Origin of the sequence: Kitasatospora mediocidica KCTC 9733, from assembly GCF_000744225.1 — a bacterium.
GTDB lineage: Bacteria > Actinomycetota > Actinomycetes > Streptomycetales > Streptomycetaceae > Kitasatospora > Kitasatospora mediocidica.
In genome coordinates this window covers 346,029-401,686 of the sequence record NZ_JQLN01000005.1, presented here as the reverse complement: position 1 = coordinate 401,686, position 55,658 = coordinate 346,029, and the positions used below count along the sequence as shown (strand labels likewise).

The 55,658-nt window shown below is 70.5% G+C and carries 54 protein-coding genes and 2 tRNA genes (1 of these 56 only partly in view); 41 read left to right on the top strand and 15 right to left on the bottom strand.

Features of this window, described 5'->3' with window-relative positions; genetic code table 11:
• Positions 1-9 precede the first annotated feature (9 nt).
• The 7 genes from BS80_RS15895 to BS80_RS15875 all read right to left on the bottom strand — a co-directional run bounded on the left by BS80_RS15895 (position 10) and on the right by BS80_RS15875 (position 5,449).
• Positions 10-213, bottom strand: coding sequence for a hypothetical protein (locus tag BS80_RS15895; RefSeq protein ID WP_157536302.1), 204 nt, complete (start codon positions 211-213; stop codon positions 10-12).
• A gap of 391 nt (positions 214-604) precedes the next feature.
• A complete protein-coding gene (locus BS80_RS15890) occupies positions 605-811 on the bottom strand; it encodes an Imm32 family immunity protein (RefSeq protein ID WP_035798001.1) in 207 nt (68 codons plus the stop codon).
• A 232-nt stretch (positions 812-1,043) separates the two neighbouring features.
• A tRNA-Arg gene (locus BS80_RS40805) sits at positions 1,044-1,130 on the bottom strand.
• A gap of 184 nt (positions 1,131-1,314) precedes the next feature.
• Positions 1,315-2,784 carry a P-loop ATPase, Sll1717 family gene (locus BS80_RS40800; protein ID WP_157536300.1) on the bottom strand — a complete coding sequence of 490 codons (1,470 nt, stop codon included), beginning with the start codon at positions 2,782-2,784 and terminating at the stop codon, positions 1,315-1,317.
• Between the two features lie 411 nt (positions 2,785-3,195).
• Entirely contained in the window at positions 3,196-4,020 is an 825-nt protein-coding gene (locus BS80_RS15885) for a protein phosphatase 2C domain-containing protein (protein WP_035797997.1), read from the bottom strand.
• A gap of 4 nt (positions 4,021-4,024) precedes the next feature.
• The gene (locus tag BS80_RS15880) at positions 4,025-4,867 is read right to left on the bottom strand and encodes a sigma-70 RNA polymerase sigma factor region 4 domain-containing protein (RefSeq protein WP_035797993.1); all 843 of its coding nucleotides are present in this window, start codon (positions 4,865-4,867) and stop codon (positions 4,025-4,027) included.
• 150 nt (positions 4,868-5,017) lie between these two features.
• On the bottom strand, positions 5,018-5,449 hold the full coding sequence (locus tag BS80_RS15875) for an ATP-binding protein (protein WP_083974772.1): 432 nt from the start codon (positions 5,447-5,449) through the stop codon (positions 5,018-5,020).
• A 126-nt stretch (positions 5,450-5,575) separates the two neighbouring features.
• Between BS80_RS15875 and BS80_RS15870 the strand changes: the two genes are divergently transcribed.
• A complete protein-coding gene (locus BS80_RS15870; protein ID WP_063771990.1) occupies positions 5,576-6,358 on the top strand; it encodes a GntR family transcriptional regulator in 783 nt (260 codons plus the stop codon).
• A gap of 4 nt (positions 6,359-6,362) precedes the next feature.
• Here BS80_RS15870 and BS80_RS15865 read toward each other — a convergent pair whose 3' ends face one another.
• Positions 6,363-6,662 carry a hypothetical protein gene (locus BS80_RS15865; protein ID WP_035797990.1) on the bottom strand — a complete coding sequence of 100 codons (300 nt, stop codon included), beginning with the start codon at positions 6,660-6,662 and terminating at the stop codon, positions 6,363-6,365.
• Positions 6,663-6,916: 254 nt separating this feature from the next.
• Here BS80_RS15865 and BS80_RS15860 point away from each other — a divergent pair, with 254 nt between their 5' ends.
• The 7 genes from BS80_RS15860 (at position 6,917) to BS80_RS15830 (ending at position 12,439) form a co-directional block, all read left to right on the top strand.
• Positions 6,917-7,315: a hypothetical protein gene (locus BS80_RS15860; RefSeq protein ID WP_035797987.1), complete on the top strand. Its 399-nt coding sequence runs from the start codon at positions 6,917-6,919 to the stop codon at positions 7,313-7,315.
• Between the two features lie 109 nt (positions 7,316-7,424).
• Positions 7,425-9,020: an FtsK/SpoIIIE domain-containing protein gene (locus tag BS80_RS37750; protein WP_051966660.1), complete on the top strand. Its 1,596-nt coding sequence runs from the start codon at positions 7,425-7,427 to the stop codon at positions 9,018-9,020.
• 2 nt (positions 9,021-9,022) lie between these two features.
• On the top strand, positions 9,023-9,211 hold the full coding sequence (locus BS80_RS15850) for a hypothetical protein (protein WP_232246498.1): 189 nt from the start codon (positions 9,023-9,025) through the stop codon (positions 9,209-9,211).
• A 12-nt stretch (positions 9,212-9,223) separates the two neighbouring features.
• Positions 9,224-9,427 carry a hypothetical protein gene (locus BS80_RS15845; protein WP_035797982.1) on the top strand — a complete coding sequence of 68 codons (204 nt, stop codon included), beginning with the start codon at positions 9,224-9,226 and terminating at the stop codon, positions 9,425-9,427.
• Entirely contained in the window at positions 9,424-11,025 is a 1,602-nt protein-coding gene (locus BS80_RS15840; RefSeq protein WP_035797980.1) for a replication initiator, read from the top strand. Before BS80_RS15845 ends, BS80_RS15840 begins: the two co-directional genes overlap by 4 nt.
• A complete protein-coding gene (locus tag BS80_RS15835) occupies positions 11,022-11,237 on the top strand; it encodes an excisionase family DNA-binding protein (RefSeq protein ID WP_035797978.1) in 216 nt (71 codons plus the stop codon). The genes BS80_RS15840 and BS80_RS15835 overlap by 4 nt, the downstream gene beginning before the upstream one ends.
• Positions 11,237-12,439, top strand: coding sequence for a tyrosine-type recombinase/integrase (locus tag BS80_RS15830; RefSeq protein ID WP_051966659.1), 1,203 nt, complete (start codon positions 11,237-11,239; stop codon positions 12,437-12,439). Before BS80_RS15835 ends, BS80_RS15830 begins: the two co-directional genes overlap by 1 nt.
• 94 nt (positions 12,440-12,533) lie before the next feature.
• Here BS80_RS15830 and BS80_RS15825 read toward each other — a convergent pair.
• Positions 12,534-12,605: transfer RNA gene (locus BS80_RS15825), tRNA-Arg, on the bottom strand.
• A gap of 162 nt (positions 12,606-12,767) precedes the next feature.
• Here BS80_RS15825 and BS80_RS15820 point away from each other — a divergent pair.
• The 30 genes from BS80_RS15820 (at position 12,768) to BS80_RS15675 (ending at position 45,825) form a co-directional block, all read left to right on the top strand.
• The gene (locus tag BS80_RS15820) at positions 12,768-13,175 is read left to right on the top strand and encodes a response regulator (protein WP_051966658.1); all 408 of its coding nucleotides are present in this window, start codon (positions 12,768-12,770) and stop codon (positions 13,173-13,175) included.
• Positions 13,176-13,272: 97 nt separating this feature from the next.
• Positions 13,273-14,934, top strand: a complete 1,662-nt coding sequence (argS, locus tag BS80_RS15815; protein WP_035797977.1) for an arginine--tRNA ligase — start codon at positions 13,273-13,275, stop codon at positions 14,932-14,934.
• Between the two features lie 83 nt (positions 14,935-15,017).
• On the top strand, positions 15,018-16,409 hold the full coding sequence (gene lysA / locus BS80_RS15810; RefSeq protein WP_035797975.1) for a diaminopimelate decarboxylase: 1,392 nt from the start codon (positions 15,018-15,020) through the stop codon (positions 16,407-16,409).
• A gap of 142 nt (positions 16,410-16,551) precedes the next feature.
• Positions 16,552-17,844, top strand: coding sequence for a homoserine dehydrogenase (locus tag BS80_RS15805; protein ID WP_035797973.1), 1,293 nt, complete (start codon positions 16,552-16,554; stop codon positions 17,842-17,844).
• 8 nt (positions 17,845-17,852) lie between these two features.
• Positions 17,853-18,941, top strand: coding sequence for a threonine synthase (gene thrC, locus BS80_RS15800; protein WP_035797971.1), 1,089 nt, complete (start codon positions 17,853-17,855; stop codon positions 18,939-18,941).
• A 395-nt stretch (positions 18,942-19,336) separates the two neighbouring features.
• Positions 19,337-20,254 (top strand): homoserine kinase, encoded by a 918-nt coding sequence (gene thrB / locus BS80_RS15795; protein WP_035797969.1) that lies wholly within the window; start codon positions 19,337-19,339, stop codon positions 20,252-20,254.
• A gap of 614 nt (positions 20,255-20,868) precedes the next feature.
• Entirely contained in the window at positions 20,869-23,001 is a 2,133-nt protein-coding gene (gene rho, locus BS80_RS15790) for a transcription termination factor Rho (RefSeq protein ID WP_035797966.1), read from the top strand.
• Positions 23,002-23,173: 172 nt separating this feature from the next.
• Entirely contained in the window at positions 23,174-24,313 is a 1,140-nt protein-coding gene (locus BS80_RS15785; RefSeq protein ID WP_083974770.1) for an LCP family protein, read from the top strand.
• A gap of 134 nt (positions 24,314-24,447) precedes the next feature.
• Positions 24,448-24,681 carry a 50S ribosomal protein L31 gene (gene rpmE / locus BS80_RS15780; protein ID WP_035797964.1) on the top strand — a complete coding sequence of 78 codons (234 nt, stop codon included), beginning with the start codon at positions 24,448-24,450 and terminating at the stop codon, positions 24,679-24,681.
• Positions 24,682-24,813: 132 nt separating this feature from the next.
• Positions 24,814-25,890, top strand: a complete 1,077-nt coding sequence (gene prfA, locus BS80_RS15775) for a peptide chain release factor 1 (RefSeq protein ID WP_035797962.1) — start codon at positions 24,814-24,816, stop codon at positions 25,888-25,890.
• A gap of 22 nt (positions 25,891-25,912) precedes the next feature.
• Positions 25,913-26,779: a peptide chain release factor N(5)-glutamine methyltransferase gene (gene prmC / locus BS80_RS15770; protein WP_035797960.1), complete on the top strand. Its 867-nt coding sequence runs from the start codon at positions 25,913-25,915 to the stop codon at positions 26,777-26,779.
• 117 nt (positions 26,780-26,896) lie between these two features.
• Positions 26,897-27,544 carry an L-threonylcarbamoyladenylate synthase gene (locus tag BS80_RS15765; RefSeq protein WP_035797958.1) on the top strand — a complete coding sequence of 216 codons (648 nt, stop codon included), beginning with the start codon at positions 26,897-26,899 and terminating at the stop codon, positions 27,542-27,544.
• Positions 27,545-27,636: 92 nt separating this feature from the next.
• A complete protein-coding gene (locus tag BS80_RS15760) occupies positions 27,637-28,257 on the top strand; it encodes an arsenate reductase/protein-tyrosine-phosphatase family protein (protein WP_232246609.1) in 621 nt (206 codons plus the stop codon).
• Positions 28,258-28,292: 35 nt separating this feature from the next.
• Entirely contained in the window at positions 28,293-29,582 is a 1,290-nt protein-coding gene (locus BS80_RS15755; protein WP_083974768.1) for a serine hydroxymethyltransferase, read from the top strand.
• 132 nt (positions 29,583-29,714) lie between these two features.
• Positions 29,715-31,043: an MraY family glycosyltransferase gene (locus tag BS80_RS15750; protein ID WP_035797957.1), complete on the top strand. Its 1,329-nt coding sequence runs from the start codon at positions 29,715-29,717 to the stop codon at positions 31,041-31,043.
• 358 nt (positions 31,044-31,401) lie between these two features.
• Entirely contained in the window at positions 31,402-31,833 is a 432-nt protein-coding gene (locus BS80_RS15745) for a hypothetical protein (RefSeq protein ID WP_035797955.1), read from the top strand.
• Positions 31,834-32,133: 300 nt separating this feature from the next.
• Entirely contained in the window at positions 32,134-32,952 is an 819-nt protein-coding gene (atpB, locus tag BS80_RS15740; protein WP_035797952.1) for a F0F1 ATP synthase subunit A, read from the top strand.
• A gap of 87 nt (positions 32,953-33,039) precedes the next feature.
• Complete coding sequence (atpE, locus tag BS80_RS15735) at positions 33,040-33,282, top strand: ATP synthase F0 subunit C (protein WP_035797949.1); 243 nt, start codon at positions 33,040-33,042, stop codon at positions 33,280-33,282.
• 32 nt (positions 33,283-33,314) lie between these two features.
• Positions 33,315-33,872 carry a F0F1 ATP synthase subunit B gene (locus BS80_RS15730; RefSeq protein ID WP_035797946.1) on the top strand — a complete coding sequence of 186 codons (558 nt, stop codon included), beginning with the start codon at positions 33,315-33,317 and terminating at the stop codon, positions 33,870-33,872.
• Positions 33,869-34,684 (top strand): F0F1 ATP synthase subunit delta, encoded by an 816-nt coding sequence (locus tag BS80_RS15725; protein ID WP_035797944.1) that lies wholly within the window; start codon positions 33,869-33,871, stop codon positions 34,682-34,684. The genes BS80_RS15730 and BS80_RS15725 overlap by 4 nt, the downstream gene beginning before the upstream one ends.
• Positions 34,685-34,879: 195 nt before the next feature.
• Positions 34,880-36,454 (top strand): F0F1 ATP synthase subunit alpha, encoded by a 1,575-nt coding sequence (atpA, locus tag BS80_RS15720; protein ID WP_035797942.1) that lies wholly within the window; start codon positions 34,880-34,882, stop codon positions 36,452-36,454.
• Positions 36,455-36,486: 32 nt separating this feature from the next.
• On the top strand, positions 36,487-37,407 hold the full coding sequence (locus tag BS80_RS15715) for a F0F1 ATP synthase subunit gamma (RefSeq protein ID WP_035797940.1): 921 nt from the start codon (positions 36,487-36,489) through the stop codon (positions 37,405-37,407).
• 3 nt (positions 37,408-37,410) lie between these two features.
• Positions 37,411-38,856: a F0F1 ATP synthase subunit beta gene (atpD, locus tag BS80_RS15710; RefSeq protein WP_035797938.1), complete on the top strand. Its 1,446-nt coding sequence runs from the start codon at positions 37,411-37,413 to the stop codon at positions 38,854-38,856.
• A 188-nt stretch (positions 38,857-39,044) separates the two neighbouring features.
• The gene (locus tag BS80_RS15705; RefSeq protein ID WP_035797936.1) at positions 39,045-39,422 is read left to right on the top strand and encodes a F0F1 ATP synthase subunit epsilon; all 378 of its coding nucleotides are present in this window, start codon (positions 39,045-39,047) and stop codon (positions 39,420-39,422) included.
• Positions 39,423-39,606: 184 nt separating this feature from the next.
• Positions 39,607-40,107 (top strand): DUF2550 domain-containing protein, encoded by a 501-nt coding sequence (locus BS80_RS15700; RefSeq protein ID WP_035797934.1) that lies wholly within the window; start codon positions 39,607-39,609, stop codon positions 40,105-40,107.
• A 258-nt stretch (positions 40,108-40,365) separates the two neighbouring features.
• Positions 40,366-41,001, top strand: a complete 636-nt coding sequence (locus tag BS80_RS15695; protein ID WP_035801349.1) for a Uma2 family endonuclease — start codon at positions 40,366-40,368, stop codon at positions 40,999-41,001.
• 14 nt (positions 41,002-41,015) lie between these two features.
• Positions 41,016-41,588 (top strand): cob(I)yrinic acid a,c-diamide adenosyltransferase, encoded by a 573-nt coding sequence (locus BS80_RS15690; RefSeq protein WP_035797933.1) that lies wholly within the window; start codon positions 41,016-41,018, stop codon positions 41,586-41,588.
• Between the two features lie 168 nt (positions 41,589-41,756).
• A complete protein-coding gene (locus tag BS80_RS15685) occupies positions 41,757-42,626 on the top strand; it encodes a 3-hydroxyacyl-CoA dehydrogenase family protein (RefSeq protein ID WP_035797931.1) in 870 nt (289 codons plus the stop codon).
• Between the two features lie 289 nt (positions 42,627-42,915).
• The gene (locus tag BS80_RS15680) at positions 42,916-43,299 is read left to right on the top strand and encodes an STAS domain-containing protein (protein WP_051967104.1); all 384 of its coding nucleotides are present in this window, start codon (positions 42,916-42,918) and stop codon (positions 43,297-43,299) included.
• Between the two features lie 198 nt (positions 43,300-43,497).
• Positions 43,498-45,825 carry an ATP-binding protein gene (locus tag BS80_RS15675; RefSeq protein WP_157536298.1) on the top strand — a complete coding sequence of 776 codons (2,328 nt, stop codon included), beginning with the start codon at positions 43,498-43,500 and terminating at the stop codon, positions 45,823-45,825.
• Between the two features lie 4 nt (positions 45,826-45,829).
• Here the strand turns inward: BS80_RS15675 and nucS are convergent, their stop codons facing one another.
• Entirely contained in the window at positions 45,830-46,489 is a 660-nt protein-coding gene (gene nucS / locus BS80_RS15670) for an endonuclease NucS (RefSeq protein WP_035797930.1), read from the bottom strand.
• 673 nt (positions 46,490-47,162) lie between these two features.
• On the opposite strand from nucS, the gene BS80_RS15665 reads away from it, so the two are divergent.
• Positions 47,163-47,555: an SCO5389 family protein gene (locus BS80_RS15665; protein WP_035797929.1), complete on the top strand. Its 393-nt coding sequence runs from the start codon at positions 47,163-47,165 to the stop codon at positions 47,553-47,555.
• Between the two features lie 53 nt (positions 47,556-47,608).
• Here the strand turns inward: BS80_RS15665 and BS80_RS15660 are convergent, their stop codons facing one another.
• Entirely contained in the window at positions 47,609-48,745 is a 1,137-nt protein-coding gene (locus BS80_RS15660; protein WP_035801341.1) for an LLM class flavin-dependent oxidoreductase, read from the bottom strand.
• A gap of 415 nt (positions 48,746-49,160) precedes the next feature.
• Here BS80_RS15660 and BS80_RS15655 point away from each other — a divergent pair, with 415 nt between their 5' ends.
• Positions 49,161-49,478 carry a hypothetical protein gene (locus tag BS80_RS15655; RefSeq protein ID WP_035797926.1) on the top strand — a complete coding sequence of 106 codons (318 nt, stop codon included), beginning with the start codon at positions 49,161-49,163 and terminating at the stop codon, positions 49,476-49,478.
• Between the two features lie 53 nt (positions 49,479-49,531).
• Here the strand turns inward: BS80_RS15655 and BS80_RS15650 are convergent, their stop codons facing one another.
• Complete coding sequence (locus BS80_RS15650; RefSeq protein ID WP_035797925.1) at positions 49,532-50,299, bottom strand: ABC transporter permease; 768 nt, start codon at positions 50,297-50,299, stop codon at positions 49,532-49,534.
• A gap of 1 nt (position 50,300) precedes the next feature.
• On the bottom strand, positions 50,301-51,311 hold the full coding sequence (locus BS80_RS15645) for an ABC transporter ATP-binding protein (RefSeq protein WP_035797923.1): 1,011 nt from the start codon (positions 51,309-51,311) through the stop codon (positions 50,301-50,303).
• 93 nt (positions 51,312-51,404) lie between these two features.
• On the opposite strand from BS80_RS15645, the gene BS80_RS15640 reads away from it, so the two are divergent.
• The gene (locus BS80_RS15640) at positions 51,405-52,184 is read left to right on the top strand and encodes an alpha/beta fold hydrolase (RefSeq protein ID WP_035797921.1); all 780 of its coding nucleotides are present in this window, start codon (positions 51,405-51,407) and stop codon (positions 52,182-52,184) included.
• A gap of 54 nt (positions 52,185-52,238) precedes the next feature.
• On the opposite strand, the gene BS80_RS15635 is transcribed toward BS80_RS15640, so the two are convergent.
• Both BS80_RS15635 and BS80_RS15630 read right to left on the bottom strand, forming a co-directional pair.
• Positions 52,239-53,168 carry a coiled-coil domain-containing protein gene (locus tag BS80_RS15635; protein ID WP_035797918.1) on the bottom strand — a complete coding sequence of 310 codons (930 nt, stop codon included), beginning with the start codon at positions 53,166-53,168 and terminating at the stop codon, positions 52,239-52,241.
• Positions 53,169-53,275: 107 nt separating this feature from the next.
• Positions 53,276-55,658, bottom strand: partial view of a hypothetical protein gene (locus BS80_RS15630; RefSeq protein WP_035797916.1) — the 3' end only. 2,522 nt of this gene lie beyond the right edge of the window; 2,383 of the gene's 4,905 nt are visible here — the last part of the coding sequence; its start codon lies beyond the right edge, outside the window — the gene reads right to left on this strand; its stop codon occupies positions 53,276-53,278.

Below are 55,658 nucleotides of genomic sequence, written 5' to 3'. Positions count from 1 at the left end.
CCGCCCCTCTCAGCCCCGCCCCGCCAGCATGTCGCTGCGCGTCTGGAACCTCTCCACCGCTTCCCGCAAGCCATCCCCGAACGTCTCGCGGATCGCCTTGATCGCCAGGATCGTGCGCCCCTCGGAGATCAACACATCGATCTCCCGCCACAACCCCTCACCGGCTTCCTGCGACGTCTCCCGCACCACCGATTCCGCACCACCGATCTCCATGCGGGCCACTGTGACACCAACTCCGTTACCCCGCCCCGGATTTTCCGCAGGGCCGTCGCCCCGCTCCGCGAGCTCGGCAGCCGTCGACCCTGGTCAACCAGCCCTGCATCCATGGCGATCACCTGCGCACCCACCCGCCCATCGCCGCCCGCGACGGATCTCGCCACGCCCGCATCGGTGTCAAACGTCGACCCGGACGGCGTCGCACAGGCGGGCTGCCGAACCAGCCCTTGCAGCCGGATCCCAACGTCGGCCCGGCCGACTTCCTGTGCCAGAACTGCTTCACCTGCGGTTGAGCATCAGCGCTCTGGCGGCGTCGGGAGTAGGCGAGTTCCCAGATGCCGGATGCCCGGAAAGCACGAGCCGTGCCCGGGCGAGATCGTTCCGCTGCTCAGACGCTCTCGTTCCGTTCCAGGATCAGACTGGTTGACCCTGCCACCAGGCCCAGATCGACTTCGAGATGCTCGTGGTAGCCGTCGTGGAGCTGGGCATCGGCCAGCCCGATGAGCCTCTCTGCGAGTTCGCGAAGTCCGGCAGCGTTGGCTGTGATCATGACCTCGAGGTCCGTGCCCTGCACCTTGATCCGAGACTCGTCCATAGCGTCACGTTACTGAGCTTGAATGGGTGATGTCGGGGACCGGGAGCGCGAAGGGTGCCCCGACGCCCAGGCCGAGGGCGGGGCTGGAGAGCGACCCACCCGGACGGGTCGCCTTCGCCGACGCCGGCGAACTGATGGCCCGTATGGCCCGGATCTGGCCCCGGGCATGAAGAAGGCCCAGCTTCGCGGTAACTACCCGCTGGGCTGGGCCTTTTCGGCACTTCTTGCGAAGTGCCCCCGGTAGGATTCGAACCTACGCACCCGCCTCCGGAGGGCGGCAGGCGGTCACTGTGGGTGACCTGCGAGCCCTGCCTCCGGCGCCCAGTTACCAATCGACCCGCCGCAGCCCTCTGTTGACCGTCGCGTACCGCGCGGTCTGGCGCGTTTCTGGCACGGTGCAGGAGCGTGTGTGGCAACGGAGAAGCGTGCGCATGGGAGGCTGCCACTCGATCTGGCGGACCTGCTGGCTTGACTCCTGGCCTTCACTGTCTGGCGGGACTGCCTCAAGCGAGGCTAAACGCCTTCCAGAGGCCGGGGTGCAGCTGCATGGATTCATCATGCAAGAGACTTGCTTCGGGATTCCTATGCTTAAATCGAAAATATGGATCAGAACTTCCGGTGGCCCCGCCAGGAGTAACGTTCCCAATAAAGCTGCTGTCAAAAAGCGCTGTAGTTACCGAGTGAAGGTCGAGCTTGTCTTTGAACCTTGAGTCATTCTCAACTCGCGTGCGCAAGTCCGCAAATGTAAAATCGCGCTGACGCAAGGTCCCCAGAAGCTGCCTGATTCTTGACTGCTGATCTTCGGTGAAGTATGTGCTCAAGGCATCGTGCATCTCGTCGACAAAATATGTCTGTGAATAGTCAGAGATGCCCGAGAGTACTATGCTGGGCAAAATTGGACCCGGGCCGTCCACGTGCTTCTGGATGATCTTTAGGAGCTGCAGGAGGTCTCGTGGCGTATGGCGAGTCTGGAGTAGCAAGAACTCGACTGTGTTCTTTCCGGAGATCGTTGGATCAAAGAACTCTGAGAATAGATCGCTACATGACCTATCAACTAGGCGTGCTCGAAGATTCGCCAGCCTCACGAGATGGCTCACGCCAGCATCTCGGGGATTTTGGTACCAATTTAGCTCTAGACCGTAGTCCCGGCGGATCTTCCCTGCTTGGGGGAGCGATAGGCGGGAGTATAGATCCGTCCTGCAGGAGACCACGATCTTAATTGGGCTGCCTGATTCCTGGAACATCTCGTTTAGGCCTACAGTGGCCTGAATGAGCCCGCCTAGAAGTAGCTCTCGGCCGCTACTCGCCAAGGAAAGATCGTCTAGTCCATCGATGAAAAAGTAGTGCTTTCGATTGCTCCTGTATTCGGACGTCACGCCCTCTAGGTATGCTAGCCAAAGGCGAAGATCGCCCTCGTCCGTGCTCCTTTGAAAATCTGCAGAAAGCCCAAGGCCCTTGTTTGGGAGTCCGACCGAAGCGGACACCTTGGTCATTCGAAACCGCTTAAGGCTGGAGGGCTGCTGTGGGATAACCCCGGCTTTCCCGAGCTCTTTTTCTGCGGCCGCTACTTTCTTTCTTGATTTGGCGTCGGCCTGACCATCTCCTGAGAGGCCAGTAATGATCTGGACCATTAGGTGAAGCTGCCATGCGTAGACATGTCGCACGTGCGCATCGATGGAGTCGGGAACTACGCCTTTGAACTCGCGCAATGGAAGCTTGTCTACGAAAATTGCTTGCGGTGCTGAAAGCTGAGCAGGGGCACCTTCTGCCAGAAGTCGGAGGCGTGCGCCGACCGCTGACTTCCCGGACCCCTTATACCCTAGCAGGAGAAATTCGTGTGAATTCAGAACTCTATCAACGGTTCCGCCGAGGTCGTAATAGCCGTCACGGAGCAGAGTTGGGGCCATTAGATATTCTCGGCCAGCATCGGAAAAACCGAAGTTGAATCTACGAAAATCAGATACCGTCGCCATGTGAGAATGCTAGCAGCGTTCACGGCGAAAGTATGGGCATGGCGCTAGATCGCTGCGCGGGCGGCGGAGCGGTTTTGGCCGGTGTCCTGTCTGGTCTGGGGCCGGGCATGATCGGGGGGCCGTAAGCTGCTGCGACTCGGTCAGGGCTTATGGGCCTGACCGCAATTTGGCCGAGTGGCCCCCCGGTCTTGCTCGGCGCGGGGCCCGGTCCTGGCAGGTGGGTAAAACTGTGGAGCCGCCGGCCCCAGCCACGCGCTGCCCCGTTCTGGCGGTCGCGCCGGGACCGGGCGCCAGCCCGCACGCCCGGCGTCGGCCGCCGCGGGCGGGGCAGCGGCGCGCGCAGGGCGCGCGCCCTTGACCTAGTACAGCTCAATTCGGCAGTGACCCGGGGCGAGTTGTGAGCTGGCAGGGCTACAGGTTGACGGTCGCTACGGCGGTGTCGTCGTGGGCCTTGCCGCGGGGCCAGCGCTTGCCTTCGGCGTCGTCGTGTTCGGCAGTGCGGACGTGGCGGATGAGCTCGGCTGGCCCGTGGTCGCGGATGACGGTGAGGGCTTGGGCCCAATCGGCCAGGGCGAAGCGGTCGACCAGGCGGGAGGCGCCGTCGCTGAGGAGCGTGAAACCGGTGAGGTCGGCGCGGGGGATGCTGCCGGTGAGGGCTTCGTGCGCGGCAGCGGGATCGGCGGCGGCGACCCAGAACCCGCCGGGCTGGTTGCGGTGGGCGCGGAGGGCTTCGACGTAGGCGCGGTGGGCGGCGACGTGCGCGGGGGTGCCGGTGGCCTCGGCGTCCATCGGCTGGCGCAGGACGCTGCCGACCTGGGCTTCGCGGTCGTCGGTGATGGCCACCGGGGCGCGCTCGTCGGCGGGTTCGAGAACGAGGGTCGAGTCGGCCAGGACGAGGTACTCGATGTCATGCTCGGTGAGCCGCACCGCGATCACGGTTGCTGACGGGGTGCCTGGGTGGCTGAGGTCGCAGGTGTCGGCGTGGAGTTCGGCAGTGCGCGAGATGGCGTCGGCCAAGCACTCCGTGAGGGTGCGCTCCGGCTGGTTGGTGATGCTGGCCAGCAGGTTGACGCCGAGTCGAGAGGCGTACCAAGCGACGCCGTGGGTGCAGCCGCAGTCCGAACCGGCTGGGGTGCCAGAGCCGTCCAGGAGCACGACGGCGTTCGGACTGGCGGCGACGAAGTCCTCGTTGGGGCGGCCGGGGTGGGCGGGCTCGGTAGCGATCTCTATGCGCACCCGATCAGTGTGCCTCGTGGCGGTAGAACGGGGACAGCAGGCGTACGTTGACGGGCTCGTTGTTCGCGGGGTCGTACTCCACGTTGACCAGGACGGAGAAGCGTCCGGTGCCGACCTGGTTGTAGAGGTCGCCCAGGTCGTTGACGAGAAGGTGGATCACACCGAGGGTGCCCTGTGGGTGGATGCCGGTGAGAACCATGATCAGTCCCTGGCCGTCGGGGCGGGGCAGGCGACCGAGGTACGCGACGTCGGAGTTGGTGCTTGGGTCGGAGTCCATGCCGGAGCGGTAGGCGGTCCCGGCCTCCCGGTCGCGGAGCGTCCAGGGGCCGTCGGCGGCGCGCTCGAAGCAGATGGACGGGTCCTGGGCGAGGACCCCGGCGACGTGGCTGGAGAGCCGGGGACCGCAGATGACGATCATGTCGTCGCGGTTGAGGTCGATCTCGCCGCCGATGGGGACGTGTTCGAAGCTCGGGTCCAGCTTGTAGGAGCGGGCCAGATCGCCGAGCCGCTGGGCGGCGGCGAAGTCCTCGGCTGCCAGCACCGGGCGGGAGTTGCCGGCCTCCTGCTTCAGCGGGGTGGCGATGATCAGGCGGGCGTTGCCCAGGAACGCGCCCTCGGGCGACGGGGCGGACTGCTTGAGCTGGTGGATGCGGCCGCGGGTCAGTCCGGCTTCCGCGGCGATCTGGGCGTAGGACATGCCCTGGTCGTGGAGTTCGGAGATGACCCGCTGGCGCAGTCTGGAGAGTTCAGTGACTTCCTGCTGGGCTTCGGCAAGTCGGAGGGTCGCGGCGCGTAGGAGTTGAAAGGGGTCCTTGATCGCGGCGATCCGCTTTGTTTCTCCCGCCACGTCTTCTTCTCCTCCTGAGGTCGACCCTGCCAGGGCTGAGTCTAGGGGGATAGACAGGATCAGCAAACGGAGGTGGCGGGCAGTTTGCTGGGCGGGGGCGTTCATCGCGGATCTCCTGCGGCGTCTGAGGCGTGTTGTTTGTATAGGGGGCTATACACCCCGAGAACTGGACTTCTGTGCGTGCTGGTGGCGATCTTCGTGCTCGGTGCATGTTAGTTCGGCCCAGACGGTGTGGCAGTTGTCGACCTCGCTCCGCGCGCCCCAGTGATCCGCGAGGGCGTTCACGATCGCCAGGCCCCGCCCGAAGTCCTCGACCTCCTCGCTGTTGCGGAAGCTGAATGCGCTGTTGCGTGCGCCGTCGTCCGTGACGGCGATTCGGATCCAGTTGCGCCGGCGGAGGACCTCCACCCAGAAGTGGCCGTCGTGGCCGGAGCGGGTGTGGAGGATGGCGTTGGTGGCAAGCTCGGAGGCGATCAGCTCCGCGTCGTCGGCTCGCATGCAGTCCTCCAGGGCCTCGCGAACCAAGGCGCGGGCCGAACTGACGGCCTCTACGGATCCGGGGAATTGGGCAATCCAAGGCATGGCTGACACCCTTCCGTCACAGTGGACGCTCTGATCAACTACATTGCGTCAAGCTCGAATCCGAGCTTGAAAGCTAGGGTCCGAGGTTGTCAAGCTGATCTGAGGATTCGTGAGATTGGGGGCAGGGTGGCCGACTTGGGTCGACCGGCATATCTGCGACTTGCTGACGCCCTGCGCGCCGAGATCCTTTCGGGGCAGCGTCCTCCCGGTTCGCGGGTGCCCAGCATCGCTGAGCTGCACCGCGAGTACGGGATGTCCGAGCAACCCGTCCGGCAGGCCCTCCGCGTCCTGGCAGCCGAAGGGCTGATCGAGGGGCGCCCGGGGTCGGGGACGTACGTCCGGGAGCGGCCGACTCTCGTCCGGGTTGCGCGCGGGCGCTACCGCACGCCGGGGAGTCCCTATGAGGCGGAGACCCGTGCGCGGGGCGTGGAGCCGAGCTGGTCCCACAGCTCCCAGAAGACGTACGCGACCGCGGGACTTGCCGCCCGGCTCGGCCTGGCGGAGGGGGATCCGCTGATGCAGACGCAGTACGTCTTCCGTGCGGACGGGGTGCCGACCCAGCTCTCGACCAGTTGGGAACCGCTCGGGCTGTCGGGCGGTACGCCCGTTGTCTTTCCGGAACTCGGGCCGCTGGCCGGCGTCGGGGTGGTGCTGCGGTTCGCCTCGATCGGGCTCGCGCCGACCCGGGTCACCGAGGATGTCGCGGCTCGGCCGATCCTGGAAGCCGAGGCGACGTCACTCGGCGTGCCGCTGGGGACGACGGTGCTCATGATCGAGCGGACCCACTGGGCGGGCGACGTACCGGTGGAAACGGCGGACCTGGTGCTCGCTGCCGACCGCTTCCGGCTGGCTTACGAGATCGAGGTGCCTCCCGAGGCCGCCAACTGGAGCAGTCGACCCCAGGGCTGACCGGTCAGTGGCGGAAGCGAGCCGTCTCGTCGGCGACGCGGAGGAGGAATTCCGTGATCGTCGCTCCGCCCCCTGTGGGGACAAGGGCGAGCCCCAGGTTGAAGATCACCTCATCGGCCTCCAGGGCAGCCTCCTCGTCGCCTCGCTCCCAAGCGTTCTGGGAGACGGTGAAGAGCGGGCGGATGTCCTCCCAAGCTGCGGCCGGGGCGAAGTGACAGTCCGTCCAGAACATGTCGATGCCTTCAAGGGTCAGCGTCCCGATCAAGCTGTCCCCATGCCTGAGCTGCCAGGTCTGGTCCGTCACGTCTTCTCCTCAGTGCTTCGACGGGCACTGTAACTCGCCTGTTCGGGCTCGGGTTCTCCGGCCGCATTTCGTACTGGCGATCGAGTCGAGATCGACGGCGCATCGTCGACCTGACGACTCGTCAAGATCGTTGTATATACCCCTAGACAGTTGCCTTGGCGATGTCCTACCTTAAGTGTCCACCCCCCTAGACGGCCATCTCGGGGCCGCTCGGCCTTCGACTGTCTAGGGGGGTGGACGAAAGGAAGATCCTCATGGCTATCCGTGGTGCGATCCCGGTCCGGTTCGAGGACGTGTTCCCGGCCGGCGCGTTCGCCGTCTCGGTCGAACCGGTCGCCGACTTCGAGGCGAGCAAGAGCGGCACCAAGGTTCAGGCGCGGGACAAGGCCACCGGCCAGCCGCTGTGGGTGGTCGCGGTGGTCGACCCCGACCCGGAGGCCCGGGACACCTCGGCTCGGGTCAAGGTGGCGGCACAGGTTCTCCCCGTGCTGCCGGACCCGGCGCCCGGACTGCCGTTCCGGCCGGTCGAGTTCGAGGGCCTCACGGTCACCGCGTACGTGAACAACAGCGGCCGTGTCGCCTACTCGTTCCGGGCCAGCGCCGTCCGCGTCCCCGCCGGTCCCCGGGCCTCCTCGCCCAAGTCGGCTGCCTGATCCGCGCCCGACTCCCGGCATGCGCCACCGCCCTCCGACACGGGCGCATGTCGGGGCCCACCCCCTGCCACCCCCTGCACTCCGAGCACGCGAAAGAAGGTGACCAGCCATGTCCCACCCGGTCAGCAAGCGCGGAATCAAGACAGCGGCCGTCGTCCTGGCAGCCGCATGGATCGGCTACTCCTGGGCCGTCACCCGCCTCGGCCCGACGGGCGGCGTCCTGCTCCTGACGCTCTACGCCGCCGTCCCCGCGGGCTGGTGGGCGTACCGGACGTACTCGCTGCGTTCGCGCATCCGGCGCGGCTGGCCGGACCTGAGCTACGCACTCGGCCTCTGGCAGCAGGCACCGCTTCCCCGCTTCGACGCGACCTACGAGTACACCTGGCCACGCATCGCACGCTTCCGCCGGCACGCGGACGGCCTGGACATCCTGATCGGCCTGCTGCCCGGTCAGGTGCCTGAGCAGCTCGCCCAGCACGTCCAGGCGATCGCGCACGCCTGGCGCGTCCACCGGGTCGAGGTGACCAGTCCCAGGCGCGGCGCGGTGGTGCTCAGGGCCTGGACGTCCGACCCGCTCGCCGAACCGTTCACCGACCGCTCCGCCGTGAAGCCCAAGGCCGTGCGTCCTCGGCTGCTGGACCGTCTCAAGTCCTGGCGCGGCATGCTCGCCAAGCTCGCGGGCCGAGGTCGATTTCGCCTGGTCGGCGGCGCTGCGCAGCTCCAAGCCGTGCTTCGGTCGGCCTGGTTGGCTTCGACGGTGGAGCTTCCGGGCGCTGGTCGCGGCACTGCGGCTCTCGCGGCGGTCGGCGGCTCTGCTGAAGCGGCTTCATCAGGAAGCGCTTCTGCGACCGAACCGCTGGGCGGGTCGGGGCCGCAGTGGCGGTCGGTAGAGATCGGCAGCCGCGAGGACGGCAAGCCCTGGCGCCAACGGCTGCACGGCACACACGTCCTGGTCGCCGGAGTCACCGGGGCGGGCAAGGGCTCCATCCTCTGGGGCGTGGTCCGCGGGCTCCTCCCGGCCGTCGCCGTCGGACTGGTGCAGATCTGGGCATTGGATCCCAAGCGGATGGAACTGTCCTTCGGCGTCGGACTCTTCACCAGGTACGCGTCCGACCCCGAGCGCATGGTCGACCTGCTGGAAGACGCCGTCGAGCGGATGCAGGAGCGGGCCCACTCCTTCGCCGGTCGACTGCGGGCCCACACCCCCTCCGCCTCCTCGCCGTTCATCGTCCTCCTGGTCGACGAACTGGCCTTCCTGACCGCCTACCAGCCGGATCGCGACCTGCGGCGCCGGGCCGAGGCCGCCATCGCCACCCTGGCCAGCCAGGGCCGCTCGGTCGGCTTCTGCCTGGTCGGCGCCCTCCAGGACCCGCGCAAGGAGGTCATGAACCTGCGCAACCTCTTCCCCGACCGCATCGCGCTGCGGATGGACGAAGCGGCTCAGGTCGACATGGTGCTCGGTTCCGGAGCGCGTGCCCGTGGCGCTTTGGCTGACCTGATCTCACCCGATCCGCACACGGGCGCCGGCGTCGGCTACGTCCGCGACGAGACCAGTCCGGACGCCGTCCGGGTCCGCGCCGCCTACGTCTCCGACAGCGAGATCGAACGGCTGGTCGCCCAGTACTGCCGCGACAGCTCTCCCCATGCGGCGTCTAGCCCCCTAGACGTGCACGTTTCCTCACTCGGAGAAGGAGCCCACCCGTGATCGTGAACGCCTCCCTTGTCCTCCTCCTCGGCGCGGTGATCGTCCTGCTGATCCGCCAGAGCGCCATGCGGGTCCTCGACCTTCTGCTCTGCGGAACCTTCGGCTTCCTCCTCGCCAACACGGTCGCTGCCCCGGCCATCCGTCACACCCTCGCCTGGCTCGCCGCCACCGTCGGCAGCATCCACCCCTGAACGGAGAACACCATGTCCGCCCTCCACACCCCCACCACCCCGGCCTACCCCGTCCCCCAGCCGGACCACAACGACCCCCGGTTCAGCAACGGGTTGCTGCTCGACGTCGCCCGCCGCATCGAAGCCGCCGGCTTCCCGCCCATCACCACCGGCCGGGACCTGGTCCGCCTCATGGAGGCCCTCTACGCCTTCTGCTACTCCACGGACCGACGATGACCACCCGCGTCGAACGCGCCAGGATGCCGCTCGCCCGCGACGTCCTGCGCGCGGTGGCCGAGGAACACGGCGTCTGCGTCCGCCCGGTGGCCGTCCGCCGCACCGACGTCCTGACCGGTGAAACCGAGATCATCGACATCCCCTGTGGCGCCACCCGCGCCAGCCTCTGCCCGACCTGCGCCGAGCGTAAGCGCCGACTGCGGGCCGTCCAGTGCCGCGAAGGCTGGCACCTCACCGAGGAACCCGCCCTCGAAGCCGACCCCGCCACCGACGAACAGCGCTTCCTGACCGAACTCCGTGCTGACCTGACCAAGGCCCACTCCACGGCCACCGGCACCGAAGCCGACGAACTCGCTTCCCTGATCCTCGACGTGGACGAGCAGCTCGCCGACAGCGGAGCCCGGGGCACCCTCGCTCCTACCGCCACAGCCCGACGCGTCCGCTCCACCCGACGACGCCAGGACACCCCCGACCTGCCCCGCCGCCCGGTCGAAGCCCGCACGCTCGGCAAGGCGTACACGACCCCTGATGGCAGGGCCTTCCGCCCGTCCCTCTTCCTGACCCTCACCCTGCCCTCCTACGGCCGGGTCCGCGCCGACGGCACACCCGCCGACCCGGCCCGCTACGACTACCGCCACGCTGCCCGCGACGCCCTGCACTTCTCCAAGCTGGTCGACCGCTTCATCCAGAACCTGCGCCGCTTCGTCGGCTACGACGTCCAGTACTTCGCCGTAGTCGAACCACAGCGGCGCCTGGCCCCGCACCTGCACCTCGCCCTGCGCGGCACCATCTCCCGCGCCGAACTCCGCCAGGTCGTCGCCGCCACCTACCACCAGGTCTGGTGGCCGCCCTGCGACCAGCCCCGCTACACCCGTGCGACCGCCCCGCTCTGGTCCCCCGAGCACGACGGCTACCTCGACCCCGCCACCGGCAGCCCGCTGCCCACCTGGGACCAGGCCCTCGACGGACTCGACGCCGACCCGGACGCCGAACCCCTCCACGTCGCCCGCTTTGGCAGCCAACTCGACGCGCAGGGCGTCCTCATCGGCTCGCCTCAGGCCGGCCGCTGCATCCGCTACCTGACCAAGTACCTCACCAAGAGCGTCGCCGAGTGCCACACCTCGGCCGGCGACAGCGAACAGACCCACGTCGACCGCCTCGCCGCCGCCCTGGAACAGGAACCCTGCTCGCCGACCTGCGCCAACTGGCTCCTGCACGGCATCCAACCCAAGAACGCCCACCCCGGGCTGCGCGCCGGCGCCTGCCGCGCCAAGGCCCACAAGCGCGAACACCTCGGTTACGGCGGCCGTCGCGTCCTCGTCTCCCGCAAGTGGTCCGGCAAGACCCTCGCCGACCACCGCACCGAACGCCGTGCCTGGGTCCTCGACCTTCTCGGACAGAGCGGACCCCCACCCGACCCGCACCGCTACCTCTGGGCCGTCGTCCGCCCTGGCGACCCCGACACCTCACCCCTCGCCGCCCGTCTCCTGCGCGCCGTCGCCGAACGCGTCCGCTGGCGCACCGCCCTGGACCAAGCCCGCGCCCAAGCCGAAGGCCACGCCGTTGCCACGATTCATCCCGAAAGGAAGGCAGCATGACCCCCGCTGACCGGCTTCTGAGCATCGCCCAGGCCGCCGACCTGCTCGGCACCACCGAACGCTTCCCCCGCCGGCTGATCGCCGAACGTCGCATCGCCTTCGTCAAGGTCGGCCGCCACGTCCGGATCCCGGCCTCGGTCCTCGCCGAGTACATCGCGACCCGCACCGTCCAGCCGGTCACCCTCCGGCGCACCTTGCGGAGGGCAGCCTGATGGCGAACAGCAAGGGCACCCGGCGGCGCTTCGGGGCGATCCGCCAGCTCCGCTCGGGCCGGTTCCAGATCCGATACCCGGACCCGGAGACGGGCCTTCCCCGGAACGGTGAGGAGACGTACCCGACCAAGACGGACGCGGAAGTCGCGCTGACCCTGATCGAGGCCGACATCAAGCGGGGCAAGTGGGTTGACCCCGACGCGGGACAGGTGAACTTCGGGGGCTTCGCCGACACCTGGCTGAAGGAACGGGGCCTCGCCGATCGGACCTTGGAGCGGTACGAAGGAGTCCTTCGGCTCTACATCCGCCCCACGTTCGGAGTGGGAACCGTCGCCGAGGTCACCGCGGCCAAGGTCCGGTCCTGGCGAACCGGTCTGCTGGATGCCGAGGTGGGGCCGGCGACCGTGGCCAAGTCGTACCGGGTGCTGCGGGCCATCTTGTACACAGCTGTGGACGACGGCCTGATCGAGCGCAACCCCTGCCGGATCAAGGGCGCGGCTGCTGAGGACTCGGCGGAGCGTCCGGTCCTGACCGTGGAGGAGGTCTACGCCGTGGCCGAGGTGATCGAGCCGCGCTATCGGGCGCTGGTGCTGATGGCGGCCTTCTCCACTCTGCGCTTCGGGGAGTTCGCGGCCCTGCGCCGGCGGGACGTCGACCTGGAGAAGGGGATCGTCCGCGTGCGGCAGGCTCAGGCCGAGTTGCAGACCGGGAAGCTGAAGTTGAAGCGTCCCAAGAGTGAGGCGGGCGTCCGGCCGGTGGCCTTTCCTGCCTCGATCGTCAAGGAGCTGGCGGAGCACCTGCGCTGGTTCGGCGAGTCGGGCTCGGCCGGCCGGGTCTTCGTGGGGCCGCGCGGGGGACTGCTGCGGCGGAGCAACTTCCACGACGTGTGGACGACGGCGCTCAGGAAGTCCGGGGTGGACTGGACCCGGGCCCTGGGGGAGACGGGGGCGGAGAGCATCCGCTTTCATGATCTTCGGCACACCGGCAACACCCTGGCGGCCGATACCGGCGCCAGCACGCGGGAGCTGATGCACCGTATGGGCCACTCCACGATGGACGCGGCTCTCCGGTACCAGCACATGCGCGGGGAACGGGACCTGCTCATCGCCGGCGGTATGGAGAAGGCGATCGCCAAGGCCCGGGGGACCGGCAGGGCCAAGCGCGCCACAAAGCCCAAGCCACCGGAGCCTTCTGGCGCGTAACTGGCACGGCGCGGTTTCGGCCCCGGGCATGAAGAAGGCCCAGCTTCGCGGTAACTACCCGCTGGGCTGGGCCTTTTCGGCACTTCTCGCGAAGTGCCCCCGGTAGGATTCGAACCTACGCACCCGCCTCCGGAGGGCGGTGCTCTATCCCCTGAGCTACGGGGGCCTGCTGGTGGTGCGCTGTGTCGCATTGCTGCGACGTGGAGAACATTACCAGCTCGGGCGCGTGGTCCGTGCAGGGGTTTCGAGGTCGGGTCGGGGGCGGCGGAAGTGTGGAAAGCCCGGACGGGTGGGGGTGGGCGCCCGTAGGGTCGGTGGGGTGGAGGGTGTGTCCGGGCGGGTCCTCGTGGTGGACGACAACGAGGCGATCCGCAGGCTGATCAGGGTCAACCTGGAGCTGGAGGGCTTCGAGGTGGTGACCGCGGCTGACGGTGCCGAGTGCCTGGAGGTGGTCCGCCGGGTGAAGCCGGACGTCGTGACGCTGGACGTGATGATGCCCCGGCTGGACGGTCTGCGGACGGCGGCCCAACTGCGGGCCCAGCAGCAGACGGCGCGGCTTCCGATCGCCATCGTGAGCGCGTGTACCCCGGCGGATCTGGACCGTGGCGAGTCGGTCGGGGTGGACGGGTATCTGGGCAAGCCGTTCGATCCGGAGGATCTGGTGGCGCTGGTGCGTCGGTTGATGGCGAAGCGGGAGGGGGAGGGCTTCGCGTACGGATTCGGCGATGGGCGTTGAAAGATTTCGCCCACAGCGAACACCGCAGGCCCGTGAAGCGTCTCAACGGGTGGCCGGGTGACCGGCGCACACTCCCCTCTCGCCTACGCTTGGCGTCGTGACACCCGCAGAGCTTTCCCAGGCAGTCCAGGTCGCAGTGCGCGCCGCCGTCGAGGCGGGCGAGCTGTCCGTCGCCGTCCCCGAACAGGTCACGGTCGAGCGACCCAAGAACAGGGACCACGGCGACTACGCCACCAACGTGGCCCTCGTCCTCGCGAAGCCGGCCGGCATGCCGCCGCGCGCGGTGGCCGAGTTGGTCGCCGCGCGCCTGCGCGAGCTGCCGGGCGTGGCCAAGGTGGACATCGCCGGCCCGGGCTTCATGAACATCACCTTCGACGCCGCCACCCAGGGCGAACTGGCCCGCACCATCGTCGAGGCGGGTGCGGCGTACGGCCGCAACGAGGCGCTCAAGGGCCTGCGGATCAACCTGGAGTTCGTCTCGGCGAACCCGACCGGCCCGATCCACATCGGCGGCGTCCGCTGGGCGGCCGTCGGCGACTCGCTGGCGCGGGTGCTCAAGGCCACCGGCGCCGAGGTCACCACCGAGTACTACCTGAACGACGCCGGCGTGCAGATCGGCAAGTTCGCCGCCTCGCTGCAGGCCGCCGCGCACGGCCGCCCGGCCCCCGAGGACGGCTACGTCGGCGAGTACATCGTCGACATCGCCAAGGCGATCACCGACGGCGTCCCCGGCATCCTCGACCTCGCCGCCGACGAGCAGCTGGAGGCCTTCCGCCGCGAGGGCCTGGCGCTCATGGTCGCCGAGATCAAGCGCTCGATGGACGAGTTCGGCACGCACTTCGACACCTGGTTCTCCGAGAAGTCGCTGCACGACTCGGGCGCCGTGGAGAAGGCCATGGAGCGGCTGCGCGAGCAGGGCCACGTCTTCGACCAGGACGGTGCGATCTGGCTGCGCACCACCGACTTCGGTGACGACAAGGACCGCGTGCTGATCAAGGCGGACGGCGAGACGACGTACTTCGCCGCCGACGCCGCCTACTACCTCAGCAAGCGTGACCGGGGCAGCGAGGTGTCGGTCTACATGCTCGGCGCCGACCACCACGGTTACGTCAACCGCCTGAAGGCCATCGCGGCCTGCGCGGGCGACGACATGAACCGCAACATCGAGGTCAAGATCGGCCAGTTCGTCAAGATGCTGCGCGATGGTGAGGAGGTCCGCATGTCCAAGCGGGCCGGCAACATCATCACCATCGACGACGTCGTCGACTGGATCGGCGTGGACGCGGCCCGCTACACCCTGGCGCGCTCCTCCACGGACTCCACGATCACGCTCGACATCAACGTGCTGACCAGCCAGACCAACGAGAACCCGGTCTTCTACGTCCAGTACGCGCACACCCGGATGTGCGGCGTGACGCGTAAGGCCGAGACCATGGGCATTACCAAGGGCGAGTCCGAGGACTTCAAACCCGAGCTGCTGTCCACCGAGTGGGAGTCCGCCCTGCTGGGCGCGCTCGGGGAGTTCCCCCGGATCATCGCCAAGGCCGGCGAGACGCGCGAGCCGCACCACGTGGCCCGCTACCTGGAGGACCTGGCCCGCGAGTACCACCGGTTCTACGACAACTGCCAGATCCTGCCGAAGGGCGACGAGGAGGTCACCGACCTCACCCGCGCCCGCCTCTGGCTCGCCGACGCCACCCGCACGGTGATCGCCAACGGCCTCGCCCTGCTCGGTGTCTCCGCACCCGAGCGGATGTAGTCACCGCATCAGCGTGTCCGGGGCGGTGACGATCCATCGGGATCGACGCCGCCCCGTCCCACAGACCAGGAGAGATACCCGCGATGAGCCGCTCCGCGCACCCCGCAGGCCCCCGCCACGGCGACGTGCTGCCCGAGGGGCACTACCTGGCCCCGCCGAGCGATCTGAACCACCTCGACCCCAAGGTCTGGTCGCGCACGGTCACCCGTGACGAGCAGGGCATCGTCACCGTCGGCGGCCTGCGCGTCACCGAGCTGGCCACCGAGTTCGGCACCCCGGCGTACCTGATGGACGAGGACGACTTCCGCACCCGGGCCCGCGCCTGGCGCGACGCCTTCGGCACGGACGCCGACGTGTACTACGCGGGCAAGGCGTTCCTCTCCAAGGCGGTGGTCCGCTGGCTGCACGAGGAGGGCCTCAACCTGGACGTGTGCAGCCCGGGCGAGTTGGCCGTCGCGCTGGCCGCGGGCATGCCCGCGTCGCGCATCGCGCTGCACGGCAACAACAAGTCGGCGCACGAGCTGGAGCAGGCGGTCAAGGCGGGGGTCGGCCACATCGTGGTCGACTCCTACCAGGAGATCGAGCGGCTGGCCGCGATCGCCGCCGGCCAGGGCGTCCGCCAGGCGGTGCTGATCCGGGTGACGGTCGGTGTCGAGGCGCACACCCACGAGTTCATCGCCACCGCGCACGAGGACCAGAAGTTCGGCCTCTCGCTGACCGGTGGCGCGGCGGCCGAGGCGGTCCGCCGGGTGCTCGCGCAGGAGAGCCTGGAACTGCGCGGCATCCACTCGCACATCGGCTCGCAGATCTTCGACACCGCGGGCTTCGAGGTCGCCGCCCGCCGGGTGGTCGGCCTGCTCGCGGCGATCCGCGACGAGCACGGCGTCGAGCTGCCCGAGATCGACCTCGGTGGCGGCCTGGGCATCGCGTACACCAGCGAGGACGACCCGCGTGAGCCGGCCGAGATCGCCGTCTCGCTGGCCGAGATCGTCCGCCGCGAGTGCCTGGCCGCGAACCTGACCGCGCCCCGGCTGAGCGTCGAGCCGGGCCGCGCGATCGTCGGCCCGACCGCCTTCACGCTCTACGAGGTGGGCACGATCAAGCCGTTGGAGGGCCTGCGCACGTACGTCAGCGTGGACGGCGGGATGTCGGACAACATCCGCACCGCGCTCTACGACGCCGAGTACTCGGTCGCCCTCGTCTCGCGCGCCAGCACGGCTGAGCCGATGCTGGTACGGGTGGTCGGAAAGCACTGCGAGTCGGGTGACATCGTGGTCAAGGACGCCTTCCTGCCCGCCGATCTGGCGCCGGGCGACCTGATCGCGGTGCCCGCCACCGGCGCGTACTGCCGCTCGATGGCGAGCAACTACAACCACGCGCTGCGCCCGCCGGTGGTCGCGGTCCAAGGCGGTGCGGCGCGGGTGATCGTGCGGCGCGAGACGGAGGAGGATCTCCTCCGTCTTGATCTCGGATGACGAATATTTCGTCTCAGATCATGGAACGCCAGGAGATCTGTACGGAATCTCCCTGAGACTGGGGATTGAAACGAAAATCCGGCGGAGATCGGGAACCACCGCCGGAGGCCATGATGGATGAGCGATGGATGAGCGGAGTCGGATGATGCGTACGCGCCCGCTGAAGGTGGCGTTGCTGGGCTGTGGTGTGGTGGGCTCCGAGGTGGCGCGCATCATGACGACAGACGCCGCCGACCTGGCCGCGCGGATCGGCGCGCCGGTCGAGCTCGTCGGCATCGCGGTCCGCCGGGTCGGCCGGGAGCGTCCCGGGGTGCCGGCGCACCTGGTCACCACGGACGCCGAGGCGCTGGTCACGCGCGAGGACGTCGACGTGGTGATCGAGGTGGTCGGTGGGATCGAGCCCTCCAAACACCTGATCCTCTCCGCCTTCCGGCACGGTGCCTCGGTGGTCAGCGCCAACAAGGCGCTGCTCGCCCAGGACGGCGCCGAGCTGCACGCCGCCGCCGCCGCGGCCGGGGTCGACCTGTACTACGAGGCGGCCGTCGCGGGTGCGATCCCGCTGATCAGGCCGCTGCGCGAGTCGCTGGCCGGCGACAAGGTCAACCGGGTGCTCGGCATCGTCAACGGCACCACCAACTTCATCCTCGACAAGATGGACTCCACCGGCGCGGGCTACTCCGAGGCGCTGGAGGAGGCCACCGCGCTGGGGTACGCCGAGGCCGACCCGACCGCCGACGTGGAGGGCTTCGACGCCGCCGCCAAGGCCGCGATCCTGGCCGGCATCGCCTTCCACACCAAGGTCACCGCCGCCGACGTCTACCGCGAGGGACTCACCGAGGTCACCGCGGCCGACATCGCCAGCGCCAAGGCGATGGGCTGCGTGGTCAAGCTGCTCGCGATCTGCGAGCGCTCGGCGGACGGCGCCTCGGTCACCGCCCGGGTGCACCCGGCGATGATCCCGCTCAGCCACCCGCTGGCCTCGGTCCGCGAGGCGTACAACGCGGTCTTCGTCGAGGCCGAGGCGGCCGGCCGGCTGATGTTCTACGGCCCGGGCGCCGGCGGCGCGCCGACCGCCAGCGCGGTCCTCGGCGACCTTGTCGCGGTCTGCCGCAACAAGCTCAACGGGGCTACCGGACCGGGTGACTCGGTCTACGCCCAGCTTCCCGCCAAGGCCATGGACGACGTCGTCACCCGCTACCACGTCAGCCTGGACGTGGACGACCGCGCGGGGGTGCTCGCCCAGGTGGCGTCCACCTTCGCCGAGCACGGGGTGTCCATCGACACCGTGCGCCAGCAGGGCCGCGACGGCGACGCCTCGCTCGTCGTGGTGACCCACCGGGCCACCGACGCCGCGCTGTCGGCGACCGTGGACAAGCTCCGCGCGCTGGACAGCGTGCGCGAGGTGGCCAGCATCATGCGGGTTGAAGGGGAATAGGAATTTCCATGAACGCCGTGATCGACAGAGCAGCCCACACCCACCAGTGGCGGGGCCTCATCGAGGAGTACCGGGACCGGCTGCCGGTCAGCGCCACGACCCCGGTGGTCACCCTGCTGGAGGGCGGCACGCCGCTCGTCCCGGCCCAGCTGCTCTCCGAGCGGACCGGCTGCGACGTCTACCTCAAGGTCGAGGGTGCCAACCCGACCGGGTCCTTCAAGGACCGCGGCATGACGATGGCGATCTCCAAGGCCAAGGAGGACGGCGCGCAGGCCGTCATCTGTGCCTCGACGGGCAACACCTCTGCCTCCGCGGCCGCCTACGCGGTTCGTGCGGGCATGGTCTGCGCGGTGCTGGTGCCGCAGGGCAAGATCGCGCTGGGCAAGATGGGCCAGGCGCTGGTGCACGGTTCGAAGATCCTCCAGGTGGACGGGAACTTCGACGACTGCCTCACCCTGGCGCGTGAACTGTCCGAGAAGTATCCGGTCGCGCTGGTCAACTCGGTGAACCCGGTACGGATCGAGGGTCAGAAGACCGCCGCCTTCGAGATCGTCGACATGCTCGGCGACGCCCCCGACATCCACGTCCTGCCGGTCGGCAACGCGGGCAACATCACGGCCTACTGGAAGGGCTACCGCGAGTACGCGAAGGACGGTCTGTCTTCGCGCACCCCGCGCATGTGGGGCTTCCAGGCCTCCGGTTCGGCCCCGATCGTGGACGGTGCGCCGGTGCTCAGCCCGCAGACCATCGCCACCGCGATCCGGATCGGCAACCCGGCCTCCTGGGAGTACGCGGTCGCCGCGCGGGACGAGTCGGGCGGCCTGATCGACAAGGTGACCGACCGTCAGATCCTGTCCGCCTACCGGCTGTTGGCCGCACAGGAGGGCGTCTTCGTGGAGCCCGCCTCGGCCGCCAGCGTGGCCGGTCTGCTGCACGCCGCCGAGCAGGGCCTGGTCGACCCGGGCCAGCGGATCGTCTGCACGGTGACCGGCAACGGGCTCAAGGACCCCGACTGGGCGGTGGCCGGCGCGCCGCAGCCGCACGTGGTCCCGATCGACGCCGAGGCCGCCGCGCGCCGACTCGGCCTGCTGGACTGACACTCCGTCTCTTTCGTCCGACCGTCGGGCCGGTCCTCACCAGGGCCGGCCCGTCGTCGCTTCCGAGTAACGTCTTCGGTGTCAATTTCGTTGTCCTTATGGATGCCATTTCGGCACCGGTTCAGGCCAGAAGCTGCAACACGGCAGATCGAGAGGGAGCGGGGTGTACCGCTGTGGAACCTCTCTTCGATACCCTGGGCCCTGGCGGTGTGGCGCATGCCAAGGGCCGGGCGGAGCCTGACCTCGTGGGTGCCGGCCCGACACCCCTCGCCCGCCACCCGTCATCACCCGTGCCGGACGCGCCTCGCGCGACGCCCACCACTCGCCGCCCGCCCCCACCGCTTTCGTTCGACGCGCATCGCGCGACGATCCAGATCCCCAGGAGAGTCCACCGCATGGCCGGTCCTGCGTTCCGTGCCGCCGCCGTTCGGGTTCGGGTCCCCGCGACCAGTGCCAATCTGGGCCCCGGCTTCGACGCCTTCGGACTCGCCCTGGGTCTGTACGACGACATTGTGGTCAGGGTCGCCGATTCCGGACTCACCGTGGACATCGCCGGCGAGGGCGCCGACACCCTGGCACGGGACGAGCGCCACCTGGTGGTCCGCTCGATGCGCGCCGCCTTCGACCGGCTCGGCGGACAGCCGCGCGGCCTGGAGGTCGTCTGCGCCAACCGGATACCGCACGGCCGTGGCCTCGGATCCTCCTCCGCCGCGATCTGCGCGGGCGTGGTGGCCGCACGTGCGGTCACCATCGGCGGTGCTTCCGCCCTCGACGACGCCGCGCTGCTGGCTCTCGCCTCCGAGCTTGAGGGCCACCCGGACAACGTCGCCGCCTGCCTGGCCGGCGGGTTCACCATCGCCTGGACCGACGAGGACGCGGCCCGCGCGGTCCGGCTGGAGCCGGCCGGGCAGGTCGTCCCGGTGGTCTTCATCCCGGCCACCGAGGTGCTCACCGAGACCGCCCGCGGCCTGCTTCCCAAGAGCGTTCCGCTCGCCGACGCGGCCGCCAACGCCGGGCGTTCGGCGCTGCTCGTCGAGGCCCTGACCAGGCGCCCCGAGCTGCTGCTGCCCGCCACCGAGGACCGCCTGCACCAGGACTACCGGGCCTCGGCGATGCCGGACAGCGCCGCCCTGGTGGCTGCACTGCGCTCGGAGGGCGTCCCTGCGGTCATCTCCGGCGCCGGGCCGACCGTGCTCGCGCTGGCCGACGAGGCGGGCGCCGACAAGCTGCTGCAGTTCGCGGGCCCGGCCTTCGCCGCGCACCGGCTGCAGCTGGACCGTGACGGAGCCCGCGTCCTGCCGTTGGACGGGTGACCGTCCGCGGCGGTCGACCGCGCAGCCGGCGCGGTCGACCGCCGCACCCGCGACAGCGCCCCGGCACGGGACGGGGAGAGCGGCCGGGGACGGACACGATTGGCAAGCATGAGGCTGGGGAATGTGTGAGGGGGTCGGTAGTGTTAACCTCATGTCTGCATCAGGCGCCCTGCGGGGCCCGGTGCGCCGCTTCCCGATCTCCGCGTCCCGCTGCTGCGGGATCCAGTCGATGTCGGGGACCACGATTCTCCGGGAGCCCACCACAGCGCGTACGCAGCCTGCCTGCGCGATTGCGGCCGCATCCCGAAGCCGTGTCGGAGCCTGACCCCCACCCGCCGCAACCGGCCTCGCTGTCGAGGCTCTGACGGGCGGGAGCGCGGGAGACCGTCACACGACGGGGGCCCGGGTTTCGCAGGCAGCGGTCGGCATGAGACCGGCCCGCCGTACTACTTCGCTCCACCGTGCCTTGTGCACCGCACTTCGCACCCCTCCCCCGCCCAGCACCGCAGTGGTGGGGACCACCGCCTCGGGCCTCCGCGACACAGCGCAGGTCGGACAGCACAACCGGTCGCCGAGCCAGACAGGCCGACGTCCGCTCCAGGGAAGGACCCTTAGTGAGCGACACCACTGATCTGATGGGCGCGCGCCCGGACGCCGACGCGACGGATGCGCCCGCCGCGCCCGCGGCGCCGGCCAAGCGCCGCCGTACCGCCGCCGCAGGCCTTGACGGTCTGGTCCTGGCCGAGCTGCAGAAGCTCGCCTCGACGCTCGGCATCAGCGGCACCGGCCGGATGCGCAAGAGCCAGCTCATCGAGGCCATCAAGGAGAAGAGCGGCGGCGACCCGCTGCTCGCCTCCGCGGCCCCGGCGCCGGCTCGTGCCGCCGCCAAGGAGGCCCCCGCGGCGGCCGCCGAGAAGCCGGCCCGCCGTACCCGCGCCGCCCAGAGCGCCGCTGCCGCGGTGGTCGAGGCGCCCGCCCAGATCGAGATCCCGGGCCAGGCCGCCCCGGAGACCGCCGCCCCGGCGCGGGCCGAGCGCGGTCGTCGTCGGGCCACCTCGGCCGCCGGCGCCCCGTCCGCCGTCGAGGCCCCCGCCGCCGCGGTGGAAACGGCCGAGCCGGCCGCCGCGGTCGCCGAGGCCAAGCAGACCGAGGCCCGCGTCAGCGAGTCCCGCGCCTCCGACGGCCGGACCTTCGACGGCCGCGACGACCAGCGTGAGGGCCGCCGTGACCGCCGCGACCGCCGCGAGCGGTCCGACCGCACCGGCACCGACCGGGCCGCCACCGAGCGTCCGGAGCGCACCGCCGCGGACCGCGCCGAGCAGCGCACCGAGACGGTCGACGCGGACGGCGACTCCCGCGAGTCGCGCCGTGACCGGCGCAACCGCCGCGACCGGACCGACCGTCAGGGCGGCCAGGGCGCCCAGCAGCAGAGCGCGCAGCCGGTTCAGCAGAGCCAGCAGCAGAGCGCCCAGCCCGCCCAGCAGGGCGGCTACGACGACGACGAGTTCGGCGACGGTCGGCGCGGCCGCCGCGGCCGCTACCGCGACCGCAACCGCCGCGGCCGCCGCGACGGCTTCGAGGTCGGCCCGGCCGAGCCGCAGGTCAGCGACAGCGACGTGCTGATCCCGGTCGCCGGCATCCTGGACATCCTGGACAACTACGCGTTCGTCCGGACCTCCGGCTACCTGCCCGGCTCGAACGACGTCTACGTCTCGCTGGCCCAGGTCCGCAAGAACGGCCTGCGCAAGGGCGACGCCATCACCGGCGCGGTCCGCCAGCCCCAGGAGGGCGAGCGCCGCGAGAAGTTCAACGCCATGGTGCGGCTGGACTCCGTCAACGGCATGGACCCGGAGAGCGGCCGCGGCCGTCCCGAGTTCGGCAAGCTCACCCCGCTGTACCCGCAGGACCGGCTCCGCCTGGAGACCGACCCGGGCGTGCTGACCACCCGGATCATCGACCTGGTGTCGCCGATCGGCAAGGGCCAGCGTGGCCTGATCGTCGCCCCGCCGAAGACCGGCAAGACGATGATCATGCAGGCGATCGCCAACGCGATCACCACCAACAACCCCGAGTGCCACCTGATGGTCGTCCTGGTCGACGAGCGTCCGGAAGAGGTCACCGACATGCAGCGGTCGGTGAAGGGCGAGGTCATCTCCTCGACCTTCGACCGCCCGGCCGAGGACCACACGGTCGTCGCCGAGCTGGCCATCGAGCGCGCCAAGCGTCTGGTGGAGCTGGGCCACGACGTGGTGATCCTGCTGGACTCGATCACCCGCCTGGGCCGCGCCTACAACCTGGCGGCGCCGGCCTCCGGCCGCATCCTGTCCGGTGGTGTCGACTCGACCGCGCTCTACCCGCCGAAGAAGTTCTTCGGCGCCGCGCGCAACATCGAGAACGGCGGCTCGCTGACCATCCTCGCCACCGCGCTGGTGGAGACCGGCTCGCGCGCCGACGAGGTCGTCTTCGAGGAGTTCAAGGGCACCGGCAACATGGAGCTGCGGCTGGACCGCAAGCTCGCCGACAAGCGGATCTTCCCCGCGGTGGACGTCGACGCGTCCAGCACCCGCAAGGAGGAGATCCTGCTCGACCGCGACGAGCTGGCGATCACCTGGAAGCTCCGCCGGGTCCTGCACGCGCTCGACTCGCAGCAGGCGATCGAGCTGCTGCTGGACAAGATGAAGCAGACCAAGAGCAACGCCGAGTTCCTGATGCAGATCGCCAAGACCACTCCGGGGTCCAACGACTGACGCGTCATCGAACCGGAAGCCCCGGGCGGCAGCTGCCGCCCGGGGCTTCCCGGCGTTCCGGGCCGGGACGCGGCTGTTGCACAGACCGGACATATCCCCAGGAACCGTCGCTTATGCTCGAAGGGCCGTCGAACGCGACCAGTCGTCGGTCACCGGGACGAAAGCGGACGACATGGCCGACGAGCAACAGCGCAGACGTTTCCCCGGGCGGGAACGCCGGGCCGAGGCGGGTGCCCACCGCAAGGTGCGCAGCCGCCGCGCCAGGGTGCTGCGGGCCGGGGCCCTGGTGCTGGCCGGGCTGGTCCTGGTGGGCGGCGGCGCGGCCGGCTACGCGTACTGGAAGCTGAACGGCAACATCAAGAGCGTCGACATCGACGCCCAGCTCGGCACCGGTCGGCCGGTGGCCCCCAACGACGGCTCCTTCAACCTCCTGGTGCTCGGCTCCGACTCGCGCTCGGGCGCCAACGCCAGCCTGGCGGGCGGCAACACCGGCGACACCGCCCGTTCGGACACCGCGATGGTGGTGCACGTCAACCAGAACCACACGCTCGGCACCGTCGTCTCCATCCCGCGCGACACCCTGGTGGCCCGCCCGGCCTGCACGGCGCCGAACGGCACCGCGGTGCCCGCCGCCGCCAGCGCGATGTACAACAGCGCCTTCGAGGTCGGCGGCGCGGCCTGCGCGGTGAAGACCACCGAGCAGCTCACCGGCATGCGGATGAACCACTTCGTGGAGATCGACTTCGCCGGCTTCGCGGGCTTCATCAACGCCATCGGCGGCGCGACGGTGACCACCACGGTGAGCATCCACGACCAGGACAGCGGCCTCGACCTCAAGGCGGGCACCACCAAGCTCAACGGTGACCAGGCGCTGGCCTTCGTGCGCACCCGGCACGGCATCGGCGACGGCAGCGACCTGGGCCGGATCGAGCTGCAGAAGCAGATGGTGAAGTCGGTCATGAAGCAGGTCGGATCGGTCGGCCTCTTCACCGACCCGGGCAAACTCTGGTCGGTCGGCGACACCCTGACCAAGAGCATCACCACCGACTCCGCACTCGCCTCGGTGAGCGCGCTGACCGGCCTCGGCGAGGAGCTCAAGGGCATCGGGACGGACCAGCTGACCATGGTCACGCTGCCCGTGACGACCGCCCCCAGCGACCCGAACCGGGTGGTGGAGAAGCGTCCGGAGGCGGGCCAGCTGTGGAGCGCGCTCCGGGCCGACCAGCCGGTTCCGCAGGCGATAGTCAGCGCCCAGCCGGTCAACCCCGCCGATTCGGCGACGCCCGGGGCCTCGCCCTCGGCTCGTTCCTGAGCTGCCGGAATATCCCGGACCCCGGTCCGGTTTGGGAAGATGCGGCCAGTCCTGGCAGACTGGTCCGTCGGTCCCGGTTCACGTGCGGCTTCCTGTCGCCGACCCGGTGCCCTCCCGAACACTAGGAGATCCCCTTGAAGCCCGACGTTCACCCCACGTACGTGGTCACCCACGTGACCTGCACCTGCGGCGCGGAGTTCACCACCCGCTCCACCGAGACCTCCGGCACCATCCGTGCCGAGGTGTGCTCGCAGTGCCACCCGTTCTACACCGGCAAGCAGAAGATCCTCGACACCGGTGGCCGCGTGGCGCGCTTCGAGGCCCGCTTCGGCAAGCAGCACGGCGTCAAGGCCGAGTCGGCCAACTAGCGCTCGTACGGCGCCGGTTTCGGTCGCCCCCGCACTGCGGGGGCGACCGGGCCGGCGCCGTTCGCGTCTGACCGGCTCGCGGGCTCCCCGCCCCCGGGTATTTCGAATCTTCACGGGAAGTAGGCCCACCCCATGTTCGAGGCAGTCGAAGAGCTCCTCGTCGAGCACTCAGCCCTCGAAGAACGGCTGGCCGACCCGGCGGTCCACGCGGACCAGGGCACCGCTCGCAAGCTGTCCAAGCGCTACGCCGAGCTCACCCCGATCACCGCGACCTACCGGGCCTGGCGGCAGGCCGGCGAGGACGTCGAGGCGGCCCGTGAGTTCGCGCTGGAGGACCCGGACTTCATCGCCGAGGTCAAGGCGTCGCAGGCCCGTCAGGACGAGCTGACCGAGCAGCTGCGGCTGCTGCTGGTCCCGCGCGACCCCAACGACGACAAGGACATCATCCTGGAGGTCAAGGCGGGTGAGGGCGGCGAGGAGTCCGCGCTGTTCGCCTCCGACCTGCTGCGGATGTACCTGCGCTTCGCCGAGCGGGTGGGCTGGAAGACCGAGATCATCGACGCCAACGAGTCGGACCTCGGCGGCTACAAGGACGTCTCGGTGGCCGTGAAGACCCGCGGCACGATCGAGCCCGGCCAGGGCGTCTGGGCCCGGCTCAAGTACGAGGGCGGCGTGCACCGCGTGCAGCGCGTCCCCGCCACCGAGTCGCAGGGCCGCATCCACACCTCCGCGGCCGGCGTGCTGGTCACCCCGGAGGCCGAGGAGGTCGAGGTCGAGGTCAACGCGAACGACCTGCGGATCGACGTCTACCGCTCGTCGGGTCCCGGCGGCCAGTCGGTCAACACCACCGACTCCGCGGTCCGGATCACCCACCTGCCGACCGGTATCGTGGCCTCCTGCCAGAACGAGAAGAGCCAGCTGCAGAACAAGGAGTCCGCGATGCGCATCCTGCGCTCGCGACTGCTCGCCGCCGCTCAGGAGGCCGCCGACCAGGAGGCCTCGGACGCCCGGCGCAGCCAGGTCCGTACGGTCGACCGCTCGGAGCGGATCCGGACGTACAACTACCCCGAGAACCGCATCTCGGACCACCGCACCGGCTTCAAGGCGTACAACCTGGACCAGGTGCTGGACGGCGACCTGAACGCGCTGATCCAGTCGGCCGTGGACGCCGACGCGGCGGCAAAGCTCGCCGCGGCACAGAAGCAGTAACTCTGCAGAGGGGTACGTACGGATGAACCTGCTGCTCGCCGAGGTGGCCCAGGCCACCCAGCGGTTGGCCGCGGCCGGCGTGCCGTCGCCGCGCTTCGACGCGGAGGAACTCGCCGCACACATCCACCGCGTCAAGCGCAGCCAGCTGCACACCGTCAAGGACGCCGACTTCGACGCCCGGTACTGGGAGGCCGTCTCGCGCCGCGAGGCGCGCGAGCCGCTGCAGCACATCACCGGGCGCGCCTTCTTCCGCTACCTGGAGCTGGAGGTCGGCCCCGGCGTCTTCGTGCCGCGCCCCGAGACCGAGTCGGTCGTCGAGTGGGCCATAGACGCCGTGCGCGACATGGACGTCGCCGAGCCGCTGGTGGTCGACCTGTGCAGCGGCTCCGGCGCCATCGCGCTTGCGCTGGCCCAGGAGCTGCCGCGCAGCACCGTGCACGCCTTCGAGCTGGACGAGGGCGCGCTCACGTACACCCGGCGCAACATCGAGGCCAGCTCCGACCGCGCCCGGGTCACCCTGCACGCCGGTGACGCCACCCGGGCCTTCGCGGACGACCGCTCCTGGGACGGCCGCTTCGACCTGGTGATCAGCAACCCGCCGTACATCCCGCTCACCGAGTGGGAGTACGTCGCCCCCGAGGCCCGCGACCACGACCCGCAGATGTCGCTCTTCTCGGGCGAGGACGGCCTGGACGTCATCCGCGGCATCGAGCGGGTGGCCGCCAGGCTGCTGCGCCCGGGCGGCGCCGTGGTGATCGAGCACGCCGACACGCAGGGGGGCCAGGTGCCCTGGATCTTCAACGAAGAGGGTGGCTGGACGGACACCGCCGACCACCGTGACCTGAACAACCGGCCGCGTTTCACGACCGCCCGAAGGGTGTCGTTGTGAACCGGCTGGCGCAGCACGACCGCCCGAAGGGTGTCGTTGTGAACATCAGGCGCTGTACGACTGCGCGCAAGGCCCAGCTGTGACCGACATGAGCCGTTTCGGAAGGGGACCGCACCGATGAGCCGCCGCTATGACTGTGCCGACGCAGGCGACCGTGCCACCGGGCTGCGCGAGGCCGCCTCGGCTATCCGCCGGGGCGAGCTGGTCGTGCTGCCGACCGACACCGTCTACGGGATCGGCGCGGACGCCTTCAACCCGGAGGCCGTCGCCGGTCTGCTGGCCGCCAAGGGCCGCGGCCGCAACATGCCCTCCCCGGTGCTGGTCGGCTCCCCGACCACGCTGCACGGCCTGGTCACGGACTTCTCCGAGCGGGCCTGGGAACTGGTCGACGCCTTCTGGCCGGGCGGTCTGACCCTGGTCGCGCGCCACCAGCCCTCGCTGCGCTGGGACCTCGGCGAGACCCGCGGCACCGTCGCGGTCCGGATGCCGCTGCACCCCGTCGCCATCGAACTGCTGAACACCACCGGCCCGCTCGCGGTCTCCAGCGCGAACAAGTCCGGCCAGCCCGCGCCGGCCGACTGCGAGGACGCCGAGTACCAGCTGGGCGACTCCGTCGCGATCTACCTGGACGGCGGCAAGGCCGAGCACGGCCAGGCCTCCAGCATCGTCGACGTCACCGGCAAGGTGCCCGTCCTGCTGCGCGCGGGTGCGGTCAGCATCGAGCAGCTGAGGGAGGTCGTACCCGACCTGGAGGCCGGCAGTTGACGGCCGGACTCTTCGCCGGCCTGCACCCCGGCCACGCCCCCGGCGCCGCCTCGTACGTCGCCGTCACGCCGCGCCCGGCGGACAGCTTCCGGATCCTCTTCGTCTGTACCGGCAACGTCTGCCGCTCGCCGATAGCCGAGCGGCTGACCCGGCATGAGCTGGACGCCCGGCTGAGCGAACGCTCGGCCGGGCGGGTCGTGGTGGAGAGCGCCGGCACCTGGGGCCACGAGGGCGCGCCGATGGAGGCGCACGCCGCCACCGTGCTCGGCGAGTACGGCGTGGGCAGCGACGGCTTCGCGGGGCGCGAGCTGCTGGACGAGCACGTGGTCGACGCGGACCTGGTGCTCACCTTCACCCAGGACCACCGCGCCCAGGTCATCTCGATGGGCCACGCGGCGGGCCTGCGCACCTTCACGCTGCTGGAGTTCACGCGCCTGGTGCGCTCGATAGACCCGGCCACCCTGCCCGACCCGCGCGACGGCGCCGACGTCACCGAGCGGGCCCGCGCGCTGGTCCGGGCGGCCGCCGCACTGCGCGGCTGGCTGCTCGCCGCCAGCCCCGAGGCGGACGAGGTGGTCGACCCGTACGGCGCGCCGATCGGGATGTTCCGCAACTGCGGCGAGGAGATATTCGACGCCCTCGATCCGGTGGTCACCGCCCTGACGGGCGTACCCGCTCCGCGTCGGCAGGACGGCTCGACAGCGCCGTCCTAGGCTGGTTTCCACCGCCGCAGCCCGGGAGCATCGCCATGACCGTCACCGATGCCGTACACGGTTCGTCCATCGAGTCGGGGCAGCACTGGGAGCCCTCCCGATCGCTGCGCGAGGCCGATCCGCAGATCGCCGACCTGCTGCTCGCCGAGGCGCAGCGCCGCGCGGGCAGCCTCCAGTTGCTGGCGGGCGAGAACCTGGCGACGGAGGCCGTGCTGGCCGCGCTGACCGGCCCGCTGGTGGACAAGTACGCCGAGGGCTACCCCGGACACCGCCACCACACCGGCTGCGCGCTGGCCGACGCCACCGAGCTGCTGGCGGTCGAGCGGGCCCGTCGGCTGTTCGGCGCCGAACACGCCAACGTCCAGCCCCGATCCGGGACTTCGGCGATGCTGGCGGCCTACGCGGCGCTGCTGAAGCCGGGCGACGTGGTGCTCGCGATGTCGCTGGAGCACGGCGGCCACCTCTCCTGCGGTTCGACGGCCAACTTCTCCGGGCGCTGGTTCCGCTTCGTCGGCTACGGCGTGCGGGAGGGCGACGGGCGGATCGACCTGGACCAGGTGCGCGAGCTGGCCAGGCTGCACCGGCCGAAGGCGATCATCGCCGGCTCGATCTCCTACCCGCGGCATCTGGACTGGCCGGCCTTCCGGGAGATCGCCGACGAGGTGGACGCCTATCTGATCGCCACCGCCGCGCAGACCATCGGACTGGTGGCCGGGGGAGTGGCACCCTCGCCGGTCGGCTACGCGGACATCACCGTGGCCGCCACCCACAAGCTGCTGCGCGGCCCGCGCGGCGGCCTGCTGCTGTGCACCGCCGAGCTGGCCGACCGGGTGGACCGCGCGGTCTTCCCGTTCACCCAGGGCGGCGCGGCGATGAACGAGGTGGCCGCCAAGGCGGTCGCGTTCGCGCAGGCGGGCACGCCGGAGTTCGGTGCGTATGCCCGGCGCGCGGTGGACGGCGCACGCGCCCTTGCGGCGGCCCTTCAGCGGGCCGGCGCCCGTCCGCTGACCGGCGGCACCGACACCCACCTGGTCACCGCCGACGTGGGCCCGCTGGGCGTCACCGGCGCCGAGGCCGAGCGACGCTGTGCTGCCGCCGGTCTGATGCTCGGAAAATGTGCTCTTCCCTACGATCCGGCCCCGGCTTCGGAGACCTCGGGAATCCGCCTGGGCACCGGCGCCAGCGCCGCGCTGGGGATGGGCGAGGGGGAGTTGTCCGAGGTGGGGGAGCTGATCGGGCGCCTGCTCGGCGGTCCCGAGGACCCCCGGATCGCGTCCCGGGTCCGGCAGCTCGCGCACGACTTCGCAGCGGGTGCCAAGCGCTAGACCGAACCGCGATGCACGCTCCGCGCGTCCGACTCAATAAGGTGTGTGCCGTGGCGACACACCTCGAACCCCGGACAAGTGCGGGAGTACCTTACGTACTCAACCGTCGGCGCGCGCGGAAGGAGGTCGGCGATGCGTGAATACCTGCTGGTGCTCTTCTGCACCGCGGCCGTCACCTACCTCCTGACCGGTCCGGTGCGGAAGTTCGCGATCATCGCCGGCGCGATGCCGCCGGTCCGCGTCCGCGACGTGCACCGTGAGCCGACCCCGCGGCTCGGCGGCATCGCCATGTTCGGCGGGCTCTGCGCGGGCCTCCTGGTGGCCTCGCAACTGACCAACCTGGGCAAGGTGTTCACCAACGACCCGTCGGACATCCGGGCCCTGCTGTCGGGCGTCGGGATCATGTTCGTGCTCGGCGTGCTGGACGACAAGTGGGGCGTCGACGCGCTGGTGAAGCTGGGCGGTCAGATGATCGCCGGCGGTGTGATGGTCTACCAGGGCATCACGATGTTCTCGATCCCGGTGCCGGGCTACGGATCGGTCACGCTGACCCCGACCCAGGGCATGATCATCTCGGTCGCGCTGGTCGTCGTGATGGTCAACGCGGTCAACTTCATCGACGGCCTGGACGGCCTGGCCGGCGGCATGGTCTGCATCGCCGCGATGGCCTTCTTCCTGTACTCCTACCGCCTCTGGTACGGCTACGGGATCAGCGAGGCGGCGCCCGCGGTGCTGTTCAGCGCGGTGCTGATCGGCATGTGCCTGGGCTTCCTGCCGCACAACCTGCACCCGGCCCGGATCTTCATGGGCGACTCCGGCTCGATGATGCTCGGCCTGATGCTGGCCGTCTCGGCGATCTCGGTGACCGGCCGCGTCGACCCCGACCTGATCACCGCCCAGGCCGGCGGTTCGCAGACGGCCACCACGCACATCCTGGTGCCGATCTACATCCCGCTGCTGCTGCCGTTGACCGTGATCGCGCTGCCGCTGGCCGACCTGCTGCTCGCCGTGGTGCGCCGCACCTGGGCCGGCCGCTCGCCGTTCGCCGCCGACAAGCAGCACCTGCACCACCGCCTGCTGGAGATCGGCCACTCGCACAGCCGGGCCGTGCTGATCATGTACTTCTGGGCCGCGCTGTTCGCCTTCGGCACGGTGGCGGTCTCGGTCACGCACACCGGACGGACCTTCATCCTGGCCTGTGCGGGGCTCTGCATGATCGGCATCCTGGTGCTGCTGATGCCGTGGTTCCGGCCCAAGGCGCCGGACGCCGTGGCGCCGTTCGTGCCGCCGCGCTACCGGCGGCGCGGCTCGCGCACCGCCACCGCGGTGGCCGCCCCCGTGGTGACGCGGGGCGAGGTCGAGGAGGCGCCGGCGATGGCCGAGCTCTCGGCCGACGACCAGGAGCTGCTGGGCCGGCTGGGCAGCGGCGCGACGGCCGTCGGCGAGCACCGGAAGTCCTGACCCGCCGTCGCTCGCCGGCGCCCGTCGGAGCTCTCCCGTAGCACCTGACGTCTCGCCAACTCCGCTACGCCACTTGGCTTCACCCGTCCAGCGGCACGCTTGGGCCATCAGTGTGACAGGTACCACACGTTCATGGTAAAGCTCTCATCAAATAGTTTGTGATACCGTTCACGAGTACCGAGAACACGCCGAAAGACCCAGTGGTGGAGGACTAACGTCCCCAGTGGGTCACGATCGACGAGCGGCGCCGAACCGGCCCACTCGTGGCAGACCCGCTCGGTCCGGTGTTCCCCCACCGTTGCGCCACCTGTTCTCGTATGGAATCCCCCGTCCTCGACATGCCGCCGGAGTTGCCGACATGCCGTCCCACGACGCCCGGATCATCCGCGGCGCCGCGATCCCCACTGCGGTCGCCGGAGCCGTCGCCCTTGCGATCTCGACCGCGGTCGTGGGGAGCAAGGGGCTGATCGGCGCGCTCTTCGCGACCCTGCTGGTGATGGCGTTCTTCAGTTTCGGTCAGTTCGCTCTTGACCGGCTGACCAGGAACAACCCCCAGATCATGATGGCCGCGGGCCTGCTGGTCTACACGACGCAGATCCTGCTGGTGGCGATCGTTCTGGCGATCTTCAAGAACACGTCGCTCTTCGACACCAAGGTGTTCGGCTTCACGCTGCTCGGCTGCGCGCTGATCTGGACAGCGGGCCAGGTGCGAGCTGCTCTCAAGGCCAAGACCTTCTACGTGCAGACCGAGTCCGGCGACAAGCCGTCGGACTCGGAGCGTCAACAGTGATCCCCGCCTGTCGTCCCCCTCACGAGGGGGGCGGTGTTTATGCGGTCCTGACAGACTGCTATCGTCCGTCGCAACAACGGAGTACGGGAAGCGGCCAGGTCCCTTCGAGCGGTGCATCTCAACCGCACGGACGGATCGCCCCCCGAACTCGCGCAGTCTTGCAGGATCCCGCGGCGGTGCTCGGCACCGTCGCGCAGGGTCCACGAGAATCCCAACAAGATCCAGTGCCGCACCGTGGCCGCAGGCCGCGCCGACACACCGAGGTTGCCGTAACCATGCGTCACGACGAAGGAGTCCGTGGTGAGTGCTGACCAGCTCACGCAGCATCTTGCCTCCGGGAGCTGCCACCTGTTCGACGCAGGCTGCGGTTTCCCGGCCCCCGGCCTGAACGAGTTCCAGTTCAACCCGATCTTCACGGTCGCCGGCGTCGGCTTCAACAAGCCGATGCTGCTGTCCATGGTGGCGGCGCTGCTGGTGATCGTCTTCTTCTGGGTCGCCTTCGCCAAGCCGAAGGTGCTCCCGGGCAAGCTCCAGCTGGTCGGTGAGATCGGGTACGACTTCGTCAAGCGAAGCATCGTGCTCGACACCATCGGCAAAAAGGGCGAGAAGTACGTCCCGATGATCGTCTCGATGTTCTTCTTCGTGTGGATCATGAACATCATGTCGGTGATCCCGTTCGCCCAGTTCCCGGTGACCGCGGTGATCGCCTACCCGGCCGGCCTGGCGGGCCTGGTCTGGATCACGTACATGACCCTGACCTTCAAGAAGCACGGCTTCGTCGGCGGTCTGAAGAACCTCTGCTGGCCGTCGGGCATCCCCGGCTGGGTCATGTTCATCCTGGTGCCGATCGAGTTCTTCTCGAACATCTTCGTGCGCCCCTTCACGCTCGCGGTCCGAGCCTTCGCGAACATGTTCGCCGGCCACCTGCTGATCGTGATGTTCTCCATTGCCTCCTGGTACCTGCTGAGCCCGAGCATCGGCGCGCTGTACGCCAGCACGTCCTTCGCGGTGACCCTCGGTCTGACCGCGTTCGAGCTCCTGGTCCAGTTCCTGCAGGCCTACATCTTCGTGATGCTGGCCAGCAGCTACATCGCCGGTGCGCTGGAAGAAGCGCACTGAGCCCCTGCGCGGCCGCTACCGTCCGCGCCCCGAACCCCCGGTGGCCAATCACCATCGGTATCTCTATCCCGCAAAGGACTAGCTGAGATGTCCGCTCTCCTCTCCGCAGGTGTCTACGGTTCCGTCGCCTCCATCGGCTACGGTCTCGCCGCGATCGGCCCCGGCATCGGCGTTGGTCTGATCTTCGGCAACGGCGTCCAGGCGATGGCCCGTCAGCCCGAGGCTGCCGGCCTGATCCGCTCCAACATGTTCATCGGCTTCGCGCTGACCGAGGCGCTCGCGCTCATCGGCATCGTCATGCCGTTCGTCTTCGGCGCGGGCCCCAAGTAACTCCGTAGCCCCGTCAGACGGAAGGTCCAGATATGTTGCTCACGCACATTGCGGCGGCGTCGGAGGACTTCAACCCTCTGATCCCCAAGACGCCCGAGCTCATCATCGGCCTGATCTGCTTCTTCGTGGTCTTCGGCCTGCTCGGCAAGAAGCTCCTCCCCAGCATCGAGAAGGTGCTGGCGGAGCGTCGGGACCAGATCGAGGGCGGCATGGAGCGCGCCGAGGCCGCTCAGGCCGAGGCCCAGGCCCTGCTTGAGCAGTACCGCGCCGAGCTCTCCGAGGCGCGTCACGAGGCTGCTCGGATCACCGAGCACTCCCGTGAGCAGGGCGCTGCCCTGATCGTCGAGATGCGCGAGGAGGGCCAGCGTCAGCGCGAGGCCATCGTCGCGGCCGGCCACGCCCAGATCGAGGCCGACAAGAAGCAGGCGACTGCCGCCCTGCGCCAGGACGTTGGGTCGCTCGCTTCGCAGCTGGCCTCCCGCATCGTGGGTGAGTCCCTGGAGGACTCCGCCCGGCAGAGCGGTGTGATCGACCGCTTCCTGGACGACCTGGAGGCCAAGGCCGCCGTTGCCCAGGGTGCGTCGAAGTGATCGGCGCCAGCCGTGAGGCCCTGGCCGCCGGCCGGGAGAACCTCGAGAGCCTGACCGACAACACCTCGGTGGACGCGGCCAAGCTCGGTGAGGAACTCACCGCCGTCACGGACCTGCTGGACCGTGAGGTCTCGCTGCGTCGCGTGCTGACCGACCCCTCGAGGTCGGGCCAGGACAAGGCCCAGCTGGTCGGCTCACTGCTGGCCGGCCAGGTCTCCGGTGAGACCGTCGACCTGGTCTCCGGCCTGGTCCGGTCCCGCTGGTCCGGCGGGCGCGACCTGGTCGACGCCGTCGAGCAGCTGTCCGCGTACGCCGAGGTCATCGCCGCCGACAAGGCCGGCAAGCTCGACGACCTCGAGGACGAGCTGTTCCGCTTCGGCCGGGTCGTCAACGGCTCGCACGAGCTGCGTTCCGGTCTGACCGAGCCGAAGGCCGGCATCGCCGCCAAGGCGGAGCTGATCAAGAAGCTGCTCGGCGGCCGGGCTCTGCCGGGCACCGTCCGACTGGTCACCGCGCTGGTCACGAAGCCTCGTGGTCGTAGCCTGGAGCAGGGCCTCGCGTCCTACTCCAAGCTGGCCGCGGACCGCCGCGACCGTGTGGTGGCCCTGGTCACCACCGCCGTGCCGCTCACCGAAGCCCAGCGGGTCCGCCTCGAAGGCGCGCTCGGTCGGCTGTACGGGCGCTCGGTGCTCCTGAACATCGACGTCGACCCCTCGGTCGTCGGCGGTGTCCGGGTGCAGATCGGTGACGAGATCATCGACGGCACCGTGTCGAGCCGCCTTGAGGGTGCTCGCCAGGCCCTCGAAAGCTGAGCTTCGCGCCCAGCAACCTCGGCCCTCCGCATCGGAGAGCTGGATACATCCGACCCTCGGTCGGGCGCCGGTCCCACACAGCGGGGCAGCCGGCACATACGTACGGCCGGTCCAACAGCACCGGCCGAGGATCGAATACTTGCGGCCCTCCACGGGCGGGCCGAGGATCGCAACCTAGGAGAGCAGGGAAGCCTGATGGCGGAGCTTACGATCCGGCCGGAGGAGATCCGGGACGCGCTGGCCGATTTCGTCCAGTCGTACCAGCCGGACGCCGCCTCGCGTGAAGAGGTCGGCACGGTCACTGAGGCCATGGACGGCATTGCCAAGGTCGAGGGTCTGCCCTCGGTCATGGCGAACGAGCTGCTGAAGTTCGAGGACGGCACGCTCGGCCTCGCGCTGAACCTCGACACCCGCGAGATCGGTGTCGTCATCCTCGGCGAGTTCAGCGGCATCGAGGAGGGTCAGACGGTGCACCGCACCGGCGAGGTCCTCTCCGTGCCGGTCGGCGAGGGCTACCTCGGCCGCGTCGTGGACCCGCTGGGCAACCCGATCGACGGTCTGGGCGACATCGCCTCCAGCGGCCGCCGCGCCCTTGAGCTGCAGGCTCCCGGCGTCATGGTCCGCAAGTCGGTCCACGAGCCGATGCAGACCGGCATCAAGGCCATCGACGCGATGACCCCGATCGGCCGCGGTCAGCGTCAGCTGATCATCGGCGACCGCCAGACCGGCAAGACCGCGGTGGCTGTCGACACGATCATCAACCAGCGTGACAACTGGCGCTCCGGCGACCCGAAGAAGCAGGTTCGCTGCATCTACGTCGCCATCGGCCAGAAGGGCTCCACCATCGCCTCGGTGCGTGGCGCCCTGGAGGAGGCCGGCGCGCTGGAGTACACCACCATCGTGGCTGCTCCCGCCTCGGACCCCGCGGGCTTCAAGTACCTCGCCCCGTACACCGGTTCGGCCATCGGCCAGGAGTGGATGTACGACGGCAAGCACGTCCTCATCATCTTCGACGACCTGTCGAAGCAGGCCGAGGCGTACCGCTCCGTGTCGCTGCTGCTGCGCCGTCCGCCGGGCCGCGAGGCCTACCCGGGTGACGTCTTCTACCTGCACTCCCGCCTGCTGGAGCGCTGCGCGAAGCTCTCCGACGAGCTGGGCGCGGGCTCGATGACCGGTCTGCCGATCATCGAGACCAAGGCGAACGACGTCTCGGCGTACATCCCGACCAACGTCATCTCGATCACCGACGGCCAGTGCTTCCTGGAGTCCGACCTGTTCAACGCCGGCATCCGCCCGGCCGTGAACGTCGGTATCTCGGTCTCCCGCGTCGGTGGCTCGGCCCAGATCAAGGCGATGAAGTCGGTCGCCGGCCGTCTGCGTCTGGACCTGGCCCAGTACCGCGAGCTGGAGGCGTTCGCCGCCTTCGGTTCCGACCTGGACGCCGCGTCGAAGGCCCAGCTGGAGCGCGGTGCGCGCATGGTCGAGCTGCTCAAGCAGGGCCAGTACCAGCCGTTCCCGGTCGAGGAGCAGGTCGTCTCCATCTGGGCCGGCACCACCGGCAAGCTGGACGACGTCCCGGTGGCGGACATCCGCCGCTTCGAGCGTGAGTTCCTGGACCACCTGCGGGTCGAGCACAAGGGCCTGCTGTCGGCGATCGTCGAGACCTCCAAGCTGGAGGACGGCACGATCGACGCGCTGACCGCGGCGGTCAAGGCCTTCAAGCTGGGCTTCACGACGGCCGACGGCAAGCTGCTCTCCGAGCAGGCCTGAGTCCGGTAGCGAGGGAAAGGACGTAACGACCCATGGGAGCACAGCTTCGGGTCTACAAGCGCCGGATCCGCTCTGTCACCGCGACGAAGAAGATCACCAAGGCGATGGAGATGATCTCCGCGTCGCGCATCGTCAAGGCGCAGCGCGCGGTGGCCGCCTCCACTCCGTACGCCGACGAGCTGACGCGGGCGGTGACGGCGGTGGCCACCCGGTCCAACGCCAAGCACCCGCTCACCACCGAGAACCCGACGGCCACCCGTGCCGCCGTCCTGCTGATCACGGCGGACCGCGGCCTGGCCGGCGGCTACTCGTCCAACGCCATCAGGGCAGCGGTCGTTCTGAGCGAGCGACTGCGGTCCGAGGGCAAGGACGTGGTGACGTACATCGTCGGGCGTAAGGGTGTCTCGTACTACAGCTTCCGCAACCTGCCGGTTGCGAAGTCGTGGACGGGCTTCTCGGACCAGCCGACGTACGGCGACGCCAAGACGGTCTCGGCCGACCTCATCGAGGCGTTCACGACCGAGACCGCCGAGGGTGGGGTGGACGAACTCCACCTCGTCTCCACCAAGTTCGAGTCCATGCTGACTCAGACCCCGGTGGACGCCCGGCTGCTGCCGCTGAAGCTGGACGAGGTCCAGCTCAGCGACGACCGCCCGGCGAAGTCGGAGATCTTCCCGCTGTACGACTTCGAGCCGTCGGCGGAGGGCGTCCTGGACGCGCTCCTGCCGCGCTACGTCGAGAGCCGGATCTACAACGCGCTGCTGCAGTCGGCCGCCTCGGAGCACGCCGCACGCCGGCGCGCGATGAAGAGCGCGACCGACAACGCGGAAGAGCTCATCAAGTCGCTCAAGCGGCTTGCCAACTCGGCCCGACAGGCCGAGATCACCCAGGAAATCAGCGAGATCATCGGCGGCGCCAATGCCCTCGCCGACGCTAACGCGGGGAGTGAATAAGACATGACCACCACTGTTGAGCCGACCACGGCGACGGGCCGCGTCGCGCGGGTCATCGGCCCGGTCGTCGACGTGGAGTTCCCCGTCGACGCGATCCCGCACATGTACAACGCGCTGAAGCTCGAGGTCGAGTCGACCGACGGCAGCGGCAAGAAGACCCTGACGCTCGAGGTCGCTCAGCACCTCGGCGACGGCCTGGTCCGCGGCATCTCGATGCAGCAGACCGACGGCGTCGTCCGTGGCACCCCGGTCACCGACACGGGCAAGGCCATCGAGGTCCCGGTCGGCCAGATCACCAAGGGCAAGGTCTTCAACGCCCTCGGTGAGGTGCTGAACACCGACCAGGCGGAGTTCGACAAGCAGGTCGAGGTTCGCTGGCCGATCCACCGCAAGGCGCCGGCGTTCAAGGACCTCGAGTCGAAGACCGAGATGTTCGAGACCGGCATCAAGGTCATCGACCTGCTCACCCCGTACGTCCAGGGTGGCAAGATCGGCCTGTTCGGTGGCGCCGGTGTCGGTAAGACCGTCCTCATCCAGGAGATGATCTACCGCGTCGCCGAGAACTTCGGTGGTGTGTCGGTCTTCGCCGGTGTCGGCGAGCGCACCCGTGAGGGCAACGACCTCATCCACGAGATGGTCGACTCGGGCGTTCTGGACAAGACCGCGCTGGTCTTCGGCCAGATGGACGAGCCGCCGGGCACCCGCCTGCGCGTCGCCCTGTCCGCTCTGACGATGGCGGAGTACTTCCGTGACGTCGAGCAGCAGGACGTTCTGCTCTTCATCGACAACATCTTCCGGTTCACCCAGGCCGGTTCCGAGGTGTCGACCCTGCTCGGCCGGATGCCCTCCGCGGTGGGTTACCAGCCGAACCTGGCCGACGAGATGGGCCTCCTGCAGGAGCGCATCACCTCGACCCGCGGTCACTCGATCACCTCGATGCAGGCGATCTACGTCCCCGCGGACGACCTGACCGACCCGGCCCCGGCCACCACGTTCGCCCACCTCGACGCGACGACGGTTCTCTCCCGTCCGATCTCCGAGAAGGGCATCTACCCGGCCGTGGACCCGCTGGACTCGACGTCCCGCATCCTGGACCCCCGCTACATCGCGCAGGACCACTACGACACGGCCATCCGTATCAAGGGGATCCTGCAGAAGTACAAGGACCTCCAGGACATCATCGCGATCCTCGGCATCGACGAGCTGGGCGAGGAGGACAAGCTCACCGTCCACCGTGCCCGCCGGATCGAGCGCTTCCTCTCGCAGAACACCTACGTTGCGAAGCAGTTCACCGGTGTCGAGGGTTCGACCGTGCCGCTGTCCGAGACGATCGAGGCCTTCAACAGCATCGCGGACGGCAAGTACGACGCCGTCCCGGAGCAGGCCTTCTTCATGTGCGGTGGCATCGAGGACCTCGAGAAGAACGCCGCGGAGCTGGCGAAGAAGTAGTCCGGCCGGCTGAACCAGTCCGACCGACCATGAGGGGTGGTCCCCAACCCTGGGGGCCACCCTTCGTGGCACGGTGGCTGTGATTCCGGTCATCTCCGCGCTCTTGGTTTCATCTCCGGGGTGCGGGCCCGTTATTCTTACCGAAACTGCCGAGGTACTCGATGGTTTCAAGAGCTTAGGAGCCCACGTTGGCTGAGCTGCACGTCGAGCTGGTCGCAGCCGACCGCAAGGTGTGGTCCGGTGCGGCCACCATCGTCGTCGCCCGTACGGCTTCCGGTGACGTCGGCATCATGCCGGGCCACACCCCGGTGCTGAGCGTGCTGGAGTCCGGCCCGGTCACCATCCGCACCACCGATGGCGGCACCGTCATCGCTGCCGTGCACGGTGGCTTCATCTCGTTCGCGGACAACAAGGTGTCCCTCCTCGCGGAGATCGCCGAGCTCGCGGACGAGATCGATGTGACCCGCGCCGAGCGCGCGCTGGAGCTCGCCAACAGCGAGAGCGATGCGCACGCCGGACGCCGCGCCGAGGTCCGCCTCGTCGCCGCGGGCCGCAAGGTCGCCTGAACGACAACGCTTCACGATCCGGTCGCCGGGTCGGACGGTCCCGGGGACGCGCGAGCGTGACCCCGGGACCGTCGTATCAGTTGGTAGGGACAGACCGGTCGTTCGATACGACTGACCGGCAACGGGGAATGCGGTGCTCGCCGGACGGGGAGCGCGGCGCGCGTCAGCGAGGAGGTCGGTGAGCATGGTCCTCGCCCTTGTGGTGTGCGCCGCGGTCGTAGCCCTGGCGGTGATCGGCCTGGTGGTGTTCGCGGTGCGACGCCGGATCATCCAGCGGGTCGGCGGCACGTTCGACTGCAGTTACCGGCTCAAAATGCCGGCGGACGCCTCCACCACACCCGATCTCGACGAGAACGGACAGCCCACCTCAGCCCCGGTCCCCGCGACCGACGGCAAGGGGTGGGTTTTTGGTATCGGCCGCTACAGCGGCGACCACATCGAGTGGTTCCGGGTGTTCTCCTACGCCCCCCGCCCGCGCAAGGTCCTGCCGCGCCGCGAGATCGAGGTCCTGGGCCGCCGCTACCCCGAGGGCCAGGAGGAGCTCGCCCTCCTCTCCGGCTCGGTCGTCCTGCGCTGCCTCCACAACGGCGCCCCCCTGGAACTCGCGATGAGCGACGACGCCCTCACCGGCTTCCTCGCCTGGCTGGAAGCCGCACCCCCCGGGCAGAGGGTCAACGTCGCGTAGCGGCGAGACCCTCGGGGTGGGGGTCCCCCCGGCCGGAGGCTGGGGGATGGTCAACGTCGCGTAGCGGCGAGACCCTCGGGGTGGGGGTCCCCCCGGCCGGAGGCTGGGGGATGGTCAACGTCGCGTAGGAGTGATCATCCGTTCGGGTGGGCGGAGGTCGTTTTCCTGCGTATGCGCAGAGTGTCTCCGTAGCGTGTGCCGCGTTGGTTGTGGCCAACCGTGCTGCCGCCCACACTGGACGGAGGAGGTGTGTTCTTGATGACCGCTGTCGCGTCTGAACCCGAGCTCGACCTCGGCCTCGACGAGGGGCCCAGCCTGGACGAGGTCCTGTGGCAGGCCTGGCTCGCACTCGAACTCCCCGAGGGCTACCACGCCGAAATCGTCGAGGGGCTCATCGAAGTGTCACCCACTGGACGTCTCAGCCATGGCCAGGCCTCCGGCAGGCTTCGCCGAGCCCTGGACGCCTACCTGTCAGGCAGCGGTCGTTGTGCGCACAACGACATCAATGTGTTGCACGGCCAGAAGATCTTCATCCCGGACCTCTTCGTCGGTCCTGAGGATCTGGACGACATCGCGTCTCCCGAGGGCATGGGCGTTGAAGCCGTTCGCGTGGAATTGGTCGCCGAGGTGGTGTCCCCTGGACGGGACGCGCGCGAGCGTGGCCTCGAACGCAAGCGCCGCGCCTACGCGCGGGCCGGCATCCCGGTCTACGTCGTCATCGACGACTTCGACGGCGTCGGCCACGTCACCGTGCTGACCAAGCCCGTCCCCACGAAGGCCATCTACGAGGCCTCCGTCCGCGTTCCCTACGGCACCGAGGTCACCATCGCCGAGGGTCCCGCGAAGGGGTTTGTGATCGGCGTCTCGATCACCGGTAAGCCGCGTGAGGTCTGAGTAGGCTGCACCGCATGGTCAACCTCACCCGCATCTACACCCGTACCGGCGACGACGGCACCACCGCGCTCGGTGACATGAGCCGTACGACGAAGACCGATCCCCGGCTGATCGCCTATGCGGACAGCAACGAGGCCAACGCGGCGATCGGGGTCGCGATCGCGGCCGGTGCGCTGCCGGCGGATGTCTCCGTGGTGCTGACGCGGATTCAGAACGACCTCTTCGACGTCGGCGCGGACCTCGCCACCCCGGTCGTCGAGGACCCCAAGTACCCGCCGCTGCGCGTGTTGCAGAGCTACATCGACCGGCTGGAAGCCGACTGCGACCACTACCTGGAGCAGTTGGAGAAGCTGCGCAGCTTCATCCTCCCGGGCGGCACCGCGGGCGCCGCGTACCTGCACCTGGCCTGCACGGTGGTGCGCCGGGCCGAGCGGTCCACCTGGGCGGCGATCGAGGAGCACGGGGACAGCGTCAACCCGCTGACCGCGAAGTACCTCAACCGGCTCTCCGACCTCCTCTTCATCCTGGCCCGCGCGGCCAACAAGGAGCGGGGCGACGTGCTCTGGGTGCCGGGCGAGAACCGCTGAGGGCCCTACCCGCCGCCCAAACCGGTCTCCCGGCCGACGCAGATCACACCCGCGGGTAGTCCCATGCGGCGGCCCGGGGCACTACAGTCCGAGCGGTGAGCGGCGCGGCTCCGGCGGGTGATCCCTGCCCTGAGCCGGCCTCAGGAGCAGGATGCCGGGAGAGCAGCCATGAGCAACGTACCCACTCAGCCTCAGCAGATCGCCGTGATCGGCGCCGGACTCATGGGCGCGGGCATCGCCCAGGTGTCCGCGCAGGCCGGCCACCCGGTGGTGCTTCGGGACGTCACGGAGCAGGCGCTGCAGCGGGGGATGGACGGCATCAAGGCCAGCTACGAGAAGTTCGTCTCCAAGGGCCGGCTGACCGCGGACGAGGCGACGGCGGCGCTGGGCCGGATCACCACCACCACGGACCTGGGCGCGGTCTCCGGGGCCGACCTGGTGATCGAGGCGGTCTTCGAGCGCCTGGACGTCAAGGAAGGCGTCTTCCGCGAGCTCGACAAGCTCGCCAAGGACGGCGCGGTGCTGGCCAGCAACACCTCCGCCATCCCGATCACCCGGATCGCCGCCGCCACCGAGCGGCCGGAGAGCGTGGTCGGCGTGCACTTCTTCTCCCCGGTGCCGCTGATGAAGCTGGTCGAGCTGGTGCGCGGCTACAAGACCGGTGACGAGGCGCTCGCCACCGCCCGCGCCTTCGCCGAGGGCGTGGGCAAGGAGGTTGTCGTGGTCAACCGCGACGTGGCCGGCTTCATCACCACCCGCCTGATCACCGCGCTGGTGGTGGAGGCCGCGAAGCTCTACGAGTCCGGCGTGGCCACCGCCGAGGACATCGACACCGCCTGCCGGCTCGGTTTCGGCCACCCGATGGGTCCGCTGCAGACCGCCGACATGACCGGTGTCGACATCCTGCTGCACGCCGCGCACAACATCTACGAGGAGACCAAGGACGAGAAGTTCGCGGCTCCCGAGGTGATGGCCCGGATGGTCACCGCCGGCGACCTCGGCCGTAAGAGCGGCCGCGGTTTCTACCCGTACAGCTGACCCCCGGCCCGGGTGAGCTTGCTCACGACGCTGCCGCAGATGGGTGATTTGCGCGGTAATCGAGCGTGAGGACCAAGGGGTACTGCGTATATTCCCTCGGACGAGTGAAGTTGCTTCCGGATCCGAGCGGGAGCAGAACCTGGGCCGCTGGTCCGGCGTCAGATGGTTGGGGAGCCGTCCGCCGGGACCGGTGGCCCGCATGGGGTGCCCTGTCGAACTGTCCTGATGGCCGGACGAGGTGATGAGGTCCCGACGACCCGTGGAGGAGGACAGCGTGCGCATCTCTGAGATCCGGCCCTGCACGGGCGGGCATCCGGGCGGGCACCCCGGCGCGTACACGGTCCTGGCGGTCGAGGGCCGGTTGGACGTCCGGACCGCCGCCGACGCGCGGGCCCGGCTGCACCAGGCGGTCGACGGCGGCGCCGGTGACCTGGTGCTGGACCTCGTGGGCCTGGAGTTCTGGGACGCCACCGGGCTCGGCGTGATCATGGGGACGCACCGGCGGGCCGGGCGGCTCGGGCGGCGGCTGGTGCTGCGTTCGGTGCCCGCGCAGTTGCAACGGCTGCTGGTGGCGACCCGGCTGCACCGGATCCTGGCCGTCGAGGGAGTGGTGGCCGAGCCGTTGGGCGCCACGCTCTCCGGCGCGGTAGGGCCGTCGTTGGCCGTGCAGTAGCCGGCTGTGCGGTCCGTGGCGGTGCCGTCGCACTGAGTCCGCGTTCCGGCGCGGGGGGCACCGCGGCTGCACGGCGGGGCATGAGTGTGCGAGAGTCTGCCTCCAACGGCCGTCGAGCGCACTCCTGTGCCCGCGGTCCGGTCGGTCAAGCAGCCCGGCGGCCTCCGGTCGCGCGGTGGAGCACAGGCGGAGCGAATCGTGGCACAGCCATCCGGTGATTTCAGTCAGGAGAACCTGCGCGTTCGAGCCGGGACGCTGGTCTCCGGGCGCCACCTGGTGACCGTCGGCGGGCCGGACGGGTCGGACGTCCAGCCGTGCCCGCCCGAACGGCGGCCCGGGGTCCAGTTGTTGGCCGCCGACGCGCAGCGTCAGGGCGGTCGCACCGCGCTCGGCCCGGGGCCCAGCCCGGCGGTCGGCCCGCTGGCGATGGGCGCGGGACCGGGTGACCTTCCGCTGCTCGACCGCGAGGCAGAGGTTGCCCAGTTGCTCGGCAAGCTCGCCGAGGGCCGCTCGATCCGGTTGATCGGAGAGCAGGGCTCTGGTTGCAGTGCACTGCTCTCGGCCGTCGTCGAGGCCGCGGGCGACCTCGCGCCGCACGGTGTGGTCCAGCTCTGCGGCCACCGCAGGACCGCGGGCGACCTGCTCCAGGACCTCTTCGCGGCCACCCACTGGGCTCCGGGCTTCCGTCCCGACCGGGAGCAACTGCCGTCCCTGCTGGCCCAGGTGGGCGCCATCGTGGTGATCGACGAGGTGCAGCCGGACGGCGCCGAGCTGGAGGAGCTGCTGGCCACCGCGCCGGAGTGCGCCTTCCTGATATCGGTGGCGGCCGGCTCCGGCGGCGTGCTGCCGGTCGGCTCCCGGCTGGAGGACCATGCGGTCGGCGGCCTCTCCCGGCCCGCCTGCCTCGCGCTCACCGCCCGGTTGGCGGGCCGGCCGCTGGACGACGCCGAGCGCGCCTGGGCGGTCGACCTCTGGTTCGAGTCGGAGGGCCTGCCACTGCGATTCGTCCAGGCGGCGGCCCTGCTGCGGCAGCGCGACGTCGAGGTGGACGCGCTGATCGCCGCGGAGGAGGACCAGCACAGCGTCTTCGGCCGCCCGGACGACGAGCCCGCCGACGCCGACCCGGCCGTCCGGGAGGGCGAGCTGCGAGCGGCCCTGCCGCTGCCCTCGCTGGCCGAGAGCGCCGCTCCGGCCTCCCGGTTGGCCGAGGGGCTCAGTGAGCCCGCACAGGCCGTTCTGCGGCTCTCACTGGCCCTCGGCGGGGAGTGTCCGACCGCGCCGCACCTGCCGGCCCTGATCGAGGTCGACCACGGCGAGAGCGCGCTGCGTGAGCTGGCCGACCGCGGCCTCGCCGAGTCGATCGGCGGTCACCACCGGCTCACCGCCGGTGTGTTGGAGGCGCTGGCCGCGCAGTGGCCGCCGCAGAACAGCGTGCACGGCGCGGCCCGGCACTTCTCCTGGTGGGTCGGCCACGGCTCGGTGACCACCCAGCAGATCGCCGCCGAGGCCGAGGTGGTGGTCGGCGCGCTGGAGGCCGACCGCGCCGCGGGCCGGACGGACGCGGTGCTGCGGCTGGCCCGGGCGGCCGCCCCCGCGCTGGCGCTGACGCTGCGCTGGGGCGCCTGGCGGCAGGTGCTGGAGCTGGGCCTCGCGGTGGCCCGGCGCAGTGGTCAGCAGCGCGACGAGGCCTGGTTCCAGCACGAGTCGGGGGTGCACTGGCTGTGCGTCGGCGCGCCGGACCGGGCGCGGGCCGCGCTGCAGGCCGCCTGGGCGCTGCGGACCGAGCTGGCGGACGTCCGGGGCGCGGCCGCGACCCGGCGGCTGCTGACGCTGCTGGACGACGAGGCGCGCCCGCCGGCCGCCACGGAGGCCGAGACCCAGCTGGTGCGACGGCCCGTCATCCGGGTACTGGCGGCGCGCTCGCTGCGCTCGGCGCGGGTGCCGGTGAGCGCGGTGCGCGCGGTGCGCGGCTGGTCGCGACGGAGCCTGCTGCTGGCCTCGGGCGGGCTGCTGGTGCTGGGGGTGCTGGGCACCGGGGTCGGGCTGAGCGTCGCGGGGACCGACGGGAGCGGGCCGGCCCCGGTCCAGCCGAGCGGATCCTCCGACGGCACCGGACTGACCGGCGGCGCGGGCCTCGGCGGCAGCGGCAGCCCGTCGGGCGGGTCCTCCGCCACCGCGTCCGCCACGACGACCGCGAGCGCGAGCGCGACTGCGAGCGGCGCTGTCGTGGCCACCGCCACCCCGAGCGCGAGTCCCAGCGCGAGCACCACGCGCGGCTCCGGTCGGCACACGACCGCGCCCAGCAGCAGCGCCGCGACGACGGACGCGCCGACCACCGACACCCCGCCCGCGCCCGGCCAGACCACCGGCGCGCCGGCCCCGACCCAGAGCAGCAACTCCCCGGCCCCGACCACCGCCAAGCCGACGACCGCGCCCCCGACGCCTTCCCCCACGCTCACGACCGCGTCCCCGACGACCCCGGCGCCGACCGCCAGTACGACCACCGCCGCGCCGGTGAGCCCCTAGGCTCCTAGAACAGCTTCAGCTTGTCCCCGTCGATGCCGCGAAGCTCGTCGTAGTCCAGTACCAGGCAGCCGATGCCGCGGTCGGTGGCCAGCACCCGGGCCTGCGGCTTGATCTCCTGGGCGGCGAAAACGCCCTTCACCGGGGCGAGCAGCGGGTCGCGGTTGAGGAGTTCGAGGTAGCGGGTGAGCTGCTCGACGCCGTCGATCTCGCCGCGGCGCTTGATCTCGACCGCCACCGTGCCGCCGTCGGCGTCCCGGCACAGGATGTCCACCGGGCCGATGGGGGTGGGGTATTCGCGGCGGACCAGCGACCAGCCGGTGCCCAGCACCTCCATCCGGTCGGCCAGCAGCTCCTGGAGGTGCGACTCGACGCCGTCCTTGATCAGGCCGGGGTCGACGCCGAGCTCGTGCGAGGAGTCGTGCAGCACCTCCTCCAGCGTGATGATCAGCTTCTCACCGGCCTTGTTCACCACGGTCCAGGTGCCGTCGCCCTGCTTGAGGGTGCAGGGCGGTGACATCCAGTTGAGCGGCTTGTAGGCACGGTCGTCGGCATGGATGCTGACGCTCCCGTCGGCCTTCACCAGGATGAGCCTGGTGGCGGACGGGAGGTGGGCGGAGAGCCGACCGGCGTAGTCGACTGAACAACGGGCGATGACGAGACGCATGGGGGCAAGCCTAGGCGCTCCCGGAGGCCGCCCGAGCCCGGTCACGCAAGGTGAGTGGACGCGGACAGGTGGTGGGTTGGCATGCGCAGCACACCGGCGCTCCGGGGTGAGATTCCCGGCGTCCTGGGCCCGGCGGGGGAGACGCACGGTCGGGACCGCGGTCCGGCGGAGGCCAATTGCTGCGAGTCGCCACCAGAGGTGCGCCCGCGCGCGCAGAGCGGCGAACTATGGGGAGTCGGCAGCCGCTCACTCCCGCAGTCTGGCGCCTGCGCGCACGGACCGCTACGTTGGGTGACGTTTGAGGGCTACCGGGGTAGTCAACGGGGATGGAGACTCACGATGAACAGTCCGACTGGTTTCCGGCCAATCTGGTCGCGCAGACGGCGGTTTCAGCGGGAATAGCAGCATTTGGCAGCCCTGCTGAGACGAGGCTGCCACTCTGGTCGAGCCGCACGGCGCCGGGGTCGCCGCGCGGACACCTCCGCCCCCCGCCGGGTCCGACCGGCAACCTCCGGGGCCGAGTTCGGCCGTGCCACGGCACGGACCGCACCCGCCCCGGATCCGACTGAGCACCACGGCACTTCATGGCACGACCTTGTTCGACACGGCACCATCCGCACAACGCACGACCATCCGAGCGGACCCGCACGGGTGGACCGCGAGAGGAGAACCCATGTCGCTCGACGTCTCACCGGCCCTATTGGAGAAGGCCGAGCGAGGCGACGTCGACGAGCGGGAGTTCGTCGACTGCGTCCGTACGTCCCTGCCTTACGCCTGGGACCTGATCAGTTCGCTGGTGGCCCGGATGGGGGTCGACGGCACCGACTTCGCCGACAACCATGTGCCGCCGCCCAGTGAGCAGGAGCGCGGCCAGCTGTTGCGCGCCCTGGCGAGCGACGCGATCCGGGGGGCCCTGCAGCGGCACTTCGGCGTGCGGCTGGCCTTTCAGAACTGCCACCGGGTGGCGGTCTTCGCCCCGGTGGAGGACACCGAGGAGCGCTACCGGCGTTTCACCTCCGTCCGCGCCCAACTGCTCAACCAGTCCGAGGAACTGCGCGACTGTTGAGACGTCCTGCGGTCGGCCCCGCTGGCCGGGGCCGACCGCAGTGGCGGGCGGCCTCAGGTCAGCTGGGGCAGCACCTCGGCGCCGAGCCGGGCGATGTTGTGCAGGGTCGCCTCGCGGTCACCGGAACCCTCGGCGAGCAGCGCGAAGCGCCGGATGCCGGTCCGCTCGGCGGTGGCCAGCAACCGGTCCGCGCACTGCCGCGCGGTCCCCACCGCATGCAGGTCGCAGAGCAGTTCGGTGTACGCGTACGGGTCGCGCATCTTGCGCTCCCGGCCGTCCACCGTGCGGTGCGCGCCGAGACCGTACTCGAACCACTCGGGCATCGCGCGCAGCAGCGTGGCCCGCGCCGCCGGCCCCCGGTCGGCGACCTGGCCGACGCCGGCCGCCACATGCTCGCGTTCCACCTGGACGAGCCGCTCCTCGCCTCGGCCGGCCGCCCGCCAGGCCGCCCGGTAGGCGGCCAGCATCTGCCGCTTGTCGTCGTCCCCCGAGTGCATGCCGAGCAGCATCGGGAGCCCGCGTTCGGCGGCCAGCGCGACGCTGGCCGGGGAGGTGCAGGCGACCACCACCGGCGGTCCGGCCGGCCCGGCCGCCGCGCCGCGCGCGAGGTCGGTCCGCTGCCGCGGGAACCGGGAGGTCGTACGGTCGTGCTGCAAGCCGAGCCAGTCGGAGAGTTCGGGTCCCGGCCGCCGCGCGGGCTCACTGGCCCGGGGCACCACGGCGACCTCGGGGAAGCTGAACTGCGGTCCGTCCGCCCGGACCCGGGAGTCGCGCAGCCAGCGCAGCAGCAGGTCGAGGCGCTCGGCGAAGCCCTCCTCGTACGCGGCGATGCCGCTGCCGAAGACCGCCAGGTCGATCCACGGCCCGCCGCGGCCGACCCCCAGCGTGAACCGTCCGCCGGAGGTGAGGTGCAGCAGCGCCGCCTGTTCGCCCAGGGACACCGGGTGCGTGGTGGACAGCACGCTGACCGCGGTGCCGATCCGGATCCGCCGGGTGCGGCCCAGCAGCAGGGCGGCCAGCGTGGCCGCGTCCGGGCAGACCCCGTACGGGACGAAGTGGTGCTCGGCCAGCCAGACCGCCTCCAGCCCGGCCCGCTCGGCCGCCATCGTGGCGTCCACGGTCCGCTCCAGCACCTCGCCGTGGCTCTGGCCGGGGAACTGTGCGGAGAGCAGGAAGGCGCCGACCCGGATGGCGTCCACGGCCGCCGGGTGGCTGCCACCGCGCTCGACGCTCGGGGTGATCGCCGGGTGGACCGTGGCCGGGACCATCGGTGGGAGCGCCGCCCCGCTCGGCATCGCGCCGGCCGCGCGCAGGGGCGGCCGGGCGGCGGCGTCGACGCGGGCGCTGGTGCTGGTCTTGGTCACGGGAAGTTCCTCCTCGGGTGCCGCGCAGGCTGTGCGAGCCCCGCCTTGTCACCACGTGACTAACCCATGTCATGTGCCAATGGCACGCGAATCCACGGATTTCCCGGGAGAAGGGGTGGTTGTGACGCAAAACGCCGGGGCGTGCGGCCGGGGCGTGGTAGAGGAGTTGTAGCGGGTTCGTCCGATCGGCCGGGACCGTACCCTGGATGCCGAACAAGCTCTACCGCCGAGAGGTGAACACGTGTCTCCCCGTCGCAACCGGATCAGCAGCCCCGACCACGGCGCCGAGCCGTCGGCCCCGCTGGGCGGTTCGCTGCGGCGCACCGAGGACTACCAGGGCGAGGAGTGGGTGGTGCAGACGGTGGCCGGGACGGCGGGCCGCTTCTACCGCTGCCCGGGCTGCGACCAGGAGATCCCGCCGGGCGTCGGCCACGTGGTGGCCTGGCCCTCGTACGGCGCGGGCGTCGACGACCGGCGGCACTGGCACCGGGCCTGCTGGGGTGCGCGCGAGCGGCGCAGCTCGGCGATCCAGCGTGGCCGCGGCGCCCCGAAGTACTGAAAGCCGAGCGGGGTCCCGGTCGGCGACCGGGACCCCGCGGATTCGGCGGACCGTCAGGCGTCGTGGTGCTTTAGCACCGCCGCGCCGCCGAGCAGCGCGGCCAGCGTCCAGGCGCCGCAGATGAAGAACCCGGCCAGCCAGCCGTAGGGCTCGCTCGGGGTGGGGAAGACCGTCAGCATCTGCTTGCCGGCGTAGTCGGGGAAGAAGTGCGCCACGTTCTTCACCTTGGGCACCGCCGAGAGGATCGGCGAGAGCAGGAAGAAGAACGGCACCAGCACGCCCAGCGCGAGCGTCTGGTTGTGCAGCATCGCGGTCACGCCCGCCGAGAAGAGGCAGAGCATCGTCAGGTAGACCGCTGCCCCGAACACCGCGCGCAACACGTTCGGCGCGCTCAGCGTGGTGTGGTGGTCGCCCAGCAGAGCCTGGCCGAGGAAGAACGTGACGAAGGCGGTCACCAGCGAGACCAGCAGCGCCAGCCCGCCGACCACCAGCGACTTGGCGGTCAGCAGCGTGCCGCGCTGCGGGACGGCGGCCAGCGAGACCCGGATCATCCGGCTGCTGTACTCGTTGCCGACCGCCAGCACGCCGAAGACGATCATCGCGATCTCGCCGAGCCCGATGCCGGCGAAGCTGGTGGTGGTGGCGTCGAAGGGGCTGTTGTCGTTCTTGGTGAAGTCGGCGAAGTTGTTCTTGGTGAGCAGCGAGATCAGCGCGCCGAGGCCGACCGTCACCACGAAGGTCAGCAGCAGGGTCCACACGGTGGACCGGACCGTGCGGATCTTCGTCCATTCGGACTGCAGGATCGCGGGAAATGAGCCCATCTCAGTTCGCACCCTTCTGCTTCTTCTGCCGCTTGTCGGCCGGCGGCTGCCAGCCCGCGCCCCAGGCCCCGGCGGCACCCGCCGCGTCCGTGACGACCTCGCCCGGCGCGACACCCGCGTGGTACTCGACCGAGTCGGCCGTCATCTGCATGAAGGCCTCCTCCAGTGAGGCGCGCTGCGGGCTCAGCTCGTGCAGCGTGACGCCGCTCGCGGCGGCCAGCTCGCCGATCTTGACGAGGTCGCCGTCGACCACCTCGTAGCTGCCCTCCGGTCCGGCCTCGGCGGTGATCGACTGGGTGGCCAGCGCGTCCAGCAGCTGTTCCGGGTGCGGGGTGCGGATCCGCACCGCGGACCGGGAGTTCTGCGCGATGAAGTCGGCCATCGAGAGGTCGGCGAGCAGCCGGCCGCGGCCGATCACCACCAGGTGCTCGGCGGTCAGCGCCATCTCGCTCATCAGGTGCGAGGAGACGAAGACCGTGCGGCCCTCGGCGGCCAGGCGCTTCATCAGGTTGCGGATCCACAGGATGCCCTCGGGGTCGAGCCCGTTGACCGGCTCGTCGAACATCAGGATCTCCGGGTCGCCCAGCAGCGCCGAGGCGATGCCGAGCCGCTGCCCCATGCCGAGCGAGAAGCCGCGGGCGCGTTTGCGGGCCACCTCGGTCAGGCCGACCAGGGCGAGCACCTCGTCCACCCGGCGGATCGGGATCCGGTTGCTCTGGGCCAGCCAGAGCAGGTGGTTGTAGGCGGTCCGCCCGGGATGCACCGCCTGGGCCTCCAGCAGGGCCCCGATGTACTTGAGCGGCTCGCTGAGCTGCCCGTAGTGCTTGCCGTCGATGGTGACCCGGCCGCTGGTGGGCCGGTCGAGGTCGAGGATCATCCGCATGGTGGTGGACTTGCCCGCTCCGTTGGGTCCGAGGAAGCCGGTGACGACCCCCTGCGGAACCTGAAAGCTCAGACCGTCCACCGCGGTCTTGTCCCCGTACCGCTTGGTCAGCTCGTGCAGTTCGATCATCGCTGCTCCCTGTCGGTCACTCTTCGTCAGGTTAGGACAGATCAGGCACCCGGGCTCGCTCTGTGCATCTCTTGGTGCCGCTACCTTGGGGCCATGACTGAGCTCTCGCTGCGGGAGAGCGGGACCGGCACCGCGCTGGTCCTGCTCCATGCCTTCCCACTCTCGGCCCGGATGTGGCAGGCCCAGCTCGACGGACTGCCGGGACCGGACGGTTCGGCGGCCCGGGTGCTGGCCCCCGACTTCCCCGGCTTCGGAGCCGGTGCTCCGTCAGCCGACCCGCCCTCGCTCGACCTGCTGGCCGACGGCGTCGCCCGGCTGCTGGACGACCGCGGGATCGACCGGGCGGTGGTCGGCGGGCTCTCGATGGGCGGCTACGTCGCGCTGGCGTTCGCCCGCCGCCACCCCGACCGGCTGCGCGGGTTGCTGCTGGCGGACACCAAGGCGAGCGCCGACACCGAGGCGGCCCGCGTCAACCGGGAGCGGATCGCCGCGGCGGTGCTGGCCCGGGACAGCGTCCGGTTGCTGGCGGAGGAGCGGCTGGAGAGCACGCTGCTCGGCCCGGCCGCCGCGCCGGAGCTGGTCGCGGCGGTGCGCGCGCTGATCGCGGCGGCCACCCCGGCCGGCGTCGCCTGGGCGCAGCGGGCGATGGCGGCCCGCCCGGACTCCTTCGAGGTGCTGGCCGGCCTGCGGGTTCCGGCGGCGGTGCTGGTGGGCGCGCAGGACGCGCTGACCCCGCCCGAGGACGCGCGCGCGATGGTCCGGGCGCTGCCGGACGCGCGGTTGACGGTCATCGAGGGCGCCGGCCACCTGAGCGCCCTGGAGGCCCCGCAGGCCTTCGACGCGGCCGTCCGGGAGCTGCTGCGCCGGGTGTGACCCGGACAGCGCGAAGGGCCCCCACCGAGTCGGCGGGGGCCCTTCGCGGGTGCGTCAGCGCGACTGCTGGGCGGGAACGCCCATGGCGTCGTCCGCCGGCAGCGAGGCGGCCGCCACGGCCGCGCCGGTCAGCGTGGCGAGCATCTCGCGCACGTTGGTCAGCTGGGCGTTGATGCTGTCGCGGCGGTTGGTGAGCGCCGCCAGCTCGCGCTCGGACTCGCTGCGGATCCGGTCGGCCTTGGCGTTCGCGTCGGCCACGATGTCCTCGGACTGGCGCTGGGCCGTCTCCACCGTCTGGCGGGCGCGGCGCTCGGCGTCGGTGCGCAGCTTCTCCGCCTCCAGGCGGAGCTGCTCGGCGCGGTGCTCGATCTCGGCCAGACGCTTCTCGGCCTTGGCCTGACGGGCCGCCAGGTCGCGCTCGGACTGCTCGCGACGCTTGGCCAGGTTGGTCTCGAACTCCAGCGCGGCCTGCGCGGCCTTGGTGCGGGTCTCCTCGAAGAGGGCGTCCGCCTCCTCGCGCTTGTTCTGGGCGTCCTTGTTGGCCTCGTTGCGCAGCTGGGCGCTGTCGCTCTTGGCCTTGTCGACGATCCGCAGACCCTCGTCCTCGGCCTTCGCCTTGCGGTCCTTGGCGTAGTTCTCCGCCTCGGAACGGACCTGCTGGGCGGCTGCCTCGGCCAGCTCGCGGTGCTGCTCGGCGGCGCGGTGGGCCTCCTCACGCAGGTCCTTCGCCTCCTCCTCGGCCAGCCGCAGGATCTTCTCGACGCGCGCACCGAGACCGGCGTACGAGGGCTCGGCGTCGCTGACCGCGGCCTGCGCGCTCTGCGTCTCCAGGTGGAGCTCCTCGATGCGCTTCTCCAGCGCGCCGATCCTGGTCAACGCGCTGTCACGGTCGGCCACCAGCTTGGTGATCCGCTCGTCTACCTGGGCACGCTCGTACCCACGGCGCACCAGGTCGAAGCCGTGAGGGGAGTGACTGTCGCTCATGGGGTTCTGGGCTTCCTGTCGTCAAACCGCTGAGGTGGTTGAGGGAATCCTGACACGTTACCGGAGTGTCTTCGGCAAAAAGCCTATGGCGGACGGACAATGTCCGCTCAATCGGGTGGTGTCCCTCCCGACCTGCCGCCACCCGAACGGGGGGCGCCCACTCCTGCGCCCGCCTTCGAGCCCCCGTTGTTCTTGCCCCCGCCGGAGTTGCCGGAGCCGCTCGTCTCACGAGCCGCCGCCTGCTGGACCGGTGACGGTGCCTCGAACGCCTCCAGCGCGGAGAGCACGTCCTGCACCCGGGAGATCTCGGTGTTGATGTCCTTGCGCCGGCGCACGAGTTCGTCCAGTTCGCGCCGGCCGTCGTCGGTCACCCGCTGCGCCTCGGCCTTGGCCTCGGCCCGCAGGCGTTCGGCCTCCTCGGTGGCGGTGCGCAGCTGCTCGTCCGCGTTCTCGGCGGCCGAGCGCAGCCGCTTGGCCGCCTCGGTGGAGGCCGCCTCGATCTGCTCCTCGGCCTCCTCGCGCGCGGCCTTGAGCCGGGTCTCGGCCTCGGTGCGCAGCTGCTCGGCCTTGGCGGTGGCGTCGGCCAGCTTCTGCTCCGCCTTCGCGGTGGAGTCGGCCAGCTTCTGGTCGGCCTCCTTCAGCAGGCCCTCGGCCTTGCGGACGGCGGCGATCCGTACCTTACTGGCCTCGGCCGAAGCCTCGGAGGTCAGCTCGGCGGCCCGCTCCTCGGCGGCCGCGACCAGCGAGGCCGCCAGCTCCTCGGCCTCGACGACGGCCGTCAGGGCCTGCTCCTCGGCCTCGGTCAGCTGCTCCTGAGCGGCCGTCACCAGGGCGTCGACCCGCTCGCCGGCCGACTTCATGGCCTGCGCGTTCTCCTTGCGGGCCCGCTCGTGCAGCGCCTCGATCTCGGCGTCGGTCCGCTCGCGCAGCTCCTCGGCGCGCTCGCGGATCGCGGTGGCGTCCCGGCGGGCCTCGGAGAGCAGCGCGTCGGCGTCCGCGCGGGACCGCTCGACCTCGGCCTGACCGGCCGCCTCGCCGGCCGCGACCAGCCGGTCGGCCTCCTTGCGGGCGGCGGCCACCATGGCGTCGGCCTGCTCCTCGGCGGCGGCGGTGGTGGCCAGCGCGGTGCTCTGGGACTCCTCGCCGAGCGACTCGGCGTCGGCGAAGGCCTTCTCCAGGACGGACTGGGCCTGCGCGCGGGTCGCCGAGTCGTACTGCTCGGCCTGCTCGCGGGTGCCCACGTCGTACGCGTCGGCCCGGGCCCGGGTGGCCACCTCGTACTCCTCCGCCAGGGTGCGCGTCGCGGAGGCGAACTCCTCGGCCTCGGTGCGCAGTCGGGCCGCGTAGCGCTCCGCCTCGGCGACCGCGGCGGAACTGCGCTCCTCGGCCTCGGCCAGCGTGCGGGCGGCCTGCGCCTCGGCCTCGGCGCGGTGCCGGCGGGCGTCCTCCTCGGCCTGCCGGCGCTCGGCGTTGGCCTCGGTGCGCAGCTGCGCGTCGTACTCCTGGGCCTCGCCGTGCAGCCGGGCCGCCTCGGCCTCGGCCTCGGCGCGGGTCCGGTTCGCGTACTCCTCGCTCTCGGCCCGCAGCCGCTCCGAGTGCTCCTCGGCCTCGCTCTGCAGCTGGGCGGCGTACGCCTCGGCCTCCGCGGCGGTCCGGGCGGCGGCGGCAGCGGCGGCCTCGCGCTCGGCGTCGGCCTCGGCGGCGGTGCGCTCGCGCAGCTCGGTGCTCTCGCGCTCGGCGGTGGCGCGCAGCTGGGCGTCGTACTCCTGGGCCTCGGCCTGGACCCGGGCGGCCTCGGCCTCGGCCTCGGCGCGCAACTGCGCGCTCTCCCGGGTGGCGCTCTCGCGCAGCTCGGCCACTTCCAGTTCGGCCAGCTCGCGGACGTCGGCGCTCTCCCGCTCGGTGCGCGCGATCAGCTCGGCGACCTGCTGAGAGGCGCTCTCGTGCATGCCGGCCACGGACTGCCGGACGGCGGCGGCCTCGTCCTCGGCGGTGGTGACCAGTTCGGCGGCGCGGGCGGTGGCGGCGGCGGTGACGCCGGCCGCCTCCAGGCGGGCCTGCTCCAGCTGCTCGGTGGCCTCGGCGGTGAGCCGGGCGGCCTCCTCGGTGGCGGCGGCGCGCTCCCGGGCGGCGGCCTCGCGCAGCTCGGTGGCCTCGGTGTCGGCCTCGGCGGCCAGCGCCTCGGCGGCGGTCCGCGCCTCGGCGGTGACGGTCTCCGCGGTGGCCCGGGCCTCGTCGGTGAGCGCCCGGGCGGCGGCCTCGGCCTCGGCGGTCAGACGTTCCGCGGTGGCCTGCGCCTCGGCGGTGACCGCCTCGGCGGCGGCCCGGGTGCGGGTGGTCAGCTCGGTGGCGGCCGCCTGCGACTCGCGGGTGAGCGTCTGGGCGGCGGCCCGGGTCTCGGCGGTGAGCTGCTCGGCGGCGGCCTGCGTACGGGCGGTCAGCTCGGCGGCGGCGGCCTCGGCCTCGGCCCGCAGCGTGCGGGCGGCAGCC

What these genes read in the sequence shown, in the direction of transcription:
- prmC (WP_035797960.1), top strand. Translation starts at nt 25,913, where the DNA reads ATGAACCTGCTGCTCGCCGAGGTGGCCCAGGCCACCCAGCGGTTGGCC.
- BS80_RS15665 (WP_035797929.1), top strand. Translation starts at nt 47,163, where the DNA reads ATGTCGCTCGACGTCTCACCGGCCCTATTGGAGAAGGCCGAGCGAGGC.
- BS80_RS15765 (WP_035797958.1), top strand. Translation starts at nt 26,897, where the DNA reads ATGAGCCGCCGCTATGACTGTGCCGACGCAGGCGACCGTGCCACCGGG.
- BS80_RS15730 (WP_035797946.1), top strand. Translation starts at nt 33,315, where the DNA reads ATGTTGCTCACGCACATTGCGGCGGCGTCGGAGGACTTCAACCCTCTG.
- thrB (WP_035797969.1), top strand. Translation starts at nt 19,337, where the DNA reads ATGGCCGGTCCTGCGTTCCGTGCCGCCGCCGTTCGGGTTCGGGTCCCC.
- BS80_RS15860 (WP_035797987.1), top strand. Translation starts at nt 6,917, where the DNA reads ATGGCTATCCGTGGTGCGATCCCGGTCCGGTTCGAGGACGTGTTCCCG.
- BS80_RS15750 (WP_035797957.1), top strand. Translation starts at nt 29,715, where the DNA reads ATGCGTGAATACCTGCTGGTGCTCTTCTGCACCGCGGCCGTCACCTAC.
- BS80_RS15695 (WP_035801349.1), top strand. Translation starts at nt 40,366, where the DNA reads ATGACCGCTGTCGCGTCTGAACCCGAGCTCGACCTCGGCCTCGACGAG.
- BS80_RS15785 (WP_083974770.1), top strand. Translation starts at nt 23,174, where the DNA reads ATGGCCGACGAGCAACAGCGCAGACGTTTCCCCGGGCGGGAACGCCGG.
- atpE (WP_035797949.1), top strand. Translation starts at nt 33,040, where the DNA reads ATGTCCGCTCTCCTCTCCGCAGGTGTCTACGGTTCCGTCGCCTCCATC.
- BS80_RS15895 (WP_157536302.1), bottom strand. Translation starts at nt 213, where the DNA reads ATGGAGATCGGTGGTGCGGAATCGGTGGTGCGGGAGACGTCGCAGGAA.
- BS80_RS15745 (WP_035797955.1), top strand. Translation starts at nt 31,402, where the DNA reads ATGCCGTCCCACGACGCCCGGATCATCCGCGGCGCCGCGATCCCCACT.
- BS80_RS15840 (WP_035797980.1), top strand. Translation starts at nt 9,424, where the DNA reads ATGACCACCCGCGTCGAACGCGCCAGGATGCCGCTCGCCCGCGACGTC.
- BS80_RS15835 (WP_035797978.1), top strand. Translation starts at nt 11,022, where the DNA reads ATGACCCCCGCTGACCGGCTTCTGAGCATCGCCCAGGCCGCCGACCTG.
- BS80_RS15635 (WP_035797918.1), bottom strand. Translation starts at nt 53,168, where the DNA reads ATGAGCGACAGTCACTCCCCTCACGGCTTCGACCTGGTGCGCCGTGGG.
- BS80_RS15755 (WP_083974768.1), top strand. Translation starts at nt 28,293, where the DNA reads ATGACCGTCACCGATGCCGTACACGGTTCGTCCATCGAGTCGGGGCAG.
- prfA (WP_035797962.1), top strand. Translation starts at nt 24,814, where the DNA reads ATGTTCGAGGCAGTCGAAGAGCTCCTCGTCGAGCACTCAGCCCTCGAA.
- BS80_RS40800 (WP_157536300.1), bottom strand. Translation starts at nt 2,784, where the DNA reads ATGGCGACGGTATCTGATTTTCGTAGATTCAACTTCGGTTTTTCCGAT.
- BS80_RS15645 (WP_035797923.1), bottom strand. Translation starts at nt 51,311, where the DNA reads ATGATCGAACTGCACGAGCTGACCAAGCGGTACGGGGACAAGACCGCG.
- BS80_RS15640 (WP_035797921.1), top strand. Translation starts at nt 51,405, where the DNA reads ATGACTGAGCTCTCGCTGCGGGAGAGCGGGACCGGCACCGCGCTGGTC.
- lysA (WP_035797975.1), top strand. Translation starts at nt 15,018, where the DNA reads ATGAGCCGCTCCGCGCACCCCGCAGGCCCCCGCCACGGCGACGTGCTG.
- BS80_RS15650 (WP_035797925.1), bottom strand. Translation starts at nt 50,299, where the DNA reads ATGGGCTCATTTCCCGCGATCCTGCAGTCCGAATGGACGAAGATCCGC.
- atpD (WP_035797938.1), top strand. Translation starts at nt 37,411, where the DNA reads ATGACCACCACTGTTGAGCCGACCACGGCGACGGGCCGCGTCGCGCGG.
- nucS (WP_035797930.1), bottom strand. Translation starts at nt 46,489, where the DNA reads ATGCGTCTCGTCATCGCCCGTTGTTCAGTCGACTACGCCGGTCGGCTC.
- BS80_RS15715 (WP_035797940.1), top strand. Translation starts at nt 36,487, where the DNA reads ATGGGAGCACAGCTTCGGGTCTACAAGCGCCGGATCCGCTCTGTCACC.
- BS80_RS15700 (WP_035797934.1), top strand. Translation starts at nt 39,607, where the DNA reads ATGGTCCTCGCCCTTGTGGTGTGCGCCGCGGTCGTAGCCCTGGCGGTG.
- BS80_RS15690 (WP_035797933.1), top strand. Translation starts at nt 41,016, where the DNA reads ATGGTCAACCTCACCCGCATCTACACCCGTACCGGCGACGACGGCACC.
- BS80_RS15875 (WP_083974772.1), bottom strand. Translation starts at nt 5,449, where the DNA reads ATGCCTTGGATTGCCCAATTCCCCGGATCCGTAGAGGCCGTCAGTTCG.
- BS80_RS15805 (WP_035797973.1), top strand. Translation starts at nt 16,552, where the DNA reads ATGATGCGTACGCGCCCGCTGAAGGTGGCGTTGCTGGGCTGTGGTGTG.
- BS80_RS15890 (WP_035798001.1), bottom strand. Translation starts at nt 811, where the DNA reads ATGGACGAGTCTCGGATCAAGGTGCAGGGCACGGACCTCGAGGTCATG.
- BS80_RS37750 (WP_051966660.1), top strand. Translation starts at nt 7,425, where the DNA reads ATGTCCCACCCGGTCAGCAAGCGCGGAATCAAGACAGCGGCCGTCGTC.
- BS80_RS15830 (WP_051966659.1), top strand. Translation starts at nt 11,237, where the DNA reads ATGGCGAACAGCAAGGGCACCCGGCGGCGCTTCGGGGCGATCCGCCAG.
- BS80_RS15685 (WP_035797931.1), top strand. Translation starts at nt 41,757, where the DNA reads ATGAGCAACGTACCCACTCAGCCTCAGCAGATCGCCGTGATCGGCGCC.
- BS80_RS15845 (WP_035797982.1), top strand. Translation starts at nt 9,224, where the DNA reads ATGTCCGCCCTCCACACCCCCACCACCCCGGCCTACCCCGTCCCCCAG.
- thrC (WP_035797971.1), top strand. Translation starts at nt 17,853, where the DNA reads ATGAACGCCGTGATCGACAGAGCAGCCCACACCCACCAGTGGCGGGGC.
- atpA (WP_035797942.1), top strand. Translation starts at nt 34,880, where the DNA reads ATGGCGGAGCTTACGATCCGGCCGGAGGAGATCCGGGACGCGCTGGCC.